Genomic DNA, 51,305 nt, shown 5'->3' with positions numbered 1-51,305 from the left:
GGCGCCCGGCCGGGTTCAATACCCGCCCCGCCCCGCTGTCCGGCGGGCGCGGGGGGGGGTCGCCAGGGAACGTTCCCTGGCGAACCCGCCTGTTCGCCGGATGGAGCCCGTGGCCAGCACCGTGAGCCGCTCACCCTGCGTCGCGGTGCCGCCCGCAGGAGCAGGAGCAGGAGCAGGAGCAGGAACATGGACCATCGACCATGACCGACTACGCACTTGAAGCCCAGGCCTACTGGCGCCGCTGGCTGCCGCGCGCCCACGCCACGCTCACAGACCCCGACGCGTTCTACCGGCAGCTCGCCGACGACGTACAGGAACGCGTCAGCACCGTGTGGGACGTGCTCGCCGAGATCCACCTCACGCCGGACATCACCGACCACACCAAGCGAGCCGGACTCCTGCAGCTCCTGGGCCGCGAAGCCGAGCACACCGTGGTGCGGGCACTGGTCCAGCTGCCCCCAGAAGCGGACACCCGCCAGCGCGCCGAACCCGCCGCGCACCAGCGGCGCCTGCGCGAGTTCGACAGCCTTCTGGCGCAGCAGCAGGCCACCCTCCGCGCTCTCCTCGACGCAGAGCGCAGCGTCAGCGAGACCAGCGATGCAGAACTCGCCCAGGCCCTCCAGCTGATGCCGGAGCTCCTTGCCGTACTCGGCACCTCCCCGGACGAACTCCGCGCTCTCGGCCGTCAGATCTAGCCAGCCACCCCGGAAGGAGCGCAAGGTTGCCTTCCTCGACCGCCCCGGACTGGCCGCAGGGCACCGGGCTCCCCCCTCTCCAGCAACCGACTCGCGCCCACGTTCGCATCGCCCGCAACCTGGAGGCCATCCGCCTCCTCACCCAGCTCCCGGCCGACCAGCCCCTGACCCATGACCAGCGGGAGGCCTTGCAGGGCTACTCCTGGGGTGCTACGGGGGTCTCGGAAGTCTTCAACGAGGCCAGGCCCGAGTACCAGGCGATCCGTACCCAGCTGCGAGAGCTTCTCAGCGACGCCGCATACGACGCAGCGGCCGCCTCCACACCCACCGCGCACTACACCGACCCCGCCATCGTCGAGGTCATCCGCGCCGCGGTCACCGCACTCAATGTTCCCTCCGGGGCCCGCCTCCTCGAACTGGGCTGCGGGACGGGCGCCTTCCTGGCCCCGGGCATGATCGCCATTGAGCTTGAGCCCACCAGTGCACGGATCGCCCAGCGCCTCCACCCCGAAGCCACCGTTCACGCCTGCTCGTTCGTGGACGTCAGGCTGCCCCGCGACTATGCCGACGGAGCCGTGGGCAACCTGCCCTTCGGTGACTACACCCTGACCGACCCGTCCCACAACCCGCTCGGCCTCTCGATCCACAACCATGCCCTGAACTGGCTGCTCGCCCACGTGCGCCCAGGCGGCATCATCGCCGTCATCACCTCCCGGTGGACCCTGGACTCCCTCAAGGACGAGACACGCCGGGAGATGGCCCAGCACGCTGACCTCCTGGGCGCCATCCGACTGCCCGCCGGGGCCTTCGCCGGCAGCGCCGGAACCCAGGCCGTCGGTGACCTCCTCTTCCTCCGCGTCCGAGAACAGGGAAACGAACCGGCCGGCTGGGACCCCATCCCGACCCGCATCATCCCCGTCGAGGGCGGCAGCGCCCGGATCAGCAACTACTTCGCCCAGCACCCCGAACAGGTCCTGGGCACCCACACCTTGATCTCGGGACAGCACGGACCCGAGCTCAGCGTCGTAGCCAACGACCTGGCCACCCTCCCGGGCCAGGTCGCCGAGGCAGCCCAGCGCATCACCACACGCGCCCGGAGCGCGGAACTGACCTACAGCCCCGTCGAGCAGGCCCAGCGTGCCGCTGTCGATGCCGAGGCCGACCGGATCCAGCAGGCCATCGCACGGTTCGGCCACGACCTCGGCGCCCACGAAGGCAGCATCATCCAGGAGGGCAACGCCTTCCTGACCCTGCGCGAAGGCCAACTGGTGCCCTTCGCGTGCGCAGCGGCCGAGCACACCGAACTCGTAGACCTACTCGCCCTGCGCGACCGCTACCGTGACCTCGTCGACCTGCAGAACGCCTACCCGTCGCAGCCGCAGGCCGTGGAACAGGCGCGCGCCGAACTCAACGACTCCTATGACCAGTACGCCACCGTGCACGGCCCGCTCAACCGGGCGATGAAATCCCGCAGCGCTCGCTGGCACTTCCGGTTCGACCCCCTCGGACCCGCCGTCATGGCTCTTGAGGTCTACGACCGCAAGAGCGCTACCGCCAACAAGAGCAGCATCTTCCAGCACGACGAGCAGCAGGGCGAGACCCCAAGCCGACCGGGCACCGCGGCCGAGGCCCTGGCCATCAGCCTCAACCATCGCGGCGTCGTCGACCTCGCCTACATCGCCGAACTCCTCGCCGTCGCGCCAGATGAGGCCCGGGCCCGGCTCGGCACCCTCGTCTTCGACGACCCCAAAACGGGCGACCACATCCCCGCCGACCGCTACCTGGCAGGGCACGTCCGCAGCAAGCTCCACCTCGCCGAAAGCGCCAACCGCCAAGCCGCCGACGACCGCTTCCGAGCGAACATCGACGCCCTCAAAGCCGTCGTTCCCGACGACGCCGAGGCCGGCGACATCGACATCGAACTCGGCGACCCCATGCTGCGGCCCGACTGGGTCGAAGGCTTCCTGCGCACCCTCATCGGCCACCCGGAGATCCACGTCTCCCGGGCCGTCGGCGGGGACTGGCACATCGAGGCCGACGCCAAGGCCCGCAAACTCAGCACCAACCGCGAAACGTACGGCACCGCGCACTGGGACGCGCTCACCATCGTCGAGCGGATGCTGCGCCGCGCCAGCCTCCTCGTGCCCCCCACCCTGGACAAAGAGGCAACGTCCAGCGACCCCCGCGACGGCAAGACCCCGAGCACCTGGGCGACCGAGGACGTCCAGGCACGAGCCGATGAGATCAACCGACTCTTCGCCGACTACATGTGGGAAGACCCCGCACGCGGTGGTGAACTGATCCGCCTCTACAACTGGTACTACCGCTCACACCTCACCTACCGGCCCAGCGGTGCGCACCTGACGTTCCCCGGCCTCAACCCCGCCATCACCCCCCGCGACTACCAGAAGGACGCGGTCGCCCGCGGCCTGGTCGAGTCGTTCCTGATGGAACACGACGTCGGCTTCGGCAAGACACTGTCGATCCTCATGACCGTCATGAAGCGCAAACAGCTCGGCCTGTCGCGCAAGCCCATGATCGTCGTCCCCAACAACGCACTCGGCCAGTGGGAGCGCGCGGTCCGCTGGGCCTACCCCCACGCCAACGTCCTGATCTGCGCCGAGGAGGACTTCAACAGCACCAGCGATGCTGCCCAGACCCGCGCCCGCAGACAGACCTTCATCGGCAAGATCGCCAACGGGACCTTCGACGCGGTCATCGTCCCCTACACGGTCTTCGAACGCATCCCGCTCTCGGCCGAATCACAGCAGCTCTACCTCGAGTCCGTCTCCGCCCGCCTGCGGGCCTTCGTCGAACTGCAAAGCCGCGGCCGCAGCCCCGAGCGCGACGTCCTCGAACAGGAACTCCTCAACGACCTGCGCGACCCCATGGTCGCCGAGATCCTCGGCGAGGACCTCGCGCTGGCAGGCATCGGCGACATCACCGACGAGCGCCCCAGCGCCCGCACCGTCAAGCGGCTGCGCACCCTGCTCACCAAACTCGTGGAACAGCTGCGCAGGAACGCACTCATCCACCGCGACGTCGGCCTGCCCTTCGAACGCCTCGGCATCGACGGCCTGTTCGTCGACGAAGTGCAGAATTTCCTCGGCATCGCCTACCCGACCCGCCTGCGCGAGCTCGGCCTCTCACCCGCCGCACGCGCCTACGACCTCGACATGAAGGCGTGGACCGTCCGGCGCGCCTACCCCGACTCCGCCGTCATCATCGCCGCCTCCGGCACGCCCGCCCGCAACAACATGGCGCAGTTCTACCGCCTGCACGAACTCATCAAGCCCGACCTGCTGCCCCAGGCCGCCATCAACGACCTCGACAGCTTCCGCGGCATGTTCATCGCAACAACCCTCGAACCCGAGATCGCCCCCAACGGCGACATCCGCTTCAAGGAACGCCCCGGCGCCTTCCGCGAGGCGAACCTGAACACCTACATCCGCCTCCACCACATCATGGCCGACGTACGCACCCAGCACGACATCAAGATCGACGGCCGTCCCGTCCTCGCGGGCGGCACGCCGCAGATCCACGTCATCCCGCGTACCGAGGGCGAATCCGCATGGATGAGCACCAACTGGCTCGGCCGCATCGAACGCTTCGAGGCCGGCGAGCCCGACGAGGGCGACATCATGCCCAGCATCATCAGCGACGCGGTGATGCACGCCATCCACCCCAAGCTCGTCGGCGAGGAAGCCGACGGGCCCACTGTCCTCGACGCGGTCGTTGACAATGTCCTGCGCATCGATCTCGCCTACCGCGACCGCCGCTACCGCGTCGACGCGAAAGGCCCCAACTCCCCGCTCCACCCCACCCCCGGCGCCGGACAGTTCATCTTCTGCAGTCTCGGAGTCAGCAACGCCGACAACCGGCGCAAGGGCAAGTGGAGCGCCTACGACTACATGCGCGATCGCCTCATCGCCGGCGGCATCCCCGCCGACAAGATCGGCTACATGCAGGACGCCAGCGGCAGCTCGGCCAAGAAGGAAGAACTCCTCGCGAAATTCCGCACCGGAGAAATCCGCGTCCTCATCGGCTCCAGCGGCACCGCCGGCGTCGCCGTCGACGCACCCGACCGCGCCATCGCCGCGCACCAGGTCACCTTCGGATGGCGCCCGGACGAAATCGAGCAGGAACAAGGGCGCCTCCTGCGGCCCGGCAACCAGCACCGCGTCGCCCAAGTCCACCAGTACGTCAAGTACATGTCCGCGATGGCCCTTCGGCTGCAGCACTGCGAACGCAAGGCCCGCTTCATCACCCAGTACAAGACGGGCCACATCGACCTGACTCAGATCGACGACATGGAGCTCGACCTCAACAAGGCCACCTTCGCCATCGCCGAACTGAAAGCGATGGCGGCGGGAAAGCAGTTACTCCTCGACAAGCACCGCATCGACCAGAAGGTCCGCCGGCTCGAGGCCGCCGAGAGCCGCTGGCGGCGCACCCGCGAGCACCAGCGCACCATCATCGCCAGCGCCGACGAAGTCATCGCCTCCAGCCAGCGCCGCATCGACCATATACGGGAGCTCCTGGCCCGCCGCGATGACCCCGCCCAGCGCGGACTCCGCCTCGACGGCCGTGACGCACCCGCCACCGCAACCGACCTGCGCGATCTCCTCCTCGACAGGCCGAGCCTGGAGCTCCGAAACGTCGCAACCCTCAACGGCGTGCCCCTGCACGTCAGCAAGCACCCCGAGACCGGCACCGCAGTCATCACCGCAGAAGGCGTCGACCACCGCCTCACCGTCACCGTCGGCAGCCAGGAGCGTCCGGCCTCCACTGCGACCTGGCTCGGCCGGCTGGGCAAACTACTCACCCCCCTGGACGCCGCACTGCAGGACGCGCACGACGAGCTGGCCGCCCGCACCACGAGCGTCGAGCGCGCCCACCGCCTGATCGATCTTCCCTTCGATCAGGCGGAAGCGCTCACCAGCGCCCGGGCCGAGCAGGCACACGTGGCCGGTCTGATCGCCGCCGAGGCAGCCGCGAACACCCCCGACCGGGACGACAACCCCAGGGACACCCAGGAAGCGACCGACCGGGAGATGCAGGACTTGGTCGACTCCCTGCTCGCCGACGGGGACGAGCAGGAAACCTCCACCCGCCGAGGAATCACCGCAGCTGGCGGGGGAGGGGCGCCAAGAAGCAGCGAACCCGACCACCACGGCGACGACAGCGAGCTCGGCCTCCCCAGCGACGCCGACATCACCGTCCCCGACCTGCCCCGGCCGCCCGCTGTGGCCGAGCTCGGCGCCAACCTCGTCTACCGGCTCACGCGCACCGGCCGGCACATGGGCCAGAGCACCGGCCGGGAGATCGCGGCCCTGCTGGAACGGGCCTACGAGGAGGCCAGCGCCGCCGTCGGCGAGGACGTGCAGAACTTTGCTCAGCACTCCCCACAATGGGCTCACCGGGCCGCGTCGATGCGCGACGCCCTGCTCGTCGCCGAACGCGGCGCCGACGGCGGCTGGACGGTCACCGGCTCCCGCGGCACCCGCACCACCCTCACGCCGCAACCCGACGTACCCGCACGCACGCTGCCCTACGGCAGCCTCGCCGACACCTACCTCGGTGAAGACGCGGTCCTGATCCGCTACGCCCAGTGGAAGCTCACAGCCCAGCACCCCGGCACCCGGCAGGACCAGGCCCTGCATGCCTGGACCGGCACGCTCACCACACTGGCCACCGGGCGCTACTCCCTACGGGACCACGGCCCGACCCTCGAACAGGTCACGGCTCGCGCCGCGCATTTTGAGGAACTCGCCCGCCTCGCCCGCACCTCCGCCGAGAACGCGGACCCCGACGCCGCCGCACTTGCCCAGCACATCCTCGACGAGGCACAGACACACCTGGAACGCCTCGGCCGTCTGGTGAGCGACACGGCTCTGCACGAGCCGTGGAACAACAGCCGCCCCAGCCACCTGGCCGGCCCGCCCGAGCCGATGCGCGGCAACCCCTGGGGCGGCGACACCAACAAGATCCACCAGGGCTACCTCCTGACCGGAGCCACCCACACCCATGCGCTGACCGGCGCCGAACTGCACTACGCCCTGCTCGCCCTCAAGGAGAACGGCGGCCGCACCCGGCGCCAGGACGACGACAACCCCCGCATCCGCGCCCTGACCCCTACGACCCACACATGGACCCGGCTCGACGCCGAGCTCACGCCGGCCGCGGTGGAGCGGCTGCAGAGCGCTCGCCAGGCCACCCACGACGTCGCGCAGCGGATGGCCGACGACTCCAGCCTGCGCGGCGCAGCCCACCTCGCCAGCTACACAAACTTCCGTCGCGAGGCAGCCGCCTGGCTGGCCGTCCACCCGGACGCCGTCGACGCCCTGAGCGCCCTGCGCACCGGCCCGTCCACCGCCACGATGACGGCGGCCGTCGAGCTGATCACGCAGCAGGCCTTCCACCGGGCCCGCGCCAGCATGCGGCCCCGTGAAGCAGGCCGCATCCTGCACCACCACGTCAGCCAGTGGGACATCGACCCCACCAGCCCACTGCGGCACACCGCCGAATACCGCTCCCTGCACCAGGTTCTCGACCAGCTCGCCACCAACGACACCGAACAGAGCGGCACCAGCGACCTCCTGCGCCGCGCCTTCCTCCGCGCCAAACAACTGGCCGATGCCACCAACGGCCGCGACCGCGCCCGCGCCCAAGAGATCCTCACCCACTACGGGTGGATGCTCGCAGCCTCCACCGGCCCCCGCCCGGCAGACATCGGGCAGAGCATCTGGGCGCGCCACGACGAGATGGCCGAGAACCTCTCGCCCTACCCCTTCAAGAACGACACCTGGTACGAGCACACCAAAGCCGGCGGCGGCCTCGCCGACCTGCTCGGATCGGACCTCAACCAACTGCTGGCCATGGCCAGGCGGGCCGCCGAGAACAGCCCGCAACGCGTCGTCGTACGCAACGAACCCGATGACGGGATCCGCATCACCGGCACCCGCACCATCGTCGCCACCCCACTGACCGAACACTTCCCCGCCCTCGTCGCACCCCACATCGAGGAAGTGCAAGGCCTCCTGCACACCATGCTCCGCAGCGCTGAGTACGGAGGATTCGGCCAGAAGGAGACGATCAACCAGTGGCTCACCACCCACCTCCCCGACGCCTCCGACGGCCTGCGTGCGGTAGTCGCGAGCAGCCCGCGCACCGAGAGGGAGTTCCGCCAGGCATTCCGCGTCCACACCTACCAGGCCCTGATCCGAGCCGGGCAGGACCCGACCCTGGACACGCCCGCATCCGCGCCGCCGCTGAAGGCGGCCCCGGCCCCCGCCCTCACCGAAGACCCACAGGCCCAAGCCCTCGTCGCCCTCTACGGCCGCGCGGCCCAGCACGCGCTGAAGGATTCCTTTCTCCTGGCCGCAATCCGCGAGGCCATGCCGGCCACCGGGCCCGACGACCTCTCCACTGCCCTGGTCGCCTCCGGCGTTCTTGACTGGCTTGTTGGCGGCGGGATGCTCTCCGCTGCCGCCGACGCCGCGGCGCTGCGCGAACACGCCCTGCACTCCCTCGCCGCCGGCACACCAGGACCTGCCCTCAGCGCCTTCTTCCACCAGGTATGGGATGCCGCGGTGCGCGGGGACTACCGCGAGCCCCGGCGCAGCCAGCTGCGATCCGGCCGGATCCGCGCCCTCGACAACTTCGTGATCCCGCTGCGCAGCACGATCACCGCCGACTACCGCACGGCCAACACGCCCGAGACAGAGCAGGCGTGGAAGTCCGCCTTCAGGAAGAGCCATCCGCTGGAATGGGCCACACTGCGGGGAGCCGAGACGTCCCTGCTGCAGGCCGACTGGGCCTGCACGAGGCCCGAGAACCTGGCCCTGCAGTGCGAAGGCGTGCTGCAAGCAGCCCACGCTCTCAAGGACTTCACCGATCGGAGCGAGTGGGCACAGACATTCACCGCCCCCACGGAGCAGGCCGTCTCCACACTGCACCATCTGCACCGTTACCTCACGATCCTCACTCGTGTCCCGGGAAGCTGGGAGCCGGTGGTACGCCAGGAACGCGAGGAGGGGCTGCGGCGCGCCGAGGAACGACAACGCCGCCCTGGCCGGTTCGCCCGCGCCGGGGAGCGAGCCCGGACCCTGCGCTTTGACCCGTGGACCGCCTACCGGCTCGACAACAACGAGATCCTCACCGGTGGTGCGGCAACCCATCGGCTCAGAGCGCTGGTCGCCGGCGGAGCCCTCGTCGCGGAAGAAGCCGACGGATCACTGGTCCTGCACGCCAAGACCGACCCCTACCCCATCCACCTGACCCGCCTCACCGGCGAAGCGGCGCTCACACACTTCGCCCAACTGCCCCACTACACCACCGTCACCACGCCCGCTGACCCGCGCAGACCCCGCTTCGCCGACGCGGAGGCCATTGCCGCCCATGTCCGCTCGGGCTCGCCCGAACTGGCCGGGCCTCACGACGACGGGCAGCTCACCGATGCCCGCCGGGCCCACCTGGAAGGCCTGCTCACGGATGGCGAACTCGTGCTGCAGGACCGCATCCTGCTCGTGCGGCCAGCCGGCGGCACCCGCTGGCACCTCTACCACCCCGGAACCCTCACCCCCCTGCCCGGCCAGCACGCCGAAGGCTTCGCGACCCAGGACCAAGCGCACCAGGCCGCCCGCGCGCTCCAGCAGATCACCGACCGGGACGGACACCCTTTCCCCTGGGACGCGCCCCTGGCAGGCCCCCTGTCCCGCCTGTGGCGCTCCCACGATCACCGGAGCCTCGACGACGCCGTCGAACATGCCCTCGCCTCCACTCCCGCCTGCGACCCGCAAGGCCACCACCGGCGCGCAGCCGACGAACGACTGCAGGCCAAAGCCCACGAACACGCCCTGCGCGAGCGCGACCGAGCCGACGGCTACCTCCTGGAACCGGCCCGACGAGCCTTCTACGACGACGAGCCCGGCCGGCAGCCGCGAGTCTGCTTCCCCCTCCACGTCACCCGCGCCCTGGCCGAAACCATGGGAGCCGACAACGCGGACCTCGTCCAGCAACGCATCACGGTCCACGCCACCGCCTTCACCCGCGTGAACGCCAACGACCTGTACGAGCACGAGAACGACGACGGACGCCCGCCAACGCTTTCTCACCGCATCATCGTCAAGCTGCAGACCTGGCGTGCCGACGACGGGCGCAGCGGAACCTTCACCGACACCGACTCCATAGACGGCCCCGACGCCCTGCGGCCTCCGCTGCCGGGGCGCTTCCGCAGCCAGCCCGATGTCCCCCCGAACGCGCGAGACCTGGCCCGGACCTTCTACTACAACGAGACCTGGCCCAAGCCACCCAGCGGCGTCGACACAGGCCGCCCCGCCGGGGAGCCCCGCGCAGCCGCCATCTTCAAACGCGCCCGCACCGCCATGAAATCCCTCCAAGACGGACAGTGCCAAAGCGGAAGCGTTCGCGAAGACTTCCTCCGCATCGCCCACGACCTGCACCTGCTCGCCGCCGCTTACGATCGCGGCGAGGACCACCCCAGGAGCGGCGCCTTCGCCCATGCCTCGGCCAGCGCCCGGATCCTGCGCGAGAAGCTCCTGCAGAGCCTCCGCTCCACGCACCACCACTCAGCCGTTGCCGACCACCGCCTCCACCCCGACGAGGACATCCCCCCTTCACCGCTGGCCGCGGGGCCCCTCGGCGGCGTACGCCTTCACCCCTGGCAGGCAGAAGCCGACACGCCCGTGGTCGTCACCGGCAGCCTCCCGGACGGCCACGAGCCCCTCACCGCCACAGGAACCCTCCGCAGCGCCGCCTACCACGTGCGCGTCCTGGAGAGCACCGAGCAGCGGGGCACGCTCCTGCGCCTCGATACCACGGAGGGGTCGGCTGAACTCTTCCTCCCCGAACGCCAGCTCATCGAGCAGCTCCCCGCAACGCTGCACCCCGCCCTCGCTTGCCCAGGCACGCCGCGGGCCGCCTTCGATCCGCCAGGGCCCCAGCCCGGCCCCCGGTCCGCGGTCCTGAACCGGCCCGCGGTGCGCGCCTTCCGCTTGCAGGGCGACTCCGCCAGCCGCATCTTCGCCCCCGCCACGGTCTTCCGCTTCGCGCACCAGGCCCTGCTGACCGGCCGCGACGGACCACGCAGCCGGATGGACAACCGTGCGACCTGGCGCGATGACGGCACCCTGGAGGTCCACTATGCGCGGGTGCTGGGCGGCGACCGCTCGGCGCTCCTCTTCGTCCCCGACTACGCCGACCCGTCCCCGGACACGGAAATCGACCCCGGCACGTGGATGGAGGTCCACGACGCGGAAAGCATCGCAGGAGCCGCCAACCAGCAGGCTCTGGTCCGTCTCGCAGCCGCCGACCCTGAAGTGCGCAGCCACCTCGCGCACGGCGGCGCCGCCCCGTTCACCAGCTGGCTCAGCCGCCAGGCCCGGCTCGGCCATCCCCACCTGCACCCCGACCTGCGCACCGACTGGATCGCCCACCCCCGCTACCGCCGCGACTTCGCCGGACTCGGTGAGAAGGAACTGCTCACCCTGCTCGACCAGCCCATCGCGCCAACACCCCCCGGCCACCTCGCATACAGCAGCCATCAGGCGCTCGCCGACGCCCGCGCCCACCTGGACGCCCTCGCCAGCCAGTGGAACCAGCAGGCCAAGGGCTACGTCAACGAACGATCGACCACCTGGAACAAGTTCAAGAAAGCCTGGCAGGCAGCCCGCACCGCACCGTGGCACGCCACCGACCCCGACGGCGGCGCCATCCCCCTCCCATACGCCCAACTCGACGAACGCCTCCAGGCCATGAGGCGCTGGCTGACCAGCCAGGAAGGCACCGCCGCCCGCCACAGCGAGCTCCTGGACGGCCTCGACCTCCTTCACCACCACCTCGCCCGCCACCTGACCCGCCTTGAGGCCTCCCACGCGTCCGACATCACCCTGAACACCGCACTGGCGGACATCCAGACACAGGCAGCACACAACCCGGCGCTCGCGACGGAGTCCGACCTGTCGGATGCGCTGGACGCCTGCCGCCACGCGCTGGCGCACCCCAGTGCCGATACGGACCTGCGCCTCGACTTCGATGTCGCGGTCTGGGATCTCACCCAGCCCCGCTCCACCCCCGAACATCTCAACCGCCTTGCCGCGCTGGCCCACACCGCACACCGCCTCTCCCACCACTACGCCACCACACCCACGACGAGCCAGCCCCACCGCGACATTCAGACCGCGGCCGAGGCACTCACCGGCATCGCGCAGACCTACGCCGCCCACCTGATCCGGGCTATCCGCGAGGAAACACCCGACCAGGCCCCCTCGCAGACCCTGCTCGCCTCCATCCAGAAGCACGCCCTGGCCGAGGACCGGCTCCGTTCCGCCCGCGACAGCGACTCCTGGGACGAGACCCTCGACACATGGCTGGCAAGCTCGATCCAACTGCCCAGCCCACTTGCTCCGGCGACACTCCTCGCGGCGCGGATCGGCGAAGCCCTCCCCGGACCGGTCGCCGCGCTGCGGGCCGGGATCCAGCACACCCTGAACGCATCCGCCGAGCCGTACCGCAGCTCCGTGGAGCACCGGGCGGCCACGGAGTTCCTGCAGAGCGCGGCCCGCAGCGTGCTGCGCGCCCGGGACCCGAGGGGCATGCCATCCGAGTACCGGGACTACTCACGGAAGTGGGCCGCCTTCACGCCGTACGGCTCGAGCAAACGGCCCGAGGACACCCAAGCACTGTCCGCGGCCATCCGCGCCACTCAGATCCTCCACGGCACGCTATCCAAGAGCTTCCGCCCGGCAAACCGCCAACTGTGGGCCGACCTCAAGATTTTCGAAAGCACGGCCCTGCACCAGCAGAAGCGGTGGGCGGCCAGCGAGGTCACCCTTCCTGCCGACGCGTCCCCCCTGACGAAGGCCCCACTCGACGGCGTCGCGCCCTACCACCGCGCAGGCGAACTACGCGCAGCGCTGGCACAGTTGCACGCATCCTGGGACCAGCTCCATCACGCGGCCATGCAACCCGACATGCTCGACGAGCCGGTGCACGCCGGCCTTTTCACCGACCTGACCGCCGCCTACGCACACGCCCGCGACATCCTCCTTGGGCTCCCGTACGCCATCGGCGCACTGTCCCACCTGCACGACGTTGCAGAACGCCTCGCAGTGCACCACGTGGGCCTCGCGGACGAAGCCACCGCACTGGGCCAGCTCGCCCGCAGCCACGCCCTGCGCACCCTGGCCACCGCCCGCAACCCCGACAGCGGCGCGCCAACCCTCGATGCCCTGCACCGCGAGCTCTACCAGACCTCACTCGCTAAGGCGCCCGGAGACACCGTCGATGCGGCAGCCCTGCGCGGCCAGATCCCGTCGCTCGTCGCTGACGACGGGCTCAACCGCTTGCTCCAGCGGCTGCAGTTCACCCACCCAGCGCGTCTGCGTGCCGAGGCGTTCCTGGCCTCCTGGACCGGGGACAGCCTCGCCGACTCCGAAGACCTGACGCTCCCTCCTGCCCGCCAGCAGTACTTCTACCCAATGGTGCGACTCGCTCAGGTCTGCGCCGACCTGCGAGCCAGCCTGCCCGACGACGCCGACACGGCTAGCCTGGAACAACTGGAGCGCCACATCGGCAGCTACCACCAGCTGGTGACCGGCCAACGCCACAGCTCCGCCAGAGCCACCGCCGCCCCATCCCCACATCTTGTCTCGGCCGGAGAGCCATCGGAGCCAGCGCAGCTGGTCGCCCCTGAGCCTTCCGGTCGCCGAGCCGAGGAGGCCCCCAAGGCGGTCGGCACCGCTAGCCACCCTGACCAGAGCCTCATCATTCCACCGCGCGACGAACAGGCGCGGCGCATCGCCGCACCCCCAGGTGCCACCGCGCCCGCGCCCGCAGCACAGCCGACGGCAGGTGCCGCCAATCGCCCCCAGCCCGAGCGACACGCTGACCCAGCCGACGCCGACGCCGAGAAGCCCCAAGACACGGCCGAGGCCACAGGGCACCTCGCGCCTCCCAACGATGCCGCGCGTTCCATGCGTTCGGCACCAGCACCCGCAACCCCCCGCGACTCCCCAGTCCCGGGCATTCCGCGGTGGGATCAGCCCCCGAACCTGCCCGCTCTCGTTGCCGAGGCCACCGCGATCGATACCCTGCCAGGCTACTCCTGGCAGGCCAGCGGCGACTTCGTCGCGGTCTACCACGACGGCCTGCCCATCGGGCGGGCCGAGCGCTACACGACCCGCGACAAGACCCGCTACCGGTGCTATCTCGGCGACGACCGGCTCACCCAGAGGCGATCGAACAGCGAGGCTGCCGCCCATATCGCCGCAGTCCACCATCATCTGACAGGTCCAGCTCGACCGGTCCAAGCGGACAGCCTGCGCATTGAACACACGCCCGCACACACCCGAGTGCACGGGACGAGCCAGGACGACCTTGAAGCGCACTGCGCCATCGAGGTCGCCGGTCAGGCCCGAGCTGTCTATGAGAAGCCTCCCCAGGGCAGTCGCCGCCGCACCGGCCCCTTCCTGTATTGGGAGATCCGCGGCACTCCTGATGAGCGCCAGACGGCCGTTGACCGACTGATAGCCGTGCTGGCTACCCGCGGTCGGCGTATTCCCTCCACCACCGGGACTGCCAGCGCGGCACAAGTCGAGGAACCCCGGCGAGAGGAGCGCGAGTTCCTTGGGTCGCCTGCGCCGGAGAATCAAGAGGAGAGTCAAGCACCCGCCGATCGCGACCACCGACAGGCTGCAGCCGAAGCCGAGAGCCTGGGGGAGCAGGCCACTCGGCTGCCCAGTGATGCCGACGCCGAAAGCGCCCGTACCGATGACGCGTTCGGCTCCCTTGCCGGTGCACAACTCACCCCCGAGCCTGCGAAGGCGCAAGAGCCCGTGCCGGTCGCCGTGTCTGAGCGAGGGGTGGAGCCCGGCTTCATGGCCCGTATCACTCCCCCGGCTGGCGTCGCTATCGACCGTTCGTGGTGGGTCGGTTCGTACGGACAGTGGGACACGTCGACGGTCGGCCGCGGGAAGGGGGTGTCCCGTGCTGCGGTCGCTTTCGCCCGGCACTGTGAGGCGCACGGGTGGGCGGTTGTACTGCGTGCCGGTGTTCGGACCGTCGACGACGAGACGTCCGAGGGCGTGTGGGAGGTAGAGGCAACGGGACTTGTTCACGACAACCGGCAGGGGGGTCGGTCCCCGGCGGTGCTGTCCGCCATGTGGGTGCAGCAGGAAGGAGAGCGCCGTTGGGACTTTTCCGCCGAATTGTCGGGGGCGGAAATTGGCAGCAGGATGCTGGACGGGATCAAGTCGTTGGCTGACTTTGAGCACAACGCCCGTGTCGCGCGTCCGATAGAGCCGAAGGCCGTAACGGAGCCCGAGGCCGACACACTCCCAGCGGAGCCCGTGGCCGTCCGGGAGCCTGCGGCTGCAGCAGCGGCCCTTCTGGCAGGGATGCCGCGCAACGCAGGGGTTCTCTTCCACGAGGCGCCCGAGCGCGGTTGGGATGTAACGGCTGAACGCCGTTGGACGGGCAAGGTGTGGGTGCGGGCCGTGGTCGCCACCGCGCTTGTGATGGGGCGTGCGGGGGTCGAGGAGCGGGAGTACGTGGCCGCCTGGAAGGAGACGTCGGGCACATACATGGCGGGCCAGTCCACGAGGGGCTTCAAGTCGGTCCGGGAAGACGTGGCGAGGCTACTGATCGCGAACCGTGCGCATGAAGCATCGGGACGCACCGTGTGGGGCCGTGACGCTGCGGAGTGGGTACAGCAGATCGATGCTGCAGTGTCTGAAATCTCGCATGCGGTCGCGGAGGCGCAGGACACGCTCAACGCGCTGGACGGGTCAACGGCCACCGGGGCACGGGCGGTTGAACTTGCATCGTCTGCGTGCCGGGAGGCGACCGAGTGCGAGCGCGGCGCGATCGAGGCGCGGGACGCCGCCCGGGAGTGGCTGACGGAGACGAACGGCGAGGATGCGCGCGGCTGCGCGTCGTGGCGGCGAGTGGTGGTTCTGGCCAGCCAGAACGTCAAGGAGGCTGCGCAGCGCGTGAACGGCGCGGCCAGGCGCGCCGAGGCGGAAGCTCAAGCAGGTCCGGTCGTGGAGGAGGCGTGGGCCCGGCTGAACGCACAAGAGGCGACATGGCGGGAAGGCCTTGCGCACACGAACCAGACGCCGACCGCCCAGGGGTACGCGGGCGTGATCGTCATGTTCGCGGACGCACGGCGGGACTGGTGTGCCTGGTTCGAGGCGAACGGGGACCCCGCGCTGTCATTCGCGGGGCAATACGACGCATGGGCGAAGTCCAGAGACAACGAGCGGACCGTGCACCTCCCGTCCCGGTACACCGCGGCCTTCCTGCTGGCTGGCGACCGTGTGGACGATGCGGCCCGCGCCTACACGGTGGCGGTGGCTGAGCATGTGACAGGGCCGGGCGGGGACCGTCTGAGGGAGCTGGCGGCGGAGTTCCGGCGCCAGCCACAGTCGATGAAGTTCGCAGGGATGCGCAAGCACCTGGCTGACTGGGCGAAGTACCCGAACCGATCAGGAGCGGCACCGGAGCTTCTCGCGGAACTCGCCCCCGCCGAGTGGGCGGCACTACAGACGGCACAGGCCGCGTATGAGGGAGTGGAGTCCTTCCGTGACGCGCTGGTTTGGGATGCCCGGTATGCCGGTGAGCGCGCGGTGAAACGGGCGGAGGCCATCACACAGGGCCGCCGGGGCGCCGAGGACGGGCGCCGGGAGCGGGATGCATCGGGAGCCACCGAGGTGGCCTGGGCGGCAGCGGGTGAGCGTATCGCAGCCGCCCTGTCCAGGGTGAAGATCGCGGAGGTGTCCGCGCTGCGCTCGTTCGAGGAAGCGGAGACGGCTGCCCAGCAGGCTGGCGACGACGAAGACCTATGGGACGCTGTGCGGCTCTGCGGCGCGGCCGTCGACGACGTGCGGCTCGCGGCTCGTGAGGCCGAGTTCTACCGCGAGTCGGCGGAGAGCTACCGAGAAGCCCGGCGCCTCACCGACTACCTGGCGGAGGCGGAGCGCATGGAGCGGGCAGCGCAGTCCGCAGAGTCGTCGGAGACCGAAGCGCGTTACCTGGGGGACGCGCTGGAGGACACGGGAAAGACCATCGAGCGGCGCGAGGCGCCACCGGAGCCTGCGGCCACCATTGCCGCCAGCCAAATAGCCCCTTCCGCACCCTCGTCCACAGCACAGGCGAGCCCGTCAGCCGACACCGTCACGGCGCAGGACCCGGACGCGGCTGCACGGCCGGCCGCATTAGACGCCGCCCCTCAGACCGCGGCCGCTACGGTCGCACAAACCCCAGCAGATCCGGCAGCGGGCTGGGAGTCCGAAGGGGGAGCCGTGCCGGGCGTGCCGGTCCCGCGTGGCACGCATCCCGATCCTCTGCCGTCGGCGAATTTCGCCGACAAGACGCGAGGTTGGGAGGTGACCTACAAGGGCCACCATTCGTACCTGATCGAGGAGGTCGCCCCAGACCGCTGGCGCCTGTGGCGCGGAACGTCGTACGCACGCAACAAGGACCGCAAGCTGATCGCGATCAAGGGGTCGCAGCAGGCAGTGCGTGCGGCGATGGTCGAGGATCACAAGCGCCGCTTCCCCGCCATGCACGAACCGGGGCCGACTCCGGCGGTGCCTACAAAGCACGCCGAGACGCCGGCCGTGGGAGGACCTGCCCAGGCGGATTCCCTGCCTGCTGCTCTGGAAAGCGGCGGTGACCGGGACTGGCGCCACATGGATCCCAGCGCCTTTGGCCTCGAACGACGCGCCACCGCCCCCGGACTGCCGCCTGTCACCCTGATGCCCGGCCAGGCAGAACTCCCGGATTCAGATGAAACGGCCCCAGCAGCGGTCCAACCAGACAGTCCGGCCGCAGTGCGCGGAGTGGACCTGCTCCGCCCTGCAGCTGCCCCACCCGCAGGCGGCCCGCAGAAGGAGGCCACCGCGCCTCGCGCCGCTGCGGATGTGCCCCGCTGGAGTACTGGTGCACCCCGCGTCACCGCCCCTGCAGACGCAGAGCCGCTGACCGCCCACCCCGGATACCTGCACCACACCGACCCGGAGACCGGCACCATCGCGGTCTTCGCAGGCCCGCAGCTCATCGGCCGCAGCGAGCCGTTCACCAACTCCAAGTCCCAGGCCAGTTACCGCAATTACCTCGGCGACGACCAGCTATTCAACGCCCAGGAGGCAATCGCCGCCGTCACGCGCATCGCCGTCGCTCACCAGGCGCTGACCGGACCGCTGCCCATACGCACCACCCAGAACGAGGCGGTGTGGATCGAACACCACGACCAGATCACCCGCATCCATGGCTCCCAAAAGGAGGATCTTGAACTCCTGGCCGCTCTGCAGGTGTCGGGGACATTCCGCCCGCACTACAGCCGCAACGCGGGACGGAAGTCCTTCCTGTACTGGGCCATGTCCTCCAAGCAGCCACTGGATGAGCGCACCGAAGCAGTCGAGCGCCTCCTGGCGATTTTGGCCGCGCGAGGGCGCGTCCTCACCGTCGGCAACAACGACTCCCCGGACGCGGACGCGGCCCTTGCAAGGCGTGAGGCCGCACTACCGGCTCGAACGGCTCAAGGCAACGCACGTGACGACGCACACCAGCGGTCGTCGCCCCCCGTTTCACCAGCGGACCTTGACCCCATGGAGGCCGAGAACGGCTCCGGCCCCCTCCGTACCGGTCCGCGGTCGGCTGAGGATGCGGCCGACCCTGGGGACAGTGAGGAGGAGTACCCCTTCCCGCCCGGTCGCCACGGCTCAGGCAGCGGCCTCGACCCCAGCACCCTCGCCGGCCCAGTCCCCGCTGACCCGATGGACCACGGAGACCGGCTCCACACCCGACACGTCGACATCCCGGCCGCAGAGGCGACCACCTTCCAGATCCCCGGCGGGCACATCTTCACTCTCCTGATGCTCCCCGAGCCGCTGGATCGCACGGCTGCAGCTGCCGGCGTCGTCACAGACGACATCGGCAAGTGCATCGGACGTGCCGATGAGCTGAACGGGGCACGGATCATCGCCCAGGCCTACCAGAGCGAGTACGAACGGCTGCGGACCGCAGACCAGAGCACCGTGCACCTGCTCCACGACCTCAGCGACGCCGAACGTGCCTGGCTCCATACCCATCCCACGAGCGACACTGCGCCTGCGGCACCCGGTGCCACACCAGCCGAGACCACCCCCGGCCCCGAAGCCGGCAGACCCGCCGCAACCAGCACCGGGGAAGGCGCCGCCAACCCGGCGCCCGATCACAGGGCACCCAGGCCAACGGCCTCATTCACCGACTACGACGCCGCGCGCAGCCACCTGCGGGCCATCGACGACCACAGAGCCCGCCAAGTTCTCGCCTTGCTCGACCTGGACGAGGGCCAACTCACCGAGGACGGGAATTTCATCCTCGCCAAGTCCACCTCCGCCACCAGGGGTGAGGGGGTCCGCCACAGGGGGCGCTGGTACCTCCTTCACGCACTCACTGCCGTCGTGGTGAGCGGCTTCGACGGCGACACGCGCCGGGCCAGCGCACTGACCTACGCCAAGTGTCTGGCCGCCGCGACCGGGTTCCAAGGGGAGACCATCCGGTGGGCGGACCTGACCGACCCGGAGGCCGTCACGCGCGCACGAACCGAGGCCGACGCCTCACTGGAGTCCCTGACAGCGCAGGAGAACGACCGCGAGGCTGAGGCCGAGGACGGCATCTGGGCAGCCAACCGCTCGGCTCCCCACGCATTTGCCCGCCGTGTGGACATGCTGCAGTACTGGAATGCCGGGGGTCGCTACTCCGCAGGTGACACGCAGGTCGGCGCGTTCATGCGCTACTGGTCCTCCGACCGCGACCGGCAGATCGTCCACCTCAGTGCCGACGGTCAATTCGCTGTGGTCGCCTTCCGGACAGGCTTCGAGGTGCATCCCGCCCGCGACCCCATCGGCCTGAGCAGCACACGGCTCACGTTCAATTCGCGTTCGCGAGCTGAGGCGTTCGCCAGGCACCTCGCGGCCCTTCGACGCGCCGATGGAACACCAGTGAGTTGGGCCAGCCCCGATATCCGCGATGAGGTCACCGGGTTCGTTTCGGACCAGGGCGAGCCCCTGAACGTCGCCATCCTGCGGGCCTATGCCACGACCTACACCGACGGCAAGGGCATTCCCTCAGGCATCGACCCGGCCGCGCTCTACCGCAGGGCCGCAGACGCCGCGGCAAACAACGGAGCGGGAACGGGCCGGAGGTTAGCCGAGGACGTGTCCGTGGGTGACCTGCTGCAAGGGACATTGCCTCGCAGGGTCACTGCCAGGGACGACACCGGCAGCCTGGTCCGAATCCGCACCGCGGACGGCGCCGTCAACGACCACGACCGCAGGGACACCCTGGAACTGTTCGACACCGACGCCGATCACGCCCGTACCGCCACCGGTTTCGACAACACGAGCGCAACCCGTCTCTACACGGGCGAAGTCACAGCGGGTGACGTCGTCGAATTCGAGGCCGCCGAGCGCGAGCTCACGCAGCTGGTCAACCTCGAACCAGCGCAGATCCGCCACTGGAACGGCCGCGGCACCTGGCGCCTCGTCGGCCTGGTCAACGACGCCAAAGGACCCCCAGGTACCCACAACGAAGGCAACGGCCTGTCCCTAGATCATGTACGCGCATGGCGCAGACAGTGGAGCGAGGACGGCAGCGGCTGGCAAGAGCACACCCCGGGATCCACCACCCTCAGCCTCGACCGCCACCAGGCACCGGCCACCGTGATCCGCCTCGACGCGCACGACTCAGCCACCTGGAGGTCCGCAGGCACCGTGACGCAGACGCGGCATTCCTCCTCTGTCGTGGCGCCCGATCCAGCCGACCAGGCGCCCGTGGGCCCACAGCCGCAAGCCCCTGCCCCTGCGACCGACCGCAACCTCGAACAGGAACAGGCACGGAACCTCCTCGGGCCCGCCTTCGGCGGGTTCACGCTCCACGCGCGCACGACCCTCGACAGTGCAGAGGCCGCCGACCAGTTCAAGAACGAACTGGCACGCCTGCTGGACTGGCCGCATCCCCAGCCCGGGCCGCTGCTCCTGTGCCACTTGGGAGAGAAGCCGGTGTACTTCGCCGCCCTCGACCATCCACAGCTGGGCCGCGTCGTGGACATGGCCTACGATCCCGCAGGCGGCCCTATTGCCCGTGTCACACGCCAATCACTCGAAGCCCACCCTCCCGCCGTACTGCTCCACTCCCTCGCCGCCGCAGCACCCGAGCAGCCTCTCAGCGCCACGGCGCGCCTCGACGAGGCAGCGCTCGCGCAGGCAGCCGAAGGGCTCCTAACCGACCAGCAGCGCCGCCTGGGAGAGCAGGGAGGCACGCGCCGCAGCGAGCCGGGCTCTGCCTCCCTGCGAGCACAGCAAGCCACCGCGCAGGCAAGCGCTCACCTCCCACAAGCGGGACCCACATTGCCCGTGTCCTGATCACCGCGCCATCCGAGGGCTCGGGCGTCAAAATCCCGCCTCGCGGGAAAACCACAACCCGCTGGAGCGGACTTCCTCCAGGGCGGGACGCAGCCTCGTGCCCTCGCCGCCTCGCGCGGACGCCGCGACTTACCCTCGCCTGTCAAAAGCCCTCCCACCAGTGCATGGCACCACCACCCAACGACCTCGGGCAGGACCATGATTACGGGTTCAGAGACACAGAAGGGCGCGGAGCCCCACGCCGAGGACTCTGGCTGGACTGTCCCACGGGACACGATCCCCCTCCTCGGGGCAGAACCCCGTGCCCGTGACGACGCCCGAGAGATCACCCCAGACGAAGAGACGCAGGAACTACCGGCAGGAGCCGAACCCTCTCGCACGGCTCCCTCTTCGCGAGGCGACCCCCCGGCGTCCGACCACGAGGGAGGGGCAAACAAACGGCAAGCGGTCCTCTCTTCCGTCGCGACGGAGATGACGCGTGCCCAGACGGGCGCAGAGCCCGCCCTGCACGCACCCATCCACTGGACCACCGGCGACCGCGCCCTGTGGAGGGGACGGCCCGTGCGTGTGCAGGCTGTGGAATGGCACCCCCGCGTACCGCTGCCCAAGCCCGAGGGCCTGGGGCCGGGGCAGGCGCTCAAGGTCGTCTGGCCGGCGGACGATGCGAACGAGCCCGCGGGGTCCGCGCTGGTCGACGAGTTCGAGCTGACTCCCTATGCCGTGAACGCGGACGAGGTGAGGGCATTCCCCGCGACCCTCCGCGAGGGGGAATCGGCCGTCCAGGTCCACGCGGATGGCTGGCAGTTCACGGGCGAGCACGGCCACTGCTACCGGCTGGTTGAACGCCCCTGGGGACGTAAGCCTGGAGGCACACACTGGAGCGTGACGCCGCTACCGCAGCCACCATCAGGCTCCGGCAGCCGGTGGATTGGAGAACTCCACCCCCCGCTGGAGACCGCGCTGGACTGGATGCGCCGGGACGGAGCCTCTCGGGCACTGGCCGCCGGGCGGTGGCAGCGACACCCCCTCGCACCAGCGGGAACCTACCCCTTCTCCCTCGACCTGCACGTCGACGAACTGGAAGAGGGCATGTGGCGAGTGGTCCGCTACGGTCACGAGGGGCGGATCGCGCGGTACCCGTGGGGATATGAGACCGGGCAGCACGGTGGGCTGCCGGAGAACCAGAAGACCGGCGGCATGAAGTGGGACTACGCGGTGTGGTCTGCGACAGCACGCGGGTTTGAAGAGTTTCCCACCGAACGCCTGCGCATCGTGGGATCGCATTGGGGCACGAGGGAGGACTGCGCGCCGGGCGGTCCCCGCCCCGTGGGCTTCTGCAAGCGCCAGCACCCTCGCTTTCTCGTCGAGGTTGAAGGCCATGGCCGCGTCGTCATCTGCGCTGAGCACATGATGGACCGGATCATGGGAGACGACGCGTTCCGTTCGTACTACTCCAAGGCCGCCAAGATCTCGGGCTATCGCACATGGAGCTACTGGCAGGACCGTGCTCGGGAGCTGACCTGGGACCTGATCGCGCCTGCAGCCGACCGCGGGGAACCGCTGCCCGACGTGGCCGCGGCGCTCCTGGCGGAAGCCGAGGACATGCGGATGCGGCGGGACGCCAAAGACGCCGCCACAGCAGCAAAGTCGGCTGCGAAGGCGAGCACCAAGGCGAGGCGCGGTGGGCCTCACCCGCAGCGCACCCGGGCAACCAACACCAGCCCGATCACCGGGCCCGATGCATCTGCCTTGAGTCCGGGACAGGACGCGCTGTTCGACGCACCGCTCGCCTCAACGCCAACCACCAGGACCCAGCAGTCGGAGCACCGTGAGCCTCCGAGCACGGCGGACGATGAGCCGCAGCATCAGGAGCCGCTGCGCATCGAGGGGGGCGGGCTGCAGTCAGGCTCTAACGAGGGCCATACAGGCCACAATTCGCTCACGACTCCCCTCCCCAGCGAAAGCGACCCCCGCTACCGGGCGGTCCGTCTCAAGGGCGGTCAGGGCTGGATCGTGGAGGACCAGCGCGACCACAGCATCCCCTGGGTGGTCAGCCCGACCGGCGCCGCCAGGGAGTGCATGTTCGGTGAACGCTCCGCCGAGAGCGAAGCCCGAACGACCGCTCACCGCCTCAACACCGAGCTCACTCTCCAGATCCGACCGCCAGACGGCGCCTCGCTGCGCTACACACGTCCGCCCCAGGGCAGTCACATCGGGGTCGTGGCCGAGAACATCACCGTGCTGGCGCGCATCGTCGATCCCGGCACCTCGTCCGAGACGCGCGGTATGCGGTCCAGTACCCGCCAACGGGGGAGGAAGACCCGAATCATCGGAGAGCGGCCCGCCATTGCCGTAACGCCGGCCGGCAACACCATCGAGTTCTGGCATCAGGACGGCATGCCCGCACTGAGACCCGGACAGGACTTCCACGTCGCTGGCATGGTGCTCAAGCACAAGAGAGTCAACAACCAGCAGCGGACCGTGCTCGCCAGCGTGAGCCTGGATACGCCAGCCCAGCATTTTGACCGACGGCACCTGCACCGGGCTGCCCCCACCAACGACTGGACGGCCGTGTCCGCCAGCGCCGCCGGACCCCTGGGAGCCGGCCAGCGGGTACGCATCAGAGATCCTGACTCGCCCTACCGCCCCCACCATGCGCTTTCCACCGCGGCCTACGCCACCGTCACCCTCGAAGAGCAGCGCCCCGACGGCAGCTGGCGCAGCCAGGCACCAGACGGCCGCCACATGATCATCACCAGGAGAGACGTGCGCGCCGTCGAAGCAACTGAGCCGTCTGTGGCCCGATCCGGCGAGCCCTCGCCCGCACCGCCGACCGCGACAACGGGGGATATACCCGAGCCCCTGCGCAGCAAGCTCATCACGCTGCGCTACCACGATCTGTGCGACCGATGGGAATCCCACATCCGTGACGGTGATGACGTGCTTCTCATCAGCGAGCCACACACCTGGCAGCCAATCGCTGAAGCCAAGCCCTTCGTCTTCGTGACCAAAGACGGCCGGCACCTCAACTACCACAGCATCATCGCCCGCCGCCGCGACGGCATCGTCACCTTAGCCCTGGACTTTCCTCAGCAAAGTTCCCCCGCACAGGACACAGCAGTACCTGCCAGGCCACCGATCGGCGGCCCGATCCGGGAACTGGACACCGCGGGCATCATCCGGGAGCTCAAAGAACTCGACGACTGGCGCCGATCAGCCGCAGCGCAGGCCCACGACAGCGCGGTGGCGGCCACGCTCGTGCAAGCCGAAGACCGCTGCCGGGCCTTGGCGCGCGCTCGGGACAACCGGCGCCGTGCCGACTCCGGCACGTCACTCCCGGCTGTTCAGAGCGAGCGGCTGCCTCCCCTGGTGGACCAGCAGTTCACGACGACGGAGGATCTTATCGCCCATCTGGCGAGTGTGCAGGCGCGACCGCACCTGGCCGACCGCGCCGCCGAGGAGCGACAGGCGGCCTTCTGCCGCTCCCTAGCCCGCCGACCCGACGCACCCCTCATCGTCCATCCTGCAGCGCAGGGGCGCCTCGCGGTCGTGCAGATCAAACCGGGCAACTGGCAGGTCCGTACACCCCACCTGCTGCACGGCCTGGGCGCAGCGGCGCGCGTCACCTCCCGTCGCCATGCGGCCGCACTCGCTGAGGCCATGGCCGCCATCACCGATGTTCGCGGCACCCCCTTCCCGTGGTCCGACCCCTGGGCAGACCGGCGCGCGATGACCTTCCGCGATGCGAACGGACACCCGCTCATCCATGCCCTTGAGCAGCTCAGGACGCAGGTACCCGAGCCGCCGGAACCCGATGACGACGACGTCGAACTCCTGGAGACAGTCGGCCACACGGCAGCGAACGGGGAATCCGAAGACCATTCAGCCCCCGCCTCCCCTCACGAGCCTCATCCGGGCTGGTCAAACCCGCTGACGGAGATCCCCATCCTCGGCTCGGCCGAGCGTACGGAAACCCAGCCTGAGCAGATGGAGCAGCCAGCAGCACCCGAGTCGAGCTACGACCAGCTCCCACACGGAGCCTTGGATCCGACCACCCTGACCAACCCCTGGACCGCAGCAGCCCAAGCCGTCCCGCTTCTCGCCGGCACACCTCAACCTCAGCAACCTGCACGGCGGGAGGCCACCGCCCCCTCGTCACCAGAGGCCGCCACTTCCCCTGATGAAGCCAGACCCGGATCCGCGACAACGGGCGAGGCTAGGACGCCATCCCCCGATTCCTCCCGCCAGCAGGCCGACCACGTCCACGAACACCCGGAGAGGACAGCCTCACCGCAGGCTGTGTCCACCGGCTTCGCCGATACGGAGCTGCGCCCCGGCCGGCTGCTCTTCGCCGCAGGGACGCCCGTGGTTGTTCACGCCGCCACGGCTGACGGTGATGACATCCCTGCCATCTCGACCGGGGCGGCCGACCCGCCCTGGGGGACCGGACAGTGGCAGGCGGTACGCCACGCGGACGGATCCGAAGAGGCCATCCACCCTGCCCTCATTTCGCTGCCAGGGCAGCCGCGCTTCGCCGGACTGACCGACCCCGCGGAGATCGCACGCTGGGAGACACTCGACCGAGCCGAAGCCGCCGGATCCGAGCACGCCGACTTGCCTGTGGAAGACGTGGTCCTCTCAGATCAGCTGGTCATCACACGCCGCTCAGGCGGCAAGGACCGCACGGGGTTGCATGGCCTTACCGCGATCAGGCTCGCCACCAGAGGCACCAGCCGACGACCGCGCCGGGGACGTGAATTCCACTACCAGGGGCGCCGCGGAGCCATCACCAAAGTCTTCCACCAGGAAGACACTCTGGTGCGCATCGGGCACCCTTTGGTACATCCCAGCGTGAACAGCCCCACGGATGGCCGCCCCCTGACCACCCGCCTCCTAAAGGAGCGCTACCTCGAAGGCCCCCAAAGCCGCCGCATCCACGACGTCAGCACGCTGGAACTCATCGCCGACGGCCAATTCGCCCTGCACAGGGCCCTGGAGGGGTGGGAGCTGCTCCCTGCCTCGACCGCCCTCAGGATCTGGCCACCCGCATCACTGCGCCCCTTGGCGGAGGAATCCGACTGCCCTTGGCCGCTGGCGACGCTGGCGAGCGCGGAGGAGGCGAAGGACTTCGCGGGCCGCCTCCTGGACCGATTCGCCCGCACCGGACCGCACGGCATCGACTTCGCCTCACCGGACCTGCCGGCTTACGCAGCCGCATGGTGTGACAGCGACGGTGGGCCGCTCTACCTCGCGCTCCTGCGTGAACGCGCCCTCTTTGACCGCGTGCAGGGCAGAGCCGACTCCTTCGCAGCTACCACCTATGCCCTGTTCGAACCCACCCACGCCCGTAAGGACGCCCCCGCGGCCGCCCAGTGGGCCGATCAACTACGCCCGGGCCACGGCATCGCACTCACGGACGACGGGGGCGACGGCTACTTCACCGTCCGCGAACACCATCTCGCCGCCAACGGACTTGTCACCCTCACCCTCGACAACGGCGAACGTGTCACGACGGCACGCAACACGCTCATTGCCACCGATGACACCGAGTTGGTCACCGACCTCGAAGGCACACCGTACGGCGACCGACAGGCCACCTGGGCGGTCCACGAGGGCTGGCTCGAACTCAACGCCCAGGACATGGACCCGGAGACCGCCCGTGCGCTCCGGCTGCCCTACCCTGTGCCGCTCGCGGCCGTGATCCGAGGCCGGATGACCGCACGCGACGATGCGACAGACAGCCTGCGACTGGCTGACGTGCGGCTGTTGACCAGCGACGGGCGACGCCACCCCCTCCATGCCGACCAGATCAACGTCCCCACACCTGACACGGTCATTCGGTTGCGTGACCAAGCCAGCGCGCAAGAAGCCGCGTGGTACCCGCCCCGAGACACCCCAACCCCAGTCGCAGACGGGCGCCCGAAGACACCAGCACCACCGGGGCCCACCCCACTAGCAGCGGACCCGCCGGAACCTGAGCAGCTCACCCTGGACATGAATCCCGCAGCAAGTCCTGCACCCAGGTGCGCGCGGGAACCCTCATCTCCTTCGCCTGCCTCTGAGCGCGAACAGGCCGCCCCCTCAGCACGCCCACCAGCCGTCCTGCCCAGCCCCAGCCCCAGCGCGCTGGGGCCGCCGAAGGCTTCCCCGCTCGCGCGGGCAGGCCGATTCCCCAAGCCGGCCGCGCCAAGGAGCCCCGCACCACGTGAGGTCAGGCCGCCAGGGCCACCCGACCCAGGGCCCGAGCCGCGCGAGGACCCCTCTGCGGCAGCTGAGGACGGCCTCGGCCGCCGCGCACCGAACCCAGCAGCCGCAGCTGCTGCAGTCCCTCTCCCAGAGGCCTCCGCCTCGTCACCACCGCGGGGCGAGGACCAGCAGCCACCGGCAGCCATCCCTGCGCCTCCGCGCCCCGTCCCGTCGCGCTCCCGCCAGGCGCCTGATGGCGCCGCCGTAGGGGAGCACACGCAGACCCTCGGTACTCACCGGGCGGCCGCCCCGGAGACAGAGACCCGGGTGGGGCCCCGTGATGGTGCGCAAGCCGCCCTACCCACCCCACTTCCAGCCGTCCCCCAACTGTCCGCGGACCGCGCCCACCATCGAGGCGGGCACCCTTCCTCCACGGCGGGCCCAGGTGGACTGGAGACGACCCCACCGAGGGCCGGCGTTGCCAACGCACCGCAGCCCCCGCACCGTCCCCCGCCCGCCGTGCCCCCCCACCCGCGCGATGAGCGCGCGCAGCAACTGGCCGACCAGGCAGCTTCAGCAACCAGCGCCGCCCAAGTCCGCGCCCTGTGGGAGCAGGGGAGCGTGGAGCACGTCCCAGCACAGACCATAGTCAGCACACCGCTCGGAGCGGCCCCCCTGTCCGCCTACCTCCACACCCGTGGCGAACAGCTCGCACATCAAGAGGAACGAACGGCCGGGTCGCGGCAAGAGCCTCCGACCGACAAGGGGACAGGCGCCAAGGCCAGACGACCTGCGATCCCCACCAGCCCCACAGGCGCGGCTGATGCCTCCGCCCCTCCTGGCCGTCCGCCGGTGCTGCGTCTGCCGGACGGCCGGTCACACGAAGCCACCGACACAGCTGCCGGGCAACTGCATCGGGACCTTCGAGCTGCTGTGGAGGAGCCCAAGCCCGCTCTGGCGCCCAGACTGTACGGCCACCTCCACGGACAGCCGATCTACATACAGGCCAGCGATGAACGCCCACCCGTCGATGCTGCCCCTCCCGACCCAGCACGCTGGCTCTACCTCGGGCTCAGCGAGTCGGGCAGCGACCAGTGCATCGCCTACCTGTCCTCCACCGACCTCGCCGCAATGCAGCCCGCCCTCCTGCTCACCGCGGCCACCACCTGGGCCCAGGCGCGGCGCCCCGTCTTCACGAACTTGCGAGGCCTCGCCCCCGGGCAGAGCGAGTTCAGCGCAGTAACAACACGGGGCCCCGACGCTGCGCCCACACAAGCAGGCGACACCACGGACCCCGGCCAGGGGGAATCCGCACCGCGCGTCATGCCTTCCCCCACCCCTCCGCCCAAGGCGGTGCCAGAGGCGACGACAGCCACCACGAACGCCAAGCCCGATATGCCCAGGCACCCGACGCCGGCCATCATCTCCACCCCGGCCCCGCCGACCGGCAGCCCCCAACGCGTGGGTCATCCAGGCTCGACCACATCGTCTCCGCCCGAGGCCCACAGCCCGGACGCATCGCCAGCCAGCCGCCGCCCGCTTGACGCGGTCACCGCCCCGCAGCCCGCTGATGCACCTGGGAAGCCCCCCAGCACGCCGGAATCCACAGCGAACCCCGGCCACGTGACCGAGCGATTGCTCGCCACCGCTCAGAAGGCCCTGAGCGGCCTCGGTATCCCGCCTGATCTTGTGGCCACTCACGCGGACAAGCATCAGCTGGTGGTCACGCATCCTACGACCGGAGACGCGGTCCTGGACGCCGAAGCGGCGCACCTGATCCGCCGGTCTGTCAATGAGTTGATCACGGAGACCGACGATCGCGAGCTCGCCCGCCACGCGATCAACATCAGCATCACACAGCAGAAAGGGCAGAAGGCATTCTCCAGCCCACCCGCTTCCCGCGACGAAGCCCAAGGCACCCAAGCTGCCCAAGACCGGCTTTACCGACTGCTGGATGGAGCAGCTGCCTATTTCGCGGCCGATCTCTCCTCGGACAGTGCCGAGGCAAAGGAGGCGGTCACCTACCTCACGCAAACGCGAGGCCATGCCCTCGACGGTGAACTGGTGGCCCGCTGGGGCGTCGGCCACGCGCGCCGCAGCCGCCAGGACACCGTCACCGCACGGCTGCGCGCCGCCGGCTTCAGCGACCAAGAGCTGCTGCAAGCAGGACTGTTGCGCCTGCGGCCCGAGACCGGAACGTTGAACGACGCCTTCTTCCACCGACTGATGTGGCCCGTGCGCGACCTCGACGGACGTGTCATCGGGTTTACCGGTCGTACTCTGGGCGACCCCACCAAGTGGAAGTACAGCAACACCGCCAGCGACTCGCCGCACGGGCCGACCCTCTACCAAAAGAGCAAGGTGCTCCTCGGTATGGAGCGCCTGCGAGACACCGAAGGCCCCGTCTACCTCGCCGAAGGCCCGTTCGACGTCCTGGCCGTCGATGCCGCCCACCTCCACGCAGACCGCCCCCAGCACGCGGTGCTCGGAACCTGCGGGACCGCCCTCACCGCAGACCATGTACGAATGCTGCGCCAGGCCTGCGGAAGGGAGCGGCCCCTGATCCTGGTCCGCGACAACGACACCGCAGGAGCGCGATCCATCCTGCGAGCCTGGCACCTCCTCGCCACCTGGCCCGCACCTGTCCACGTCGTCACTCCCGAGGCTGCCAAGGATCTCGCAGAGATCCATGAAGACCCCAACCGCGGACCGACCGAGGTGCTGCGGCAGCTCGACAACCAGCGACAGCCACTTCTGGACGCCGTCATTGAGGCCGACCTCACCTTGAACGGCGCCGCTTCCCACGGCGGCAGCCAAGCAGCCGGGCCGGCAAACGCTGCGTCCCTCGTCGCGAACAGGGTCTGGGAACACCTGGAGGCTTCACGCGAGGGCGAACCGCCCCGTGACGAGCTCGAATCCCTTGCGCTGAAGCACGCAGGCAACGTCGCCAGGCCTCCCTGGAATGTACCGCTCGCGGAGACACTCACCGCGATCCTCCTCGGCCCGAGCCCCCAGTCGGTGGACGCCCAGTGGCGTAAGTCCGTCAGCCAGCGCGCGGAAGCCCTCACACGCGCTGTCGCGCACCCGGCGGCCCCCCTGCCCCTCGGAGAGAACATGACGAACGGATCTATAAGCGGGAAAACCCTACGAGAATCTACAGTATCGGGCATAGAGAGCGAGTCGTCTTCCGTCGAGCTCCCCACCCCCGCAGCGGCTTCACAGGTCGGCCGGGCGCCCTCGGATCAAGCCAGGTCCGCCTCACCAGCCACACTGGGATCCGACTTCGAAATGGCCCTCGCGCCGGCCGGCCAGAGCCCCTACCGGACGGACAACCGAAATGTCGCTGCTGCACGCCTCAGCCATGAACTGATCGCACTGCTGGACGGATTCCGCCTCGCCCAGCGCCCGAACGCAGACCAGCCCCGGCCCTACGGAACCCTCCGCACCCTGCCTTTCGCCATCAGCGCCCAGGCCTTGAGCACCGACGACCCCTCGCTCGTCATCGACTTCTCCGGCGCCCGGCAGGCCAGGCTTGTAATGACACGCGCTGAGCTCAGCCGCCTCCCCGGCTCGCGGCTTCTCGCCGCCCTCGAATGGCAGGCCGCCATCGCCACAGCAGCCCACGTAGCCCTCACACCCGCATGGTTCGCGGAGCTGGACCGCATCCTGCCCGGCGACCAACTCGACACCACCATCACCAAGGACGAATTCCTCGACCTGCTCCACGCCTTTGCGGCACTGCACCAGGACAACCCGCAAGCACCCGACCTGAGAACCCGAGCTGATCGCGCTGTCGCTCTCTTCGCGCGCCGGCGACCGGCCGAGGCAATGATTCACCTGGCTGACGCGGGGCACAGATGGATCCGCCTGGGTGCCCAAGGATGGACATACCAGACCAGCCCCGACCCAGTGTCCGCGCCGAGCACCGCACCAGCCCCCGCCCCGGCACGCGACTTCGAGACCGTCGCACAGGACATCGCCGAACTTCGCGCAGAATGCGAAGCACTCGATGAAGCCGCAGCAGCCTCACGCCATCAGCCTCCGCCCGAAGAGATGTGGCGTTCCGGGACACCGGCACAGCCGCTCCCTGCGGACAACCCCCAGATCCCTGTCGAGGAACAGCTCAACGCTGAGGAAGCAGCGTTGCGCATGCGCCTGGAATCCCTCCGGCCGCACGAACAAGCCCTTCCTCCGGGGCTGTACTCCAGCATCACCGCGCTCGTCGAACAGATCGAAGCCACCCTCCCAAAGATCCGTCGCCTGCATGACCGACACAATCACCCCCTGATGAACCGCGGGCTGCGGCTCCTTGTCCGCACAGCGGAAGTTCTGAGCTCCCTTGCCACACGGCTCCATCTGCCCGACGTCGTGAGCCGCAGCATCGAAAGGCTGACCTCCTATCTGCGCGGTGCCCCGCGTCCGGGCGCCGCCACGCCGCTCGACCAACTCGCCGCCCCCAGCGGAGACCGCCGCATGCAGGACCTGAGCCACAACCAGCGGGCGATCGAAGCGCACCTGGCTGCACCTGGTATCGACAGCGTCCGCCGAGCCGCCCTCCAGGAAGACTGGATCATCAATCGAGCGCAGTGGTTCGCCCGGTATGAGCAGCAGCACCGGTCCGTTCCCGGCGACCTCGTGCCCGGCGAAAGCCGGCTGGTTGCAGGAGCCCCGCCCCTCCCCAACATCGCCAAGGCCTACGAAGACCTGATCAAGCACCTGCGCGCACGCGCCGTCGCCCTACGCAACAGCGACGCGAACGACCCCCGGGCCGATCTGTTCACCCGCGCAGCCACCGCCTACGAGATGCTCCTCGCTGGCAAGCCAGCCGGCCGCGGGTACCCCGCCGGCCTCATCACCCCAACCGTGCTGCGCGAAGCAGCACTAGCAGTAGTCCGCCACAGGACCGCGTCGCCTCTCGTCGTCCAGAGTGCGTTCGACCACCAGATGCCGCCCGATGTCGCCAATCACACCCTTCAACTGCTGGAGGCCCGCGGCATCGTCGGCCCGCTTACCGGCCGTGCCCCTCGCGCGGTAATCGTCCGGGGTGAGTCAGATGTCGACAAGATGCTGGCGAACCCGATCAGGCCGCACTCCGCCGAACCTGCCCGGCCCGCGCCCCGACGGCGCCCAATACCGAAGCCCGCCACACCAGACCCCATCGAAGACATCCTGCAGCAGAGAACCGCATCTCTCACGGAGACCGCCGCGCGCCGACTGGGCGAGAGTAAGGCAGACCCACGGCCCGCCCGCCCCGCGGCCCCAGTGACGACAGGGCAGGAGGCTCACCACAACGCACGACCGGAGCAGCACGCAGAGCTCCAAAGCCACCGAGTGCAACAAGCACCGCCGAAGCCGGAGCCCACCCCTCCCGAACGCACATCCATAGCCGACCGTCTGCAGACTGCCGACACTTCATCTCCCCCAGAGCGTCGAATAGCCCTGAGCCAGGACAATCCTCGCTACCTGCGCAGCCAGGCCGAACTGCATCGCGCCCGAGCCAGCCAGGCACCAACCCCGGAGGCCAGCAAGCGCCTTCACGCCAAGGCAGACAAGGCTGACCGACTGGGAGGCACCCCGCCGAAAGCCGCTGACGCCCTGCTGGAAGGTTTTACCCACACGGACGGTGGGGACCTTTTTCGCGCGTTTGAGCGAGTAAGCAGCCAGTTGGCTGAACTGAGCTGCCAGCTCCAAGAAGAATGCGCTCGGCGCGGCCAGGAGTCAGCAGCAGGACCGCCGCAGAAGAACACCGAACGGCCCAACCCCTCCGACCGTCAACGGCAAGGCCAGATGATCCCCACAGGGAGTCCGGCTGCGGCATCGACGCCGAGCAAGTGAAGGCCATCGCACCTCAAGGAGAACCGAATGCCGCTCACGTACCCTCTCGGCGCTCATCATGAGCGGCAAATAAACCTTGCCAGACTCCGCGCCGAACAAGCCGAGCGGGATCGGCGCCGGCGATGCAGGGACGAAGAGGCTCAGTCGCGGAGCCGACGTCCCGCCGAGGCCCACTACGCGGCGCTGCCGACGCCGTCATGGACGGGGCTCCGCTGAGCGAGACGCGCCGCGCTGCCAGGAGGCAGGGCGAGGACCTTCCCTGTTGTTCCTCGTTCCTGCTCTACTCCGCGTGCTGCAGGTGGCGCACGGCGAACTCGCGGTCGGCGCCGCATCGCGTGCCGCCGAGGGGTGAGCGGACACGGGTACAGCGGGCGTGGGCGATCGCTGCGCGCCGGATCCTCTTCCCGGTCTGGGCTCGTTGCGGTGACTGGTCCAGCAGACCGCCCACCCTGGTGGCTGCTGCGCGGTGGCGGTCTGGTGGGTGCGTCGGGTGGGCCCAGGGCTGCCGGAATTCCACCGCGCAGTCTTCGGTGTCTCACCGGGCAGGCCTGTCGGCGATCGCGGGAAGGACCCTTCCCGCGATGCCGAGGAGAACGCTGTCGTCGGGGAGGGCGCCGGACGTGCTCCAGACAGCGATCTCGTAGTAGCCCCCTCGGTCCTTCTGGTCGAGAGCCACGGTCAGCGTCCTGGCCAGGGGGCCTTGCTCGACTGGTCGGGGCGATCCGCCGGTTCCGAGCCTGATGTTGATCTTCATCGTGTGATCCGAGGCGAGGACCGCGGGCCGGCCAAGGACCGTGAGGGTCTTGATGTCCTGCTCATTGCCGAACTTCATCAGCTTCACGTACTGGGCAGTCGACATCTGGTTGTAGGCGGCCGAGAGGTGCACGGTGTACGTGCCGAACCTGACCTCGGTCTCCGGCGAGGCGACCTTCTCTCCAGTCAGGGGAGCGGTGTTGCTGGTGGCGGAGACCGTGGTCGCGGTCTCTCCGGGCGTACCCAGCAACTGGGCCAGGTCGGGCCGGTTGAGCGCCTTGCACAGCTCGTCACCGGTCGAAGCCCCGGGCGTCAGCTTGTACGCCTGCGGCAGCTCCTTGTGTTCCCTGGCCGGACACGAGGCTGGCTGCCGCGTGCTGTCGTCGGAGGACGGCAGGACGTGAGGAGCAGCCCACACCGCGGCCACCAGTGCCCCGACCAGGGCCACGGCCGCGACGGCCTGGCCCCAGACGTGGGGCTCCTTCTGCGGAGTGCCCGGGCCGGGAGGCGGCTCCGCTCCGGCCCGGGCTTGCGCGGCACCGTCGACCGCCGCTCCCTCGGCTGGGGCCGCTGGAGGCGGGTTGCGGCGTGCGCGCAGGGCCCGGAGCACCACGTGGACACGTATTGCGGTGAATACGAGGAACATCACGGCAAAACCCGCCGCGCCCTGGTCGTGATCGCGGGCGGCGAGATATGCGAGGCGTACGCCGAGGGCGGACCCGACAGCGATGAGCAGCGGCTCACGCACCCAGAACGGCAGAAGACGCAGGAGGAAACCGAGCATCCGGCGATCTCACCACGACAAGAGAGGTGGAAGACACAGTTCCAGGCCACAGGGCAGGACGATGGTCGCCGTCACAGGACGTGGGTGTACGTATTCCAGCCGCCCCCGATTCGTGTACGCGGGGCGAACGGTGTGCTCGCCGTGCCGGTGGCGGTGTAGAGCCACAGCACCCCGGAGGCGTCGCGGGCAACCAGGTCGGCGTTCCCGTCGCGGTTGACATCGCCCACCACAGAGATCTGCGTGTAGCTGTTCCAGCCGCCGCCGATCCGCGTGCGCGAGGCAAAGGGCGCGGTGACCTTGCCGGTGCCGGTGTAGAGCCACAGAGTCCCGGCAGCATCGCGGGCCACCAGGTCGGGCGTGCCATCCCCGGTCACGTCTCCCGAGGCGGCAAGCAGGCCGTAGGCGTTCCAGCCGCCGCCGATGCGGATGCGGGAGGCGAACGGGGCACGGCCATCTCCTGTGCCGCGGTACAGCCACAACGTGCCCGTCTTGTCGCGGGCCAGCAGGTCCGCCTTGCCGTCCGAGGTGAGGTCGCCAGCGCCCGTCAGCTGGTCGTAGATGCTCCAGCCGCCGCCGATGCGGGTGCGCGGCGCATACAGGTCCGCACGGTGGAAGTCGCGCTGGTAGAACCACAGGACGCCGTCCTTGTCGCGTCCGACGAGGTCGTCCGGGTTCGCGGCGTAAGCGCTCGCGGGCGTGGCGGGCTGGTAGATGAGGTTTTCGGTGACGGGGGCGAGCTTCGTGAGCGCGTTGAAGGCCTGCCAGCCGCCGCCGATCAGGTACCGGGTGCGGAACGGGTCGCTGGCCCGGCCGGTGCCCGCATACGCGTAGAGCAGGCCGGAGCCGTCGGTCGCCAGCAGTTGGTGGTCCAGGCGGAGGGGCCCGCCCTGCAGGGAGAAGGAAGCAACCGCTGCGGTCACGGGGGATTTGGAGCGGCTGTAGATGTTGTAGGACAGGTCAGCCTCGGCCCGCCACGTCTGGACACCGGCCGGTGCGGTCAGCGTGTACTCGATAGTGTGCTCGCCCGGCTCGAGCCGGCAGTAGAAGTTCCGGGACAGCGTGAAAAGGCGCGGCTCGTGCAGCGTGCATACGGCCCCAGCTCCCGCTGTGACCTCGCTGACCAGGACATCGCGATCGCGCCAGGAGGGTTGTCCGTCGGCGAGGGCGAAACTCACCGCGAACTCGCCCGCGTCGACGGCGTGCACGCGTACCCGCTGGCGGACCGAGGCCCCGGCGGACAGGTTCGGCAGGGGCGGGGCGTCGATGGTGCTGAGCGCGGCCTGGGCAGCGGTCTTCACCGTCATCTGAGAGACGCCGTGCTGGCCGTCGGCGGGCACGACGGTGGCCGTCTGCGCAGTCGTGACGCCCGCGGCGATGTCGCCGCCCTCCGGGACGTAGGCGAAGCCCGAGTAGGTGGTCGAGTTCGGAGCGTCGTCGGCTATGCGAAAGCCCGGGACCGTCCGGCCACCATCGACCACCGGGCAGGCGTACACAGCGGTATGACCCGCCACCAGCGTGCACCCGTCGGGGGACGTCAGGCTTACACCGGTCGGCAGGCCCTCGCTATCGCCGGCCGGGCCGTCCAGCGGCTTGGTCGCGAAAGCCATCACCATCTGGCCGTGCGGCCGTCCGGCCGTGGTGACCACATCCGCCGCCCACAGTGCGCCGGGTGGCAGCACCTCGGGGGCTCGCGCCTCAAACCGCGGCGGCACCGGAGCAGCCGCCGACGGAAACGCCACGAACGGCACCGCGAGGCCGGCCGAGACACTTGCAAGAGCCGCTGTACGCACAAGACGCCTACGCATGGAAAATCCCCCACTCCACCGAACCGAAAGAGCCGCACGCCGCCTTCGCCCCTCACTCCTGGACAACCAAGCGGCGCACGAGCCATGACAGACCCCACCCACCCATGGCGCGCTCCGACGTCGAACACCCCTGCCTCGGACCGCCGGTGAGCGGAGCGCCAGCATAGGGCGGGCCCTCCCGGACGCTTGAGCGGGGTGGCACGTCGGTGCTTTCTGCCACAGCTCAGCATGCGGGTACCGGCAGTCGTCGCAGGGGGCAACGTACGTATCCGGGTGAGTGCGCTCGGTGGGCGGGGTGATGGGTCTGGCGGCCAGGGACGAACCGGTACCGCCGGCCTTGAGCAGCCCGGCCGCAGAGGCGTTCTCCAGGACCGCATCGAGCAACCGGTCCTCGACGCCACCCGCGATGGCCGGTCACGGAACTCGCTGAGCACGGAGAAGTCAAAGCCGGGGTCGGTCAGCTCCAGGCCCAAGGCGTACTTTCAGTCGATCCTCGACCTCACCGCGTGCGCGGCCTGCCGATCCGAGAGGCCCTCGGTGAACTGCAACACCGAGACCATCGCCAGCCTGCCCGGCGATGCCGCAGGTCGTCCCGGCCGGAGTACAACCCCGCGAACTCGCCGTCCGCAAAGACCGGGCCCAGAGCATCACGCACCCGAACAGCCAGACAGCCCTTCGGGAAAACCGCACGAGCCACCCTCACTGTCTCCTCCGGCACGTCCGCCGGTACCTCAGGACGCAACGACATCGCCAACCCCATCCCAAACACAACGTCGGCCTGCCCCACCAACGCGGTGGAACAGACCGACGTCACGTCGCAAAGGGCGTTCGCCAACGGTGTCCAGTTAGCGGGTAGCCCTCATCCATTTGACCTTCACGGCGCACCCGGTTCCGTCCACCGTCCGCCGCGCCGGTTCGGTTAGACCAGGTTGAGGGAGTTGTAGCCCCAGCCGATCTTGACGCGGTTGTCGAACGGGTCGCTGCTGTCGCCGTTGCCGGAGTAGCGCCACAGCGTGCCGTCGTTGCCGCGCGCGACGAGGTCGCTGCGGCCGTCACCGTCGAGGTCACCCACGGAGAGGATCCGGTTGTAGGTGTTCCAGCCGCCGCCGATCTTGACGCGGTTGCTGAACGGGTCCTGGCGGTCGCCGTTGCCGGTGTAGAGCCACAGCACGCCGGCCCTGTCGCGGGCGACGATGTCGGTGAAGCCGTCGCCGTTCAGGTCGCCCTGGCCGGCGATTTCGGTGTACTGGCCCCAGCCGCCGCCCACCTTGGTGCGGGCGGTGACCCGGCCGTCGGCGTAGCCGAGGTAGAGCCACAGCACGCCCGCCTTGTCCACGGCGAGCAGGTCCGACTCGCGGGCTCCGGCAAGGTTGCCGGGGGAGAGCACCTTGTTGTAGATCTGCCAGCCCCCGCCGATGTCCTTGGTGGACGCATCCTGTCCGGGCTTGGCGGTGGTGTAGAGGAGCCGGCCGTCCTTTAGGACGCTCCAGGCGCCGTCCTTCTGTCCGTCCTTGTCCTGGTCGACCTGGATGTAGTGCTTGAAGGCGCTGAAGTTGGCGGCCGTGGGCCACGACGCCTCGAAGCCGCCCCGGCCGTTGGGGAAGTACCAGTTCAGCCACCCGTCCCGCTCCACGGCCGCCATCGGGAAGGTGGCCGTCTGCTCCGAGGCGCCGGCCGCCGCGCGCGGAGCGGCCAGCTTGCCCTTCGCCGCCGGGGCGTTGTGCTTCTCGGCGGCCTGGCCGGCCCGTGCGGCCTGGGTGGAGGCGTCGGCCGGGTTCCCGGCCGCGAACGCGCCTCCGGCGGTGGCAGCCATCGCCGCGACGATGGCGGTGGCGGCGAGCGCGCTCTTGAAGGCGCGGCCCCGCTGGATGAAAGTCATGGAATCCCCCCAGGGAAACAGGTCATATAGGCGCGATTGGTCTGGACCGCACCAAAGTTCCTCCGCACCATACACAGCGCCTCGACCGGTCTGCATGTCGGGGGTCGAGGCTCGGGTTCACGAGGGCGAACGGCTCCTGCCGTCGTGGTTCACGGTCGCACGACCGATGCTGGGAGACGCCGGGGGTCTGCGGGGTCTGCGGACCCGGGGGTTCGGAGTCCGCCGCTGGGCGGATGACAGCGCGCGGAGAGCGGCCGGCTTCAGAACGACCGCCGTGGCACTCGCCTAACCGCATCGCCGGTACCTGAGCCACTGTCGGCACAGATGCCTCTGTCTCGCTCTTTCTTGCCTTCGGTGAATCGGGCAGATCGCCAACTGCTCCGTGCGGCGCCGAACCAGGGCTTCGACGAAGGTGTCCACAGCAAGGTCATCGGCATCCACCCACGCGGGAAACTGCTCAGCCCAGCGCTCTGCCGCACGCGGCGGCCACCCTTCGCTGGCGAGTGTGCAGATCAGGAAGGCCAGGTTGAGCCAGGGAGCTCCCTTGCCCGGAAGCGCCCAATCCACCAGAACGGCCCGTGATTTCCCTACGAGAATGTTTCCCCGGTTGAGGTCGGTGTGGATCAGGGAATTGCCGGACAGCTGGTTGAGGTCAAGATCTGCCGTGAGGTGGGCCCACTTTTCTGCGACGGGACGGGCGCTCGGGATGTCTGGGGCGTCCATGGCAAGGAGATGCTCGAGAAGAGGGACTAGCCTCCTGAAGTCCGCTGATCCTGGTGCCAGGTCCGCTGGCCTTCCGTCGAAGTATTCGAAGAGCAGGATGTTCCACCCACCGGTGTCGAGGTGGTGAAGCACCGTGGGGGAGATGCCTTTGAGGTACGCGCCTACTTGCGCTTCGTTGCGCTGCATCTCTGCGCCCTTGTGGTTGCTGGGGACGCCCTTGGCGAATACGACGGCCTGCGATGTGTTCAGGACGCAGGACAGGGGGGCGTTGCGGCCCGTGGTGATCGTCGTCGAGCTCTGCACGCGGCCCACGCGATCCTCCACGGCGTGTCGCGTCGGGGATGGAAGGCTCTCCCACGCCGAGTGCTTCCCCGAGCGGGATGCGAGAGCGGGCGTCTGAGTCGTCGGCAGGCTCATGGGATCGGGTTCCGCTGCTCGGCGTCCGTCGCGAACTCGATCCGCCGTGCCGTGCGGAACTGCTCGGCGCAGTGATACCCCTCGGGGAAGCGCTCCACCACCCGGTGGTGGACGTGCTGGCGATGAGCCACGGTGGCCAGTGCGGTGAAAAGGTCCATATCGAGCTGCTTCTGCGACGCGAAGCATGTGAGGGCTTTGGCCTTGGCCTCCAGCAGGGCCGGGGTCGCGACGAAGACCTCGGTGGGCTCGAACCCGTGGCTGTAGGGGGAGCGGAAGTAGGTGAGGTTGTTTGATTCCCGCAGGGCAACGGTGGTGACTTCGCACGCCGTGATGCGGTGGTCGAGATGCTGGTCGTCAGGGAAGTGGGTGTACACGATGTCCGGGTGCTCCTGGGTGAAGAGCCTGAACAGGCCGGTGTTGATCTCGACGCGGCGCTCGACAAAGTGGTTGTCCGGGATCGCCGCGAAGGTGTAGCGGTCGACGCCCAGGACGGCGCCGGCGGCACGGCATTCGTCGGCCCGTGGGGCCGTGCCGTTGGGGCCGGGTGCTCCCGTGGTGAGGCAGTGCACGTGGACGCGGGCGCCGGTGAGGGCGTAGTCACGGATGCGCATGCCCATGGCGAGTTCGGCGTCGTCGGGATGGGCTACGACGACCAGGACGGAAGTCATCGATCCTTCTCCTTCTCATTCTCCTGGGAGGGGACGGTGTTGAGGACGAGGGCGCTGTGCAGGGAGCGGCCGTCCAGGCCCTTCCAGCGGAACGGCTGCGCCGGGCTGGTCGGCCACTGCAGGTAGTGCATGCTGCCGCGCACCTGGGGAACGCCGCGGTCCAGAAAGACGATCTTGGAGGAGGCGCCTCCGTCCAGGTGGAACATGGCCTGGGGGTCCAGGCCCGCAGCTGCGCAGACCGTGGCGGTCTCGCGCGGGGTGGTGCCGCGGAAGGCGGGGGCCTTGGGGGCGCCGTCGAGGACCAGGACCACGAGTTCGCGTCCGTGGATGCCAACCAGGGTGCGCGCGTGCCGTTTGTCGCGGAACGGGGAGGTGCCCAGGCAGGCGTCGTAGCCCGGTGTACGGCCGTCGGCGGCGTCGGCCACACTCGGGCCGATGGAGATACCGCAGGACAGGCGTTCGGGGGTATACCCGGCGATCTGAGTGATCTCCACAGTGGCGCCGGCACGCACCGCACCTGGGGTGGCCGCCTGCGTCCGCAGGATGAAGGAACCGGCGAAGAGGTTGGCGCCTCCGCCGGGGTGGCAGCTGACCACGCGATGGCCGGTGCCGGCGGCCCAGGAGACCACGTAGTCGACGACCGCAGGGGTGTACGGAGTGGTGTTCGCGATGGCCCGCACATGGCGGATGAAGCCGGTGCGCGGGTGATCGGTGTACTGGACCGTGCAGTTGGCAGCGCCGAACAGGACTGCTTCGCCGGGCGCCGGCCCGGCCTCTCCGCGGGGTGTCTTGGAACCGAACCAGCGGTGGGAACGGCCCTGCAGGAGCAGTGTTCCGCGGGCATCGAGCGGCACGAGCCTCAGGCGCCCCTCGTATACGAGCAGGGCAGGCTTGGTGGCCGTCGGCAGGCTCGTGATGTGCCCTGCGCGGCAGCAGAAGTCCAGGCAGGGTTCGGTGGGCTGGTAGGACGGATCATCGGAGATGAAGGCGAAAGAGCCGCTCACGGCGGCGATCCCCCCACCGGGTGCTACACGGTCGCGGAGGTGGAACCCTTCGACGCTGGAGACGACTTCGGCGCGGACGCGGTCCTGGTCGGCGCGCAGGAGGTAGGCGTTGGTGAAGTCTCCGGCGCCCAGGTCGATGCTGCGGGTCTGCACACGGATGCCGGGCGCGGGGGTGTGCCGAGCAGCGGCCGCCCGTACGGCGAAGCGCCGTTGATCGTGGGCGAGCGCCTGAATGTCAGCGACGCGGTAGCCCTGGCCGTGCAGGACCCTGAGGGCGTCGCTGTCCTGCACGCTCGTCGTCGTTGCTGTCTGCACGGTCACGAACCGTCCTTCTGGGCGCCGACGGCACGCAGGAGGATGGGGACGGTCAGTGGGGGAGAGTCGAGGAGCTCGCGCGTACGGTCGCGGTAGCGGTCGGTCAGCGCAGCCGGCTGGTTAAGGGGGTAGGGCACGAGGGATGGGGCGAGCCGGTACAGGATCACCCCGGCGGTGACGGTGGCCATGAGGCGTGTCTGGGTCTCGTCTGGTTCCTCGGCGCCGAAGTAGCCGCGGAGGAGGGCCGGCACGAGCGTGCGCAGCGTGTCGGGGCACGCCAGATGGTGGATCAGTAGGTGGGCCAGGACGTAACCGACGTCGTAGAGGGGCCAGCCGCGGTGGACGTTGTCGAGGTCACACAGCGCAACGCCACCGTTCAGGCTCATGTTCTTCGGGGCCAGGTCTCCGAGGATCAGCTGCTGGCCCGGCTGGGCGGCCATCTGTTCGCATGCCGCATTGAGCGTCTCGTGGCCGTGGGCGCGCAGGCAGTAGTCGAAGGTGTGCTCCCGGAACCAGGCGTCTCCTTGGGAGCGGATCTGGGTGCGGATGTTCCTTGTGGCCTGATGGATGGCGCGCAGGGCGCGGCCCAGCCGGGTCATCTCCTCGGGGGTGGCGGGGCGGCGGGCCAGGTGCTGGTGGTAGTTGAGCCCGTCGGAGAAGACATCGGTGAGCACCATCGCGTGGGCTTGGCGGTGGAAGCCGAGGACGTGGGGGAAGTGGCCGGGAGCTGCGTCGGCGTAGAGCCGCAGCGCGCGGCGCTCATCAGCGATGAGCGCCGGGTCGGTTTCCAGGGACGGGATCCGGGCGAAGCGGTCCTGGCGGACCTTGATGATCGCGGTGCCGCGGCCGCCGTGGGCGCGGAAGACGTGGCTGACGTTGCCGCCGGTCAGCCGTTGGATGGCGCGGATGTCGCCGGTGCGCGAGCGGCAGTCGGCGAGCACCGCGTCCTGGTGCTGGCCGAGGAGCATGGGCAGGGACGGCAGCGGAGGGAGAGGGGAGAGCGTCATAGTGCCGCCTCCGGCTGGCCCATCGATTCCGTGCGGCTGCCGTGCCGGAGCCCGAGGGTTATCTGGGGGGCGGCGGAGCCGCTGAACTGGTTGGCCATCGACAGGTAGGCGCCGGACATCAAGGTGGCGGCCGGGCGGTGGCTGGTCAGGTCGGAACGCACCTGCTCGCGGGTGCGCCGGCCGTCCAGGTATTCGAGGAACTCATGCGTCGCGCGGCGCCGTGAGGACTGCTGCGTGGGGACGGCCACGTCCGCCTCCCACAGGGTGGTCAGCGCGTGGTAGCCGAGCCGTTGGTGCCTGGTCCAGCCGGGGCTGAAGCGGTTGTTGCGGAAGACATGGACCTCGATGTGGCTCTCGTGGCCTATCGCGTAGGGGGCGGCGCTGGTGCTGGGGTCGCCCAGGGTCTGCAGGGAGAGGAAGTGGAGGGCCTGGAACGGGCCCTGGTGGACGATGTGGCTCTCCTGCCTCACCCGGCCGTTGCCCTTGTACAGGCTGGCCGCCGGGGTCATGTTGCCGCGTTCGGAGAATCCGTTGTGGATCAGGTTCAGGCTGCCCAGCGTCATCGTCCGCCCGCCACTGTGGAACGCCAGGGAGATGAAGGCATCCACTTCGCCGAAGGCATGAGTCGCAGCCCGCAGCTGGGTGTCCGTGTAGCGGTTGCGGGCGGCGAAGGCCGGGAACAGCCGTTCATGGTCGTGCACGGTCAGCTGCGCCAGGAAGTCGCCGGGGCGGGTCACCTGGGCGTGGACGGTGACGGCGTCGAGTTCCTTTCCCTCGCGTTCACCTGCGGCGAGCAGCCAGGGCACGATGTCGAAGAAGTGGTAGCCGGAGTGCGCGGCCTTGCCGTACCCCTGGTCGAAGCCGTGGTACGAGAGGTCGACGAGCTCGTCTGGGAGGCGCCACTGACCGTCGCTGTGGGAGGACTGGATGGAGGTGACCGGACAGCCGGTCTCCTCGGTGATCTCAGCGATGAGCTGCCGCATCTTCCAGAACGCCGGGTGGTAGCGCCGTTGGCACTGCACACTCACGATGAGGCCGGGGTGGCGGCGGCGCGCGAGCTCGTAGCAGTCAAGGAGGCTGTCGAAGTCGGCGAGGATCGCCGCCGCGCTCGGTGGGTTGGTGGAAGCCCCCGTGTGCACGCTCAGCGGCTTGTCCAACAGGACGCTCAGTCCCCGCTCCAGCGCCCACCGGGTGTAGACCAGGTGGTAGGCGGGTTCGGTGGACACCACGACGGCGTCGATGCGGTGGCGGACGACGAGCGCATCCAAAGTGGCGCGGACGCGGTCGGGGAGGCTCTGCGGGGCTGCGTCGAACGGCTCGATGAGCGTGACCGGCAGCGTGCGCGGACCGTCGTCGGCGTCGAAGGTCAGCATGACGTCCATGGCGCCCAGGATGTCGACACCGTAGACGGTGCCGACGAGGCCGCGGCTCTGGCCGGCCGCGAGGGCGGGCAGGTGCGAGCGGCGTGCGTGCGGGCCCACGCCGATCACCAGGAAGTTCTTCATCTCGTCTCGCCCTCTCCTACCTCGGGACGGGGACCGTGGTCTACGGGTGGTGCGGCGGGCACAGGCCGCGGCGGCGCAGTTCGGGCAGCAGGCCCTCACCGGCCGTGTACGCCTCCTCCAGGTGTGGGAAGCCGGACAGAATGACCTCCTCGAACCCGAGACCCGCGTACTCGGCGATGCGGTCGGCGACTTCGCTGTGGCTGCCGACCAGGGCGGTTCCGGCGCCGCCGCGCAGCAGTCCGACGCCTGCCCACACGTTGGGGTAGATCTCCAGGTCAGAGGTCTTCCATCCGTCGCGGAATTGTTCGTGCAGGGCGCGCATGCGGGCCTGTCCCGTGGACTCGCTCGCTGCCAGGATTTTCTGCACCCGGCTCACCTGGGTGCGGTCGATGCCGTCGATGAGACGCTCGGCAGCGGCCCAGGCCTGGGCCGAGGTGTCACGGGTGACGACGTGGAAGCGGACACCGAAGCGGATCCGCTGCGCGCGCTCGCCGGCCAGGCCGCGAATCCACGCGATCTTCTCAGCGGCCTGGAGTGGGGGTTCGCCGAAGGTGAGGTAGGTGTCGGCATGGCGGGCGATGACAGGCCCGGCCGCCGGGGAGGAGCCGACCACGTACACGCGGGGCGGTGGGGCGGGCGGGGCCAGGACCGTCGCTCCGCGCACCTCGTAGTACTCGCCCTTGAAGTCGAACGGCTCACCGCTCCACGTGCCGCGCAGCACGGTGAGGAACTCCTCGGTGCGGGCGTAGCGGGCGGCCTTGGTCAACTGGTCGCCGAATCGGGCCTGCTCGTCGCGTTCTCCGCCGGTGACGACGTTGAGCAGCAGCCGCCCGTGGGAGTGGCGCTGGAAGGTGCTGGCCTGCTGGGCGGCCAGGGTCGGGGAGAGGCTGTTGGGCCGAAAGGCCACCAGGAACTTAAGTCGTTCGGTCTCATGGGCGAGAGCGGCGCAGGTCAGCCAGGCGTCCTCGCACCAGGTGCCGGTCGGTGTCAGGACCGCGTCGAATCCGAAGGACTCGGCCGCCCGGGCTATCTGGGCCAGGTAGCCCAGCGTGGGCGCGCGCAACCGGTCGGCAGTGGGACGCGCCGCTTGGGCCTGTGCGTCTTCCGGGCCGTGCGTGCCCCGGGTGCCGACGGTCAGCGACCGGCCGTCGGCGGCGGTAGGCAGGAACCAGTGAACGAGCATGGCCGCGCTCCAGAGTTGTGTTGTTTGAGTCAGTCGGTGGTGAAGTCGCCACCGGCGCGCGCGTGTAGACGGTGCAGGACGGCCTCGTCCAGGTCGACCGCGCCGCATTCCAGCGCGGTCGTCGCGCGCTGCCTGCTGATCTGGCCGGGAAGGCGTACGGCGCTGCCGTCGCGCATGCGCGCCCTGCGGATGGTGTCGACGAGCTTGGTGTTCTGCGCCGCGGCACCGTCGAGCCGGCCGCCGAAGGAGGGGTCGAGGGCGATGAAGGTGTAGCCGGTGGTCCAGGTGTCGGCGATGTCGGGGCCCATGGGGAAGGCGAAGAGGGATCCGGTGAGGACCTGGATGAGCAGGGACAGCGCGTAGCCGCGGTGATGGCCGAACACCACCGCTGACTGCGCCGATTCGGGATCGTCCGTGACGTGCCCTGAGGCGTCCACGAAGGCACCGTTCGGCAGGCGGCTGCTATTGCGCCGGGCCTCCCACAGGGTGCCCATGGGCGCCAGGGTGGTGGACATGTCCGCGACGACGGGATCGGTGAGCGTGGGAAAGGCGAAGCTGAGCGGATTGACGCCGAGGACGGGAGTGCGTCCGCCATACGGTGTCGCCTCGGCGCGGGAGGTGTTCATCGCGATGCCGACCAGGCCGTGTTCGGCGATGCGCTCGCACCACGGGGCGAGGATGCCGTACCGCTGGGTGTTGATCATGCCGACGATGCCGGCACCCAACGCCCCGGCCTTGGCCACGGCGAGGTCGACCGCGTAGGCCGCGCTGATGGGCCCGATCTCGCGGCGGGCATCGACGGTCGCCAGCGCCCCGTACTCGCGCACGACGTGCGGGCAGCCTTCCCGCAGCGGGAAGAAGCGGGACTCGAAGCAGAACTTGGCGACCCCGTGCGCGAGCCGGCCGCGCAGTTCGCCGTCCAGGTAGTGGTCGACCACGTCCCTGGCCAGCCCCGCGGGAACTCTGGCCTGGCCGCAGACGGCGAGCATGAGGTCACGCAGCTCCTCGATGGCCACATTCACCGCAGCCCCCGCATCCCGCTCCGCGCAGGGGCCATCGCCAGGCGGCGGCCCGGCCCCACCCAGACGGCGTCTCGCATCGGGCGGGCGAGCGGACGGGGAGATCCGGTACGGGAAATGGCGCGCTCGTGGTGCGCGGGTATACCGGGTAGCGAGGCCATGGTGCTCTCCGGGAGGGGAATGGAGGGAAGGGGCGTGAAGGCGCGACGTGCGCTGCCAGGGAGGCAGGCGACAGGGGCGCGCAAGGCGTGAGAGCCGACGCGTGGAGGAGAGGCCGCCCGGCCTGGAGGCGACTACGGGAAGTGGCTGGTCATGCGGGTGAGGATGAGCTTGCCGCGCTCGACCAGGTCGGCACGTTCCTTGGTGAGACCGGAGCTGAGATAGGAGACACCGAGCCGTGCGGTGAGCAGGAGCAGGAACCGCTCCTCGGTCTGCGTCAGCGGACGCCCGTATCCGGCGAGGTAGGTGGCCTTGAGGTCGGGACGCTCGGCCCAGACCGCACCGCGCAGCCAGACGAACTCCTCGACCGCAGGGCCGTATTTGGTCATCGCGAAGTCGATCAATCCGTGCCCGTGACCGCCGAGGGTCCGGTCGGGGTCCCAGAGCCAGTTGCGGGTGGAGTAGTCCCCGTGCTGGCACACAAGGGGCAACTGAGTGGCCAGACGCGGAAGTTCACGGGCGACCGCGCGCACCAGGTCAGATTGCGCGGCGTTGAGATGACCGGTGGTGCTCTCCAGGCAGGCCGCTGCCTCGTCGGCCTGGTCCGTCATGGACCTGCGGAACGCCTGAAGGTCGTGGGCCGAGGCAGCACCGGAGTGGTCGTGCCAGCGCCGCAGCACACGGCCCGCCAGCTCGTGCACATGCTGCTCCAGGGCAACGGGAGCCAGCGGCAGACCCCGGACGACCTGCCCCGGCAGCGGCGAACTCATGATCGCCTGCAAACCGGGGTCGGCGGCCAGGAGACGCGGCGCTTCGTGGGGAGCCAGCGCACGGGCCGCGTACGCGTAGCCCGCGATCTCGCGGTCGTAGTCCGCGATGCTCGGACTGATCTTGACGTAGGCCGCCGTCGTTGCGGCGGTGCTCAACCGCCAGACCCGGGAGTTGCCACGGGGCCAGGACACGTCCGTGGCACCTCCCAGGCCCGGAAGGTGATCCATGGCCCATCGCTGCAGGTCTGGAGGGATGGGCGCGTCGCTTGTCATGAGCGGGTTCTCTCCGAATCGCGTGATGCCCGCGGCGATGACCTGCCTGTCGTCGCCGTCTGGAAGTGGAAGCGGTTGACTGTGTGGCGTACACGGGGGGCGGGTGATTCCTATGAGCGGCGGTTCGTACGGACGTTGCGTCCACGACCGGTCTCCCTTCCTTCCCACACTCAACGGTGCGACGGCTGAGGTGGGCACGAGGCGAGGTACTCCGGTGCCACCGGGTGGCGCCGGGTCAGAAATAGTCCGCCAGCCACGGCTCGCGTTCTGCCGTGGCCGCCAGGAGCCGGGCCAGCATCCCGGGGGCACCGCGTACCCCGGCGAGTGAGGCGGCCGCTACGCTGCTGTATCCCCCGGCGTACCAGACGGCGAACTGTCCGCGGGTCAGCGTCAGTTGTCCGCCGCAGGAGCTGGGCGAGAGGTCACCCTTGCCCTGGGCGATATGCAGCGTGAAGTGCTCCACGGCGGTGCCGTCTTCGGTGAGGACGTCGATCGGGAGGGTGAGGTCCACCTCATGCGGCCAGCCGCGCAGCTGGACGGCCCGGCTCAGGTCCAGGATGCGCAGCATCCATGGGTGCCAGGCGCGGGAGGTGAGGGCGCCGGAACGGTGCAGGTGGTGCAGCAGGAGGGGAGCCGGCGGCAGACCGGTGCGCTGGAAGGTGACGGTGGGGATCCGGCTGTTGTGCCGTCCGAGGAAGGCGAGCATGGCGCCGGCGGTGGGCTGGTCGGCGGCCCAGAAGTCGTGAACGATGAGCTGCCGCCCCTCCACCGGGTGCCGCTCTGCGGCGACGGACAGCACCCCGCTCGGCGACCGGCCCGGGCGGTTGAACCGGTAGGCGGCCAGATGGGGGTGACGCTGCTGCTGCCAGTCCTGCCACCAGGCCGGCCGCTGCCACGGCCCGTTCCACTGAGAGGCCAGGCCCTCCAGCAGGGCGTGGGCCTCCTCGGACATCCCGTGGGTGATCTCGAAACCGGACCCGTCGAAGCAGCGCTTGAGGTCGTCGGTGCGGATAGTCCATGACTGCACCTGGGAAGGCGCCTGCCAGCCCAGGCGGCGGACGTAGCCCGTGGAGGCCGTCCACAGCGTGGCCAGGACGGCACCCTGTTCCCGAAGCGGCTCCAGCCGCCTTGCGATCATCTGGGCCGCGAGCTGCTCACCGCGTTCCTCGGGGGCGATGCAACCGCAGGCCGTGCTGGCAGCCGGCACCGGGCGGCCCCCGAAGTACTGCGGGATCATCAGCCCCAGGCCCCCGGCGATGACCTGGCCATCGCGTACCGCGACCCTGCGGTCGGCGTGCGCGCCCAGGCCCATGATGTCCGGCACCGGGTGTCCGTACGCGCGCAGAGCCAGGGCGTCGTACTGGCGCCACAGCTCGTCGTCGGCTTCCACAATGTCGATGGTCGAGGCAGCCATGCCGCGCCTCCCTTCTGCTAGTAGCTGGTTGCCTCGCGGACGGCGTCGGCGTCGGCGGGGACGAAGAAGGTGCGGGTGCAGCGGAAGACCCGCTCTCCGTGCTGGTTGTAGCCCTCGATCCGGCAGCTGACGATCCCGGTATCCGGGCGGCTCTTCGAGCGGCGGGCGCTCACGATCACGCTCTGCGCGCGCAAGGTGTCGCCGACGAAGACCGGCTGTTCGAAGCGCACCTCGTCCAGGGCGAGGTTGCCGCTCGTCAGGCCGCTGGTCGTGCGGACCGTCATGCCGAGGACGATGTTCTGCGTCAACAGCCCGCACACCAGCACCCGGTCGCGGCCGGTGCGCTGGCAGAACTCCAGGTCGGAGTGGACCGGCGCCGGGTTCCCCGTCAGCGCCAGGAGCAGGACGTGCTCGGTCTCCGTCACGGTCCGGGCGGGGCGGTGTTCGATCACCTCGCCGACCGTGAAGTCCTCCAGCCCGCGACCGACCAGCTCACGGAGCCGGTTCTCACCCACGCTGCGGAATCCCGCGGGGATGCTACTCGCCATCGTGCTTCTCCTTGGTGGATAGGGGGGCCATGGCGTCGGCTCGGACGGTGAGGGCACGGGCGGCCGCCACGAGCGGCGGGCCGACCATGCGCCCGTCGACGGTGGTGATGCCGCCACCCGCACGGTCTGCGGCCTGGACCACCGCGCGCGCGGCCTCCACGTCTTGTGGGGTCGGGCGGAAGACCGCCTGGATGACCGGGAGTTGGCGGGGGTGGATGGCGACCTTCCCGGAGAATCCGAGCGCGGCACCCTCCTCGGTCTCCCTGCGCAACCCGTCCGGGTCCTCCAGGCCGAAGTACGGGGAGTCGACCGCAAGGAGGCCAGCCGCGGCTGCCTGCGCGGCCAGAGCCGCTCTCGGGTACCACAGCCCTTTACTGCTGAGCTGGCAGCCAGCGGCAGTGGCGTAGTCGGCCGCGCCGAAGCACACGCCCGCCAGGGGTGCGCCCAGAATGCTCGACAGATTCTGAATCGCCCGCGGTGTCTCGATCAGAGCCCAGATGTCACACTGCCGTCCGCTGGCGCTCAGCAACTGCGCCACCAATTCGATGTCCCGTGCCGCTTCGACCTTGGGTATCAGCAGCAACGCCGGAAGCGGCCCGGCGTCGAGGCCCAGCACGTCCTTCAGACCGGCGATCGTGTCCAGCGCGTTCACCCGTACCCCCAGCGCCCCACCCCCGATGACGTGTCCCAGCCGCTCTCCCTGGACAAAGGACAGGACTTCGGCACGGGCCGCGTCCTTGGCTGTGAGTGGGACGGAGTCCTCCAGGTCCAGCAGCACCACGTCCGCGCCCGAGTTCCGCGCCGCCTCGAACCGGCCCGGCCTGCCCCCAGGAGCAACCAGCCACGTACAGCGGCTCCGGTGGGCAGCAGCACGGCGCGGTCCTGCGGCAGGAGTGCCGGTAGCCGGGGACGACGGCGAGGTGCGCACCGTCGGCGGCGTGTCAGGGGCGGGGGGTATCGCGGTCACGGAAGGCTCCCGTCAGGCGAGACATGCCAGGGGCGGTGAACCGCCGATGCACGTGGGTCAGCTGGATGGTGGGCTCGCACGCCCGGCGGCCTCTTTGGCAGGCGGAGCGTGAACCGGCGTGCTCGCGTTTCCCATTCATCGTCAGGCTGACGCCCGACGGCGTCATTGCGGACCAGGTCTGCCCGCATTGCGGGTCACCCGCAATGCGGGCGGGTGGCTGATCCGGCGCCCTGCCTCTCGCGGCCCCGCGCAGATACGGTGACCAGGACCAGGCCCAGCTACAGGGGGTGCGTCCATGATCGCAATCAGTCGAGAGCGTCGCACCATCATCCGCAAGTCCGCGACGCAGCTCCGCGACCAAGCAGTGCGAAACGGCTACGACACCGAGCAGACCGCCCTGGCCATCAGGGCAGCGCTGCCCGAAGTCGGGGCTCTGGAGGCGTGGCGCCTGGCGCTGGGCTGGTCCCGGGCAGCGACCATCGAACGCGTCGCCGACCTCTACCGCTCCCGCGGCCTGCTTCCTCCGGGACTCTCGCAGCCGATGCTCTGCCGCTGGGAGCACCACAGCGGCGAACGCCCGGGTGAGGAGTACGCGGAGGCATTGTGCACGGTCTACCGGGCCCGGCCCGAGCAACTCGGCATGGACCAGTGGTACCTCGCGGCCGCCGTCCGTCAGGACCGCTACAGTGCCGGTGTCGCCGAGGCGTGCGTGATCCCCGAACGGGAAGGGATGAGAACCATGACCACCGACGCCGGCCTCCCGGCCGTCCGCGAATCCCTCCACCTGGCGCTGCTCGTCGAACCCGCCAGCAGCAGCACCGTCGTTGACCTCACCGACGCCGCCGTCGAGCACTACGCCCTCAACTACAGCAAACACCCGCCGGCCCTGCTGTTCACCGAGGTCCGCCGGTCCCGGGAACTGCTGCTGCACGCCCTCACCACGAACGCCGCCCCCGAAGCCCTGGAC

General features: G+C 69.7%; 18 protein-coding genes and 1 pseudogene (1 of these 19 only partly in view). 4 read left to right on the top strand and 15 right to left on the bottom strand.

Annotation, left to right across the window (positions count from 1 at the left end; translation table 11 throughout):
* Window positions 1-200: 200 nt before the first annotated feature.
* The 3 genes from ACFWA7_RS08750 (at window position 201) to ACFWA7_RS08740 (ending at window position 33,145) form a co-directional block, all read left to right on the top strand.
* The gene (locus tag ACFWA7_RS08750; RefSeq protein WP_385821809.1) at window positions 201-695 is read left to right on the top strand and encodes a hypothetical protein; all 495 of its coding nucleotides are present in this window, start codon (window positions 201-203) and stop codon (window positions 693-695) included.
* A gap of 26 nt (window positions 696-721) precedes the next feature.
* On the top strand, window positions 722-21,124 hold the full coding sequence (locus ACFWA7_RS08745; protein ID WP_385821807.1) for a hypothetical protein: 20,403 nt from the start codon (window positions 722-724) through the stop codon (window positions 21,122-21,124).
* Between the two features lie 561 nt (window positions 21,125-21,685).
* The gene (locus tag ACFWA7_RS08740; RefSeq protein ID WP_385821805.1) at window positions 21,686-33,145 is read left to right on the top strand and encodes a toprim domain-containing protein; all 11,460 of its coding nucleotides are present in this window, start codon (window positions 21,686-21,688) and stop codon (window positions 33,143-33,145) included.
* 535 nt (window positions 33,146-33,680) lie between these two features.
* Here the strand turns inward: ACFWA7_RS08740 and ACFWA7_RS08735 are convergent.
* The 15 genes and pseudogenes from ACFWA7_RS08735 to ACFWA7_RS08665 all read right to left on the bottom strand — a co-directional run bounded on the left by ACFWA7_RS08735 (window position 33,681) and on the right by ACFWA7_RS08665 (window position 50,338).
* Window positions 33,681-34,682 (bottom strand): DUF6215 domain-containing protein, encoded by a 1,002-nt coding sequence (locus ACFWA7_RS08735; RefSeq protein ID WP_385821803.1) that lies wholly within the window; start codon window positions 34,680-34,682, stop codon window positions 33,681-33,683.
* A gap of 71 nt (window positions 34,683-34,753) precedes the next feature.
* Window positions 34,754-36,421 carry an FG-GAP repeat domain-containing protein gene (locus ACFWA7_RS08730; protein WP_385821852.1) on the bottom strand — a complete coding sequence of 556 codons (1,668 nt, stop codon included), beginning with the start codon at window positions 36,419-36,421 and terminating at the stop codon, window positions 34,754-34,756.
* A 393-nt stretch (window positions 36,422-36,814) separates the two neighbouring features.
* Window positions 36,815-37,235 (bottom strand): annotated as a pseudogene (locus ACFWA7_RS08725) (transposase); the annotation flags it as partial.
* Between the two features lie 171 nt (window positions 37,236-37,406).
* Window positions 37,407-38,366, bottom strand: coding sequence for an FG-GAP repeat domain-containing protein (locus ACFWA7_RS08720; RefSeq protein WP_385821801.1), 960 nt, complete (start codon window positions 38,364-38,366; stop codon window positions 37,407-37,409).
* 285 nt (window positions 38,367-38,651) lie between these two features.
* Window positions 38,652-39,401, bottom strand: a complete 750-nt coding sequence (locus ACFWA7_RS08715; protein WP_385821799.1) for a phosphotransferase family protein — start codon at window positions 39,399-39,401, stop codon at window positions 38,652-38,654.
* A gap of 101 nt (window positions 39,402-39,502) precedes the next feature.
* Window positions 39,503-40,174 (bottom strand): PIG-L deacetylase family protein, encoded by a 672-nt coding sequence (locus ACFWA7_RS08710; RefSeq protein ID WP_385821797.1) that lies wholly within the window; start codon window positions 40,172-40,174, stop codon window positions 39,503-39,505.
* Window positions 40,171-41,499: a phosphodiester glycosidase family protein gene (locus ACFWA7_RS08705; RefSeq protein WP_385821794.1), complete on the bottom strand. Its 1,329-nt coding sequence runs from the start codon at window positions 41,497-41,499 to the stop codon at window positions 40,171-40,173. Before ACFWA7_RS08705 ends, ACFWA7_RS08710 begins: the two co-directional genes overlap by 4 nt.
* The gene (locus tag ACFWA7_RS08700) at window positions 41,496-42,500 is read right to left on the bottom strand and encodes a phosphotransferase (protein WP_385821792.1); all 1,005 of its coding nucleotides are present in this window, start codon (window positions 42,498-42,500) and stop codon (window positions 41,496-41,498) included. The genes ACFWA7_RS08705 and ACFWA7_RS08700 overlap by 4 nt, the downstream gene beginning before the upstream one ends.
* Window positions 42,497-44,005: a Gfo/Idh/MocA family protein gene (locus ACFWA7_RS08695; RefSeq protein ID WP_385821790.1), complete on the bottom strand. Its 1,509-nt coding sequence runs from the start codon at window positions 44,003-44,005 to the stop codon at window positions 42,497-42,499. The genes ACFWA7_RS08700 and ACFWA7_RS08695 overlap by 4 nt, the downstream gene beginning before the upstream one ends.
* A 40-nt stretch (window positions 44,006-44,045) precedes the next feature.
* On the bottom strand, window positions 44,046-45,188 hold the full coding sequence (locus tag ACFWA7_RS08690) for an LLM class flavin-dependent oxidoreductase (protein ID WP_385821788.1): 1,143 nt from the start codon (window positions 45,186-45,188) through the stop codon (window positions 44,046-44,048).
* Window positions 45,189-45,217: 29 nt separating this feature from the next.
* Complete coding sequence (locus ACFWA7_RS08685; protein WP_385821786.1) at window positions 45,218-46,210, bottom strand: Ldh family oxidoreductase; 993 nt, start codon at window positions 46,208-46,210, stop codon at window positions 45,218-45,220.
* 290 nt (window positions 46,211-46,500) lie between these two features.
* A complete protein-coding gene (locus tag ACFWA7_RS08680; protein ID WP_385821784.1) occupies window positions 46,501-47,328 on the bottom strand; it encodes an aminoglycoside phosphotransferase family protein in 828 nt (275 codons plus the stop codon).
* A gap of 316 nt (window positions 47,329-47,644) precedes the next feature.
* A complete protein-coding gene (eis, locus tag ACFWA7_RS08675; protein ID WP_385821782.1) occupies window positions 47,645-48,823 on the bottom strand; it encodes an enhanced intracellular survival protein Eis in 1,179 nt (392 codons plus the stop codon).
* A 17-nt stretch (window positions 48,824-48,840) separates the two neighbouring features.
* Window positions 48,841-49,371 (bottom strand): MaoC family dehydratase, encoded by a 531-nt coding sequence (locus ACFWA7_RS08670; RefSeq protein ID WP_385821780.1) that lies wholly within the window; start codon window positions 49,369-49,371, stop codon window positions 48,841-48,843.
* Window positions 49,361-50,338, bottom strand: coding sequence for an HpcH/HpaI aldolase/citrate lyase family protein (locus ACFWA7_RS08665; RefSeq protein ID WP_385821778.1), 978 nt, complete (start codon window positions 50,336-50,338; stop codon window positions 49,361-49,363). The genes ACFWA7_RS08670 and ACFWA7_RS08665 overlap by 11 nt, the downstream gene beginning before the upstream one ends.
* A 295-nt stretch (window positions 50,339-50,633) precedes the next feature.
* On the opposite strand from ACFWA7_RS08665, the gene ACFWA7_RS08660 reads away from it, so the two are divergent.
* Window positions 50,634-51,305 carry the beginning of a Twin-arginine translocation pathway signal gene (locus ACFWA7_RS08660; RefSeq protein ID WP_385821776.1) on the top strand. Its footprint extends 753 nt past the window's final position, so only the first 672 of its 1,425 coding nucleotides appear in the window; the start codon lies at window positions 50,634-50,636; its stop codon lies off the right edge, out of view.

This window comes from Streptomyces sp. NPDC059994, assembly GCF_042737755.1.
Lineage (GTDB): Bacteria > Actinomycetota > Actinomycetes > Streptomycetales > Streptomycetaceae > Streptomyces.
The sequence above is the reverse complement of the archived record's forward strand: the minus strand, read 5'-3'. Positions and strand labels throughout refer to the sequence as shown.

Excerpts from the sequence above, each read along its gene's own strand:
- ACFWA7_RS08750 (WP_385821809.1), top strand. The coding sequence starts at position 201 with ATGACCGACTACGCACTTGAAGCCCAGGCCTACTGGCGCCGCTGGCTG.
- ACFWA7_RS08735 (WP_385821803.1), bottom strand. The coding sequence starts at position 34,682 with ATGCTCGGTTTCCTCCTGCGTCTTCTGCCGTTCTGGGTGCGTGAGCCG.
- ACFWA7_RS08720 (WP_385821801.1), bottom strand. The coding sequence starts at position 38,366 with ATGACTTTCATCCAGCGGGGCCGCGCCTTCAAGAGCGCGCTCGCCGCC.
- ACFWA7_RS08710 (WP_385821797.1), bottom strand. The coding sequence starts at position 40,174 with ATGACTTCCGTCCTGGTCGTCGTAGCCCATCCCGACGACGCCGAACTC.
- ACFWA7_RS08700 (WP_385821792.1), bottom strand. The coding sequence starts at position 42,500 with ATGACGCTCTCCCCTCTCCCTCCGCTGCCGTCCCTGCCCATGCTCCTC.
- ACFWA7_RS08695 (WP_385821790.1), bottom strand. The coding sequence starts at position 44,005 with ATGAAGAACTTCCTGGTGATCGGCGTGGGCCCGCACGCACGCCGCTCG.
- ACFWA7_RS08690 (WP_385821788.1), bottom strand. The coding sequence starts at position 45,188 with ATGCTCGTTCACTGGTTCCTGCCTACCGCCGCCGACGGCCGGTCGCTG.
- eis (WP_385821782.1), bottom strand. The coding sequence starts at position 48,823 with ATGGCTGCCTCGACCATCGACATTGTGGAAGCCGACGACGAGCTGTGG.
- ACFWA7_RS08670 (WP_385821780.1), bottom strand. The coding sequence starts at position 49,371 with ATGGCGAGTAGCATCCCCGCGGGATTCCGCAGCGTGGGTGAGAACCGG.